This is a genomic window from Bartonella grahamii ATCC 700132 (assembly GCF_000518085.1).
In the GTDB taxonomy this organism is placed as follows: Bacteria; Pseudomonadota; Alphaproteobacteria; order Rhizobiales; family Rhizobiaceae; genus Bartonella; species Bartonella grahamii.
The window spans coordinates 122,960-180,630 of the sequence record NZ_KI912377.1 but is presented as its reverse complement, the minus strand read 5'-3'; the positions used below and the strand labels follow the sequence as shown (position 1 = coordinate 180,630).

48 protein-coding genes, 4 tRNA genes and 2 pseudogenes (1 of these 54 cut by a window edge) are annotated in these 57,671 nt (G+C 36.0%); 28 read left to right on the top strand and 26 right to left on the bottom strand.

Annotated features, from left to right (window positions below; all coding sequences use genetic code 11):
- The 6 genes from rnr to U736_RS0109640 all read left to right on the top strand — a co-directional run.
- Window positions 1-1,813, top strand: partial view of a ribonuclease R gene (gene rnr, locus U736_RS0109665; protein WP_015856429.1) — the 3' portion only. It extends 464 nt beyond the left edge of the window; the window shows 1,813 of its 2,277 coding nt (coding positions 465-2,277); its start codon lies off the left edge, out of view; its stop codon occupies window positions 1,811-1,813.
- Between the two features lie 322 nt (window positions 1,814-2,135).
- Window positions 2,136-3,272, top strand: a complete 1,137-nt coding sequence (locus U736_RS0109660; RefSeq protein ID WP_015856430.1) for an MFS transporter — start codon at window positions 2,136-2,138, stop codon at window positions 3,270-3,272.
- A 113-nt stretch (window positions 3,273-3,385) separates the two neighbouring features.
- Entirely contained in the window at window positions 3,386-3,553 is a 168-nt protein-coding gene (gene rpmG, locus U736_RS0109655; protein ID WP_004864083.1) for a 50S ribosomal protein L33, read from the top strand.
- 336 nt (window positions 3,554-3,889) lie between these two features.
- Window positions 3,890-4,447, top strand: coding sequence for a thermonuclease family protein (locus U736_RS0109650; RefSeq protein WP_015856431.1), 558 nt, complete (start codon window positions 3,890-3,892; stop codon window positions 4,445-4,447).
- A 28-nt stretch (window positions 4,448-4,475) separates the two neighbouring features.
- Window positions 4,476-5,105, top strand: a complete 630-nt coding sequence (locus tag U736_RS0109645) for a uracil-DNA glycosylase family protein (protein ID WP_015856432.1) — start codon at window positions 4,476-4,478, stop codon at window positions 5,103-5,105.
- A gap of 21 nt (window positions 5,106-5,126) precedes the next feature.
- Complete coding sequence (locus tag U736_RS0109640) at window positions 5,127-5,618, top strand: Lrp/AsnC family transcriptional regulator (RefSeq protein WP_015856433.1); 492 nt, start codon at window positions 5,127-5,129, stop codon at window positions 5,616-5,618.
- A gap of 48 nt (window positions 5,619-5,666) precedes the next feature.
- Here the strand turns inward: U736_RS0109640 and cobT are convergent, their stop codons facing one another.
- The 3 genes from cobT to glpD all read right to left on the bottom strand — a co-directional run bounded on the left by cobT (window position 5,667) and on the right by glpD (window position 10,258).
- The gene (gene cobT / locus U736_RS0109635) at window positions 5,667-6,653 is read right to left on the bottom strand and encodes a nicotinate-nucleotide--dimethylbenzimidazole phosphoribosyltransferase (protein ID WP_015856434.1); all 987 of its coding nucleotides are present in this window, start codon (window positions 6,651-6,653) and stop codon (window positions 5,667-5,669) included.
- A 392-nt stretch (window positions 6,654-7,045) separates the two neighbouring features.
- A complete protein-coding gene (gene dusA / locus U736_RS0109630; RefSeq protein WP_015856435.1) occupies window positions 7,046-8,026 on the bottom strand; it encodes a tRNA dihydrouridine(20/20a) synthase DusA in 981 nt (326 codons plus the stop codon).
- Window positions 8,027-8,728: 702 nt separating this feature from the next.
- Window positions 8,729-10,258, bottom strand: a complete 1,530-nt coding sequence (gene glpD, locus U736_RS0109625; RefSeq protein ID WP_372440013.1) for a glycerol-3-phosphate dehydrogenase — start codon at window positions 10,256-10,258, stop codon at window positions 8,729-8,731.
- Window positions 10,259-10,604: 346 nt separating this feature from the next.
- Between glpD and U736_RS0109620 the strand changes: the two genes are divergently transcribed.
- The 5 genes and pseudogenes from U736_RS0109620 to U736_RS0109600 all read left to right on the top strand — a co-directional run.
- Window positions 10,605-11,477 carry a DsbA family protein gene (locus tag U736_RS0109620; RefSeq protein WP_015856437.1) on the top strand — a complete coding sequence of 291 codons (873 nt, stop codon included), beginning with the start codon at window positions 10,605-10,607 and terminating at the stop codon, window positions 11,475-11,477.
- Between the two features lie 241 nt (window positions 11,478-11,718).
- Window positions 11,719-12,216 carry an acetyl-CoA carboxylase biotin carboxyl carrier protein gene (gene accB / locus U736_RS0109615; protein WP_015856438.1) on the top strand — a complete coding sequence of 166 codons (498 nt, stop codon included), beginning with the start codon at window positions 11,719-11,721 and terminating at the stop codon, window positions 12,214-12,216.
- A gap of 14 nt (window positions 12,217-12,230) precedes the next feature.
- On the top strand, window positions 12,231-13,589 hold the full coding sequence (gene accC / locus U736_RS0109610) for an acetyl-CoA carboxylase biotin carboxylase subunit (protein ID WP_015856439.1): 1,359 nt from the start codon (window positions 12,231-12,233) through the stop codon (window positions 13,587-13,589).
- Between the two features lie 206 nt (window positions 13,590-13,795).
- Window positions 13,796-13,871: transfer RNA gene (locus tag U736_RS0109605), tRNA-Thr, on the top strand.
- A gap of 65 nt (window positions 13,872-13,936) precedes the next feature.
- Window positions 13,937-14,737: pseudogene (locus U736_RS0109600) on the top strand (tyrosine-type recombinase/integrase); the annotation flags it as partial.
- Between the two features lie 586 nt (window positions 14,738-15,323).
- Here U736_RS0109600 and U736_RS0109595 read toward each other — a convergent pair.
- From U736_RS0109595 to folE, 4 genes are all read right to left on the bottom strand, one after another.
- The gene (locus U736_RS0109595; protein ID WP_015856440.1) at window positions 15,324-15,830 is read right to left on the bottom strand and encodes a hypothetical protein; all 507 of its coding nucleotides are present in this window, start codon (window positions 15,828-15,830) and stop codon (window positions 15,324-15,326) included.
- Between the two features lie 135 nt (window positions 15,831-15,965).
- The gene (locus tag U736_RS0109590; protein WP_015856441.1) at window positions 15,966-17,138 is read right to left on the bottom strand and encodes an alpha/beta hydrolase; all 1,173 of its coding nucleotides are present in this window, start codon (window positions 17,136-17,138) and stop codon (window positions 15,966-15,968) included.
- 191 nt (window positions 17,139-17,329) lie between these two features.
- Window positions 17,330-17,414: transfer RNA gene (locus U736_RS0109585), tRNA-Leu, on the bottom strand.
- Window positions 17,415-17,553: 139 nt separating this feature from the next.
- A complete protein-coding gene (gene folE, locus U736_RS0109580) occupies window positions 17,554-18,174 on the bottom strand; it encodes a GTP cyclohydrolase I FolE (RefSeq protein WP_015856442.1) in 621 nt (206 codons plus the stop codon).
- A 125-nt stretch (window positions 18,175-18,299) separates the two neighbouring features.
- Here folE and U736_RS0109575 point away from each other — a divergent pair, with 125 nt between their 5' ends.
- From U736_RS0109575 to thrS, 3 genes are all read left to right on the top strand, one after another.
- The gene (locus U736_RS0109575) at window positions 18,300-18,728 is read left to right on the top strand and encodes an iron-sulfur cluster assembly scaffold protein (RefSeq protein ID WP_015856443.1); all 429 of its coding nucleotides are present in this window, start codon (window positions 18,300-18,302) and stop codon (window positions 18,726-18,728) included.
- Entirely contained in the window at window positions 18,729-19,079 is a 351-nt protein-coding gene (gene yidD / locus U736_RS0109570; protein ID WP_015856444.1) for a membrane protein insertion efficiency factor YidD, read from the top strand. It abuts the gene before it with no gap.
- A 111-nt stretch (window positions 19,080-19,190) separates the two neighbouring features.
- Window positions 19,191-21,167, top strand: coding sequence for a threonine--tRNA ligase (gene thrS / locus U736_RS0109565; protein ID WP_015856445.1), 1,977 nt, complete (start codon window positions 19,191-19,193; stop codon window positions 21,165-21,167).
- A 1,123-nt stretch (window positions 21,168-22,290) separates the two neighbouring features.
- On the opposite strand, the gene U736_RS0109560 is transcribed toward thrS, so the two are convergent.
- The 5 genes from U736_RS0109560 to U736_RS0109540 form a co-directional block, all read right to left on the bottom strand.
- Window positions 22,291-22,794, bottom strand: coding sequence for a MerR family transcriptional regulator (locus U736_RS0109560; RefSeq protein WP_015856446.1), 504 nt, complete (start codon window positions 22,792-22,794; stop codon window positions 22,291-22,293).
- A 194-nt stretch (window positions 22,795-22,988) separates the two neighbouring features.
- On the bottom strand, window positions 22,989-23,303 hold the full coding sequence (locus tag U736_RS0109555; protein WP_015856447.1) for an integration host factor subunit alpha: 315 nt from the start codon (window positions 23,301-23,303) through the stop codon (window positions 22,989-22,991).
- Between the two features lie 77 nt (window positions 23,304-23,380).
- On the bottom strand, window positions 23,381-24,355 hold the full coding sequence (locus tag U736_RS0109550; RefSeq protein ID WP_015856448.1) for a beta-ketoacyl-ACP synthase III: 975 nt from the start codon (window positions 24,353-24,355) through the stop codon (window positions 23,381-23,383).
- 49 nt (window positions 24,356-24,404) lie between these two features.
- On the bottom strand, window positions 24,405-25,475 hold the full coding sequence (gene plsX / locus U736_RS0109545; protein ID WP_015856449.1) for a phosphate acyltransferase PlsX: 1,071 nt from the start codon (window positions 25,473-25,475) through the stop codon (window positions 24,405-24,407).
- Window positions 25,476-25,624: 149 nt separating this feature from the next.
- Window positions 25,625-26,182, bottom strand: a complete 558-nt coding sequence (locus tag U736_RS0109540; RefSeq protein WP_015856450.1) for a YceD family protein — start codon at window positions 26,180-26,182, stop codon at window positions 25,625-25,627.
- Between the two features lie 220 nt (window positions 26,183-26,402).
- On the opposite strand from U736_RS0109540, the gene U736_RS0109535 reads away from it, so the two are divergent.
- Window positions 26,403-26,882 (top strand): outer membrane protein assembly factor BamE, encoded by a 480-nt coding sequence (locus tag U736_RS0109535; RefSeq protein ID WP_015856451.1) that lies wholly within the window; start codon window positions 26,403-26,405, stop codon window positions 26,880-26,882.
- Between the two features lie 77 nt (window positions 26,883-26,959).
- On the opposite strand, the gene nusB is transcribed toward U736_RS0109535, so the two are convergent.
- From nusB to glyA, 6 genes are all read right to left on the bottom strand, one after another.
- Window positions 26,960-27,430: a transcription antitermination factor NusB gene (gene nusB, locus U736_RS0109530; RefSeq protein WP_026500736.1), complete on the bottom strand. Its 471-nt coding sequence runs from the start codon at window positions 27,428-27,430 to the stop codon at window positions 26,960-26,962.
- A gap of 2 nt (window positions 27,431-27,432) precedes the next feature.
- Window positions 27,433-27,888 carry a 6,7-dimethyl-8-ribityllumazine synthase gene (locus U736_RS0109525; protein ID WP_015856453.1) on the bottom strand — a complete coding sequence of 152 codons (456 nt, stop codon included), beginning with the start codon at window positions 27,886-27,888 and terminating at the stop codon, window positions 27,433-27,435.
- An 81-nt stretch (window positions 27,889-27,969) separates the two neighbouring features.
- Entirely contained in the window at window positions 27,970-28,587 is a 618-nt protein-coding gene (locus U736_RS0109520; protein ID WP_015856454.1) for a riboflavin synthase, read from the bottom strand.
- On the bottom strand, window positions 28,569-29,696 hold the full coding sequence (gene ribD / locus U736_RS0109515; protein ID WP_015856455.1) for a bifunctional diaminohydroxyphosphoribosylaminopyrimidine deaminase/5-amino-6-(5-phosphoribosylamino)uracil reductase RibD: 1,128 nt from the start codon (window positions 29,694-29,696) through the stop codon (window positions 28,569-28,571). The genes U736_RS0109520 and ribD overlap by 19 nt, the downstream gene beginning before the upstream one ends.
- Entirely contained in the window at window positions 29,689-30,171 is a 483-nt protein-coding gene (gene nrdR, locus U736_RS0109510) for a transcriptional regulator NrdR (protein ID WP_015856456.1), read from the bottom strand. The genes ribD and nrdR overlap by 8 nt, the downstream gene beginning before the upstream one ends.
- A gap of 11 nt (window positions 30,172-30,182) precedes the next feature.
- Window positions 30,183-31,496: a serine hydroxymethyltransferase gene (gene glyA, locus U736_RS0109505; protein ID WP_015856457.1), complete on the bottom strand. Its 1,314-nt coding sequence runs from the start codon at window positions 31,494-31,496 to the stop codon at window positions 30,183-30,185.
- Between the two features lie 321 nt (window positions 31,497-31,817).
- Between glyA and argC the strand changes: the two genes are divergently transcribed.
- On the top strand, window positions 31,818-32,750 hold the full coding sequence (gene argC, locus U736_RS0109495; RefSeq protein WP_015856458.1) for an N-acetyl-gamma-glutamyl-phosphate reductase: 933 nt from the start codon (window positions 31,818-31,820) through the stop codon (window positions 32,748-32,750).
- 20 nt (window positions 32,751-32,770) lie between these two features.
- Here the strand turns inward: argC and U736_RS0109490 are convergent, their stop codons facing one another.
- The 4 genes from U736_RS0109490 to hfq all read right to left on the bottom strand — a co-directional run bounded on the left by U736_RS0109490 (window position 32,771) and on the right by hfq (window position 37,603).
- Window positions 32,771-33,847: a COX15/CtaA family protein gene (locus U736_RS0109490; protein ID WP_015856459.1), complete on the bottom strand. Its 1,077-nt coding sequence runs from the start codon at window positions 33,845-33,847 to the stop codon at window positions 32,771-32,773.
- Between the two features lie 146 nt (window positions 33,848-33,993).
- Window positions 33,994-35,820, bottom strand: a complete 1,827-nt coding sequence (locus tag U736_RS0109485) for a membrane protein (protein WP_015856460.1) — start codon at window positions 35,818-35,820, stop codon at window positions 33,994-33,996.
- A gap of 145 nt (window positions 35,821-35,965) precedes the next feature.
- The gene (gene hflX, locus U736_RS0109480; protein WP_015856461.1) at window positions 35,966-37,309 is read right to left on the bottom strand and encodes a GTPase HflX; all 1,344 of its coding nucleotides are present in this window, start codon (window positions 37,307-37,309) and stop codon (window positions 35,966-35,968) included.
- A 54-nt stretch (window positions 37,310-37,363) separates the two neighbouring features.
- Complete coding sequence (hfq, locus tag U736_RS0109475; RefSeq protein WP_005773461.1) at window positions 37,364-37,603, bottom strand: RNA chaperone Hfq; 240 nt, start codon at window positions 37,601-37,603, stop codon at window positions 37,364-37,366.
- A 656-nt stretch (window positions 37,604-38,259) separates the two neighbouring features.
- Between hfq and U736_RS0109470 the strand changes: the two genes are divergently transcribed.
- From U736_RS0109470 to mazG, 8 genes are all read left to right on the top strand, one after another.
- Complete coding sequence (locus U736_RS0109470) at window positions 38,260-42,819, top strand: hypothetical protein (RefSeq protein ID WP_015856462.1); 4,560 nt, start codon at window positions 38,260-38,262, stop codon at window positions 42,817-42,819.
- 1,133 nt (window positions 42,820-43,952) lie between these two features.
- Window positions 43,953-46,271, top strand: coding sequence for an NADP-dependent malic enzyme (locus U736_RS0109460; RefSeq protein WP_015856463.1), 2,319 nt, complete (start codon window positions 43,953-43,955; stop codon window positions 46,269-46,271).
- 189 nt (window positions 46,272-46,460) lie between these two features.
- A complete protein-coding gene (locus U736_RS0109455) occupies window positions 46,461-46,745 on the top strand; it encodes an acyl carrier protein (protein WP_015856464.1) in 285 nt (94 codons plus the stop codon).
- A gap of 10 nt (window positions 46,746-46,755) precedes the next feature.
- The gene (locus tag U736_RS0109450; protein ID WP_015856465.1) at window positions 46,756-47,931 is read left to right on the top strand and encodes a beta-ketoacyl-ACP synthase; all 1,176 of its coding nucleotides are present in this window, start codon (window positions 46,756-46,758) and stop codon (window positions 47,929-47,931) included.
- A 15-nt stretch (window positions 47,932-47,946) separates the two neighbouring features.
- Window positions 47,947-49,221, top strand: a complete 1,275-nt coding sequence (locus tag U736_RS0109445; protein WP_015856466.1) for a beta-ketoacyl-ACP synthase — start codon at window positions 47,947-47,949, stop codon at window positions 49,219-49,221.
- Between the two features lie 58 nt (window positions 49,222-49,279).
- Window positions 49,280-50,308 (top strand): zinc-binding dehydrogenase, encoded by a 1,029-nt coding sequence (locus tag U736_RS0109440; protein WP_015856467.1) that lies wholly within the window; start codon window positions 49,280-49,282, stop codon window positions 50,306-50,308.
- Between the two features lie 6 nt (window positions 50,309-50,314).
- On the top strand, window positions 50,315-51,244 hold the full coding sequence (locus U736_RS0109435; protein WP_026500734.1) for a lipid A biosynthesis lauroyl acyltransferase: 930 nt from the start codon (window positions 50,315-50,317) through the stop codon (window positions 51,242-51,244).
- Between the two features lie 33 nt (window positions 51,245-51,277).
- Window positions 51,278-52,093: a nucleoside triphosphate pyrophosphohydrolase gene (gene mazG, locus U736_RS0109430; protein WP_015856469.1), complete on the top strand. Its 816-nt coding sequence runs from the start codon at window positions 51,278-51,280 to the stop codon at window positions 52,091-52,093.
- Window positions 52,094-52,162: 69 nt separating this feature from the next.
- Here mazG and U736_RS0109425 read toward each other — a convergent pair whose 3' ends face one another.
- The gene (locus U736_RS0109425) at window positions 52,163-52,528 is read right to left on the bottom strand and encodes an iron-sulfur cluster assembly accessory protein (protein WP_015856470.1); all 366 of its coding nucleotides are present in this window, start codon (window positions 52,526-52,528) and stop codon (window positions 52,163-52,165) included.
- Window positions 52,529-53,097: 569 nt separating this feature from the next.
- Between U736_RS0109425 and U736_RS0109415 the strand changes: the two genes are divergently transcribed.
- Window positions 53,098-53,174: transfer RNA gene (locus tag U736_RS0109415), tRNA-Pro, on the top strand.
- 261 nt (window positions 53,175-53,435) lie between these two features.
- Here U736_RS0109415 and U736_RS0109410 read toward each other — a convergent pair.
- Window positions 53,436-53,903: an Hsp20 family protein gene (locus U736_RS0109410; RefSeq protein ID WP_015856471.1), complete on the bottom strand. Its 468-nt coding sequence runs from the start codon at window positions 53,901-53,903 to the stop codon at window positions 53,436-53,438.
- Window positions 53,904-54,182: 279 nt separating this feature from the next.
- Here U736_RS0109410 and U736_RS0109405 point away from each other — a divergent pair, with 279 nt between their 5' ends.
- From U736_RS0109405 to U736_RS0109395, 3 genes are all read left to right on the top strand, one after another.
- Window positions 54,183-55,100: an alpha/beta hydrolase gene (locus U736_RS0109405; RefSeq protein WP_015856472.1), complete on the top strand. Its 918-nt coding sequence runs from the start codon at window positions 54,183-54,185 to the stop codon at window positions 55,098-55,100.
- An 849-nt stretch (window positions 55,101-55,949) separates the two neighbouring features.
- A complete protein-coding gene (gene cpdR, locus U736_RS0109400; protein ID WP_005773448.1) occupies window positions 55,950-56,312 on the top strand; it encodes a cell cycle two-component system response regulator CpdR in 363 nt (120 codons plus the stop codon).
- Between the two features lie 97 nt (window positions 56,313-56,409).
- Window positions 56,410-56,484 (top strand) — tRNA-Val (locus U736_RS0109395).
- Between the two features lie 89 nt (window positions 56,485-56,573).
- Here the strand turns inward: U736_RS0109395 and U736_RS11425 are convergent.
- Window positions 56,574-56,965 (bottom strand): annotated as a pseudogene (locus U736_RS11425) (XRE family transcriptional regulator).
- Between the two features lie 67 nt (window positions 56,966-57,032).
- Window positions 57,033-57,671: DNA adenine methylase (locus tag U736_RS11420; protein ID WP_155915021.1), on the bottom strand; the 639-nt coding region annotated here is incomplete at its 5' end.

Sequence of the window (57,671 nt, the reverse complement as noted above, 5' to 3'; positions counted from 1 at the left end):
TAAAATTGATGTATCTCCCAAAAGCGCATTTGCTGTTGTACGAAAATTTGAAAATAATCAATGGCGCCTTGATCCTATAGACCGCAAAACCAATGAACTCATTGTTGAAATGTCTCCAGAAATGAAGATTGAAATTGGTGATCTCGTTGAAGTCGAAATTAAAAAAAATACTGGTTACGGATTAAAGAGCGCAAAAATAAAGAATGTTTTAGGGCACATTAAGAGTGAAAAAACACTCTCAATGATAGCGATTCTTTCGAAAGGAATTCCTTATATTTTTCCTGAAAGTGTTCTTGAGCAAGTCAAACATATCAAAGCTGCCAATATGGATAATCGTGAAGATTGGCGACAATTACCATTTATTACAATTGATCCACCAGATGCAAAAGACCATGATGATGCAGTTTATGCAACCAAGGATAAGGACCCAGCAAATAATGATGGTTGGATTATTATTGTGGCCATTGCAGATGTTTCTTACTATATCAAAACAGGAAGCGCATTAGATAAAGAAGCATTGAAACGTGGAAATTCTGTTTATTTTCCCGATACCGTTGTGCCAATGTTACCTGAACGCCTTTCTCATGATTTATGTTCTCTGCGTGAAGGAAAAGAAAGACCAGCTTTAGCCGTTCGTATGATTTTTGATGCAAACGGTAATAAACGAAAACATAGTTTTCATCGTACTATGATTCGTGTAAGAGCCAAGCTTTCTTATCAAGAAGTACAATTGGCAATTGAAGGTAATATAAATGAAAAAACAGCCGCTCTTTTTGAGAGCATTTTGCAACCCTTATGGGAAGCCTATACATGCCTTAAAGCTGCGCGAAATCGTCGCCAACCACTAGAATTAGAAATTGCAGAAAAAAAGATTATTCTTGATCAAAACGGATGCATAAAAGATGTTGTGAGTGAAACACAATTAGAAGCGCATCGTTTAATTGAAGAGTTTATGATACAAGCCAATATTGCAGCTTCTGAAACATTAAAACAACATCACCAGCCCCTCATTTATCGTATTCATGAAAAACCTTCTCTTGCTAAGCAAGAAATACTTCGGAGCTTTCTTCAAAGTTTGGGGATACCACTCTCCCGCGGAAGCGAACTTACCTCAGCGCGCCTTAATAGCATTCTGGCAAAAGTGACGAATACACCACAAAAAGAATTGATCAACCAAGTTATTCTGCGCTCACAATCTCAAGCTGAGTATAATCCAAAAAATATCGGCCACTTTGGTTTAAACCTACATAACTATACACATTTTACATCCCCCATCCGTCGTTATGCTGATCTTATTATTCATCGAGCACTCATTAAAACGCTGAAATTAGGAAATGATCAATTAACAGATACACAAGAACAAAATCTTGCAGAAATTGCTACGCAAATTTCTTTATACGAGCGCCGTGCAATGATGGCTGAAAGGGAAACTATTGATCGGCTTGTTGCTCACTATTTAACGAATAAAATCGGCCGTATTTTTACAGGTCGCATTTCCGGAGTTACAAAAGCAGGTCTTTTTATCTCACTTGATAAACTCAATACAGATGGTTTTGTCCATATTTCTACACTTAAAAATGATTATTACCATTTTGATGAAGCACAACATGTTCTTATAGGACAGCGTAGCCATAAAGGCTATCAGCTCAGTGATGTTGTAGAAGTAAAACTTATAACGGTACAACCTTTTGCTGGCGCTTTATCCTTTGAACTCTTAACAAAACCTCGTCCAATAAAATTTTCACCGACATCCTACCATAAAAACAAATTAAAAAAACAAAAGCATACTTTTTATGGGAAAATAAAAAATTAAGATTCTTGTCCTCCATTAAATAGAACATGAATAATAAAAGAATGAATAACTTCAAGTTAAGAAATGACTTATATTATGTAATATTTTTATTATTTTATGTGTACAATCTTCTTTTTTAGTATACAAGAGGATGAATTTTATTGTTATCTCTATAATAACCACATAAAAATCTTGTAGTTTTTTATACTCAGGGAATGAGAAAAACTGCAAAGAATAGTTTGGTCTCCCTTTCATTTCATCTCATCTTTTTATTGTTTAAATCAACAAAAGTACCTTAAGCCATTCTCATGAAAAAAAAGCTTTTGACTCTCAAAACAATTCTTTGCGTGCAATTATTGCAGCTATTGTAACTATTGGCACCGTTGGAACAGCATTGGGAATAGAAACACAACTTGTCTCTCTTCTTATGGCAGAGAAAGGTATTTCCAATAGTATGATCGGCTATAGTGGAACTGTTGGTGGATTTGCCACAATTGTTGCAGCTATTTTTACTTCTCGAATCGCCTTATGCTTAGGCATTTCTAAAACGATATTATTTATGATGGCCATAGGATCTTTAAGTTTTTTAGGATTCTATTTTTTTGAATCCATATGGGTTTGGTTCATTTTAAGGTTTATATTACATTTTACTATGACAGTTATGTTTATCCTGTCAGAGTTTTGGATCAACAGTTATGCTCCCCCTAAAAGACGTGGTTTTGTTCTTTCCATTTATGCTATTGTCCTAGGATTAGGGTTTGCGGTAGGTCCAACGCTATTAGCAAAAGTGGGAACACAAGGATTTATTCCTTTTGCTGTTGGTTATAGTATTATTATATTGGCTGCTATCCCAATTCTTGCCGCTTGGAAATTAAGTCCAGAATTTCAAAAAAGCCAATATATACCATTTTTTCGTTATCTTTTTCACGTTCCAAGCGCAATGATGGCAGTACTTGTTTACGGTGCTATTCAAATGGGCGCATTAACTCTTATTACACCCTTTAGCTTATCCATTGGTTATAATGAGAATGAAGCAGCACAATTTATAGCAACCCTTGCGCTCGGAAATGTTTTCCTCTTAATTCCTATCAGCATTATAAGCGATTATGCCAAAGATCGACGCTATCCGCTGATAAGTTGCGCTATCTTAGGTTTTGTGGGAACTTTCATGGTACCATGGATCATTCAATATCCATGGATTCTGATGCTTGATCTGTTCCTTCTTGGTGGTGTATCAGCGAGCCTTTATACAATCGGCTTTGCACATCTAGGGGCACGTCTCAAGGGACAAGAACTTGCTGCTGCTAATTCTGCTTTTATTTTTTGCTATGGAATTGGTATGCTTATCGGGCCGACCGTTATCGGAAAATCCATGGATATCTTTAATCCTTTCGGTTTTTCAATAGCTATGGCTGTTTTTTTTAGTTTATATGTCACTCTGGTATTTGTCCAACTTATGAGAAAATTAATCAGCTCTTGACTTTTTTGAGAACATCCGTAGTGTTGCTGGAAAATCTGATGACATCAGAAATAGGTTTTGATAACAAGATAATATTTTTTCAGTATAATCAGTATAAATAGGGTTCTTACATTATGGCTAAAGCAGCAACCATTAAGATCAAGCTTTTATCAACTGCAGATACCGGTTTTTTCTATGTAACAAAGAAAAACAGCCGTACAATGACAGATAAAATGAGCAAGCGTAAATATGATCCAGTTGTAAAAAAGCACGTTGAATTTAAAGAAACAAAAATTAAATAAATAGATTTATCATTGAATTGATAAATTTTATATTCCAAAAGAAATGTGGGGATATTGCTCTTCAAAGTTATTTTTTGAGGGGTGTTTTTTTGTTTCCTTAAGTTTAGAAAGTTTACTTTAAAATTTGTATGTTTTGTACGGTTTTGAATAAGTTGATTTATTATTTAAGTTGCTTACATATATTCTACATGAATATTTGATTATTGTGATTATCTAACAAAAATTTTGTCATTAAAACGAGACATTGTTTCGTCATATGAATAAAATTTTTCGAACGAATTATAAGCAATTCTAAAATAGAGTGCATTATAATAATGTTAGCAGTTTCTTGGTTTCATGAAAAAAATTTCTCATTTTAATCTAAGGAGCTTAAAAAAAATCACTGGTTTCAATATTTTTGTTGCTGCTAGCATTCTTATTTTTATGTCAATTTATTTTAAGCAGAATCAGCCGTTGCCTCAAAAAGAAAAGTTTTCTTCTCAAAACTCTGTTAAAGGAAACGCAGTAATTATTGATGGCGATTCTATCATGATTTCTTCAATTATGATTCGACTGGTTGGAATTGATGCTCCTGAACTCCACCAATTTTGTGGAAAAAAGAAGGAACGCTACCCTTGTGGACTTGAGGCTAAAAAATATTTAGAACAACTACTAGACAATCAAACTGTTACATGTCACTGGCATAAAATAGACCAATACCGTCGTGTTCTTGCAACATGTAAAACAAAACACGTTAGCAATATCAATGCAACGCTTGTACATAATGGTTGGGCTGTAAGTTATTATGAATACCCTAAAGAAGAACAAGAAGCTAGAAAGAAAAAGAAAGGAATATGGGCATCAAGTTTTCAACGACCGCGAGAATGGCGCAAAGCAAATCCTCGCACTGAATAAGAAAAATATTTTTTAATTTCATTGACCAATGAAACGATGTAATCAGATTATTAAACTTGAAAAAAAAATCTATTCCTGTCGTGTTTGTATCCAACAACCACATTATTTTCCTCCTCTTCCTCACGAACCAAATCCCGTCGTTTATTTATCCGATACGGCTTCGATTGCAATTGCAGGACAAGCACCAGGATTGCGTGTCCATGAAACTTCTATCCCTTTTAATGATCGCTCTGGCAAAAGGCTACGTGATTGGCTGGGGGTAACGAAAGAAGAATTTTATAACAAATCTCTTTTTGCTATTGTTCCTATGGGATTTTGTTTTCCAGGTTATGACAACAATAAAGCTGATTTACCACCAAGGCGTGAATGTCGAGAAATATGGCATGAAAAGATATTTCAAGCGATGCCTCAAATAAAGCTTGTTCTTGCTATTGGCAGTTATGCGCAAAAGTGGCATATTACGGAATTAAAACATAAAACTGTTTCAGCAACCGTCAGTGATTGGAGAAATATTCTTTCCATCTCCCAACCTCAAGGCTATAATGTTATGCCTTTGCCTCATCCATCATGGCGAAATACTTCTTGGTTACAGAAAAACCCATGGTTTAACGATGAGCTTATTGTATATCTGCGTCGTTTAGTGCGTAAATTTTTATAAATTAAAATACTGAGAAAAAATATGGATCGTCTTGACCGAAAAATTTTACATCTTTTGCAAGAAAATGCGACACTTTCTGTTGCTGATATTGCTAAAAAAGTGGGACTTTCGACCACTCCTTGTTGGCGTAGAATTCAAAAACTTGAAGAAGATGGCGTCATTCAGCGTCGTGTTGCCGTTCTTTCTCCAGAAAAAGTAAATGCGCATGTTACTGTTTTTGTGTCTATTCGCACAAACACACATAGTCATGAATGGTTTAAGCGTTTTTCAAAAATTGTACAAGAATTCCGTGAAGTCATTGAATTTTATCGAATGAGTGGAGATATTGACTATTTATTGCGTGTTGTTGTGCCCAACATTGAAGCCTATGATCTTTTTTATAAAAAATTAATTTCTAAAATTGACATCCGTGATGTCTCATCTTCTTTCGCAATGGAACAGATTAAATATACAACGGAACTTCCACTTAATTATATTAAATTACACGACAAGACGCATGAACAAAACTCTTAAGAGTTTTTTATATCGTCTCATTATCTTTTAGGCATTCAAACTTTCTTGTTAAAAAACCACCATTTGTGCGTGTGTTAAAACAGCAGCTTTGACAATACCAGCTGCCATAGCAGCTCCTGTCCCTTCACCAAGACGCATCCCCAAATCCAGAAGTGGTTCTTTGCCAATTTTTTTTAAAAGTTTACGATGAGCTGTCTCAGAAGAAACATGTCCAACAAGGGTATGATCAAGAGCTTTTGGATGCATTTTATAAAGGACCGCTGCAGCTGCTGTTGCCACAAAACCGTCTAAAATAACGGGTATTTTCTCTATTCTTGCTGCTAAAATAGCACCAACCATAGCAGCAATTTCACGTCCTCCTAAGCGACGCATTATCTCAAAAGGATCATTAAAATAATCCTTATGTAAAGAAATGGCTGTCTTAACCGCTGCGATTTTACGCTGATAAAAATCACCTTCTGATTCCATACCATTTTCTGTCCATTCTTCCACTTCTCCTCCAAACAATGCTAAGCATAAAGCTGAAGCTATTGTTGTGTTTCCAATTCCCATTTCTCCAATACATAAAAGATCTGTCCCACCCGCAATGGATTCCATTCCAAATGCCATTGTAGCAGCTGCACTCCGCTCATCCATTGCAGCATCCTTCGTAATATTCATTGTTGGATATTCCAATGCTAAATCAAATATTTTTAATCCAAGATCATAAGCAATACAAATTTGATTGATAGCAGCTCCACCAGATGCAAAATTTTGCACCATCTTTTGTGTCATAGATTGTGGAAATGGTGTAACATTTTCTTCTACTATACCATGGTTTCCAGAAAAAATAGCGACCAAAGGTCGCGTTACGATAGGTTTTTCTGTACCCCTCCATCCCGCATACCAAACAGCAATATCTCCCAGTTTTCCCAATGTTCCGTGCTCTTTTGTTAAGTTTTTTTGCCGTTTTTTTGCCAAGATTATAGAAAACTCATCAGCAACAGGTAAATTTGTAAGCAAAGCACGAAAATCATCAAATGGACTAGCGGTCATAAGGATACCTTTTAAAATCTACAATGTTTATGAAAATCACGTCATATACACAGGATATGAATAATTTATTGTTTTTTTAAACAGTGCTTTTAAAACGTTAAATATTATGAAAGCAATGATTTCTATATTCTATTTTCTAATCAAATAACGAACATGAAAGATTTAAAATATTATCAATATGTTATTACTATTTTTACGTTATGCTCTTAACTTATTTCTCTATTAAATAGGAGAATCAGCATGTTGTTTAATATATAAATTCTAACATTCCTTCTATAATAAAAGTTGCAAACTTTCAGAAACTTATAAAATCGAAGGGATCAAAATGATCATAAAGAAATCAAAACTCAAAGGATCTCAACTTTAACATATTGTTAATTGTCAGGCTGTTATTAAATAAGAGCATAAAAAGCTTCTTTTAAAATACATATATCTGCATTTGATTTTGTTGCGTCATTTGATAATATTTGCCTCCATCGACGTGCCCCACCCCGCCCATGAAATAAACCAATCATGTGACGCGTCACATGAGAAAGTCGCCCTCCCGATGCAATATGTCGAGCCGCATAATCACACATAACCTCAATAAGATCACTCTCACTCAGATTATTTCGAGCCTCATCATAGAGTTCAAAATCAATATGTTTTAACAAAGCTGGATCATGATAAACTTGGCGACCAAGCATGACAGCATCACAGAAAGTTAAGTGTTCTTTGATCTCATCAATCGATTTAATTCCACCATTTATCCCAATGAATTTATGAGGATATTTACGTTTTAATTTATAAACCCTTTCATAATTAAGGGGCGGAATATTGCGATTTTCTTTCGGACTCAATCCTTGTAGCCATGCCTTGCGTGCATGTATCCAGAGCGCATCACATCCAGCATTCCAAACCTGATTAGCCAAAAGATCTAACGCTAACTCTTCATCTTGTTCGTCCACTCCAATCCGACATTTGACAGTTACTGGTATAGTAACCTCTCGTTTCATCGCTTCCACGGCATTTGCCACAATGTCTGGATGTCGCATCAAACAAGCCCCAAAGACACCTGCTTGAACACGATTTGATGGGCAACCGACATTGAGATTTATTTCGTTGTAGCCAAAATCTTCAGCAATTCGTGCAGCTTCTGCTAACTTTTTCGGATCTGCCCCCCCTAATTGTAATGCAACTGGACGTTCTTTATCGCTAAAAGCCAACAATTGTTCGCGAACACCATGAATGACAGAATCTGCTACCATCATTTCCGTATAAAGGAGTGCTTTTTTCGTTAAAAGACGATAAAAAAACCTGCAATGCCGGTCTGTCCAATCCAACATTGGTGCTACTGCAAATTTTACAGGCGATGGAAGGTTGTAAAATATCATGAGGGTATTACTCTCATGTCCCTATAGCTCTCTCTCTTTATACATAGAAAAATACTTACTTTTAGTTTACGGAAAGTTTTATTCTCTTATACTATCATGAGTATAATAACAGCCCATTATATTCAATTGATATAAAAGTTTAATACAATCAATCATGATAAAATACAATATGGCATTTCTCATAGATTAGTGTTCAGGTATATAAACATAAAAAATAAGATTTTCACTATAATATAAAAAACTCATTTACAAGTTCTTCTTACGCTCATCAAGCCTCTATTTTTACATGATTTAGCACAGCGTTTAAGATAATAAATGATAAACTAACACATTATACAATTTTTCATGATAGATTTAATTTTCTTTAGATTTTTTTTAATTATTGTGCAAATAAACGCTACAGAAAGTACTTTTATCTTCTCCTCAAGAAAAAACAAAAATCCTTATTTCATACGAATCTGACTATAAATCATTTTTTCTCAATTAGTTATTCTTGGTAAGATTCCTAGATTTCACTTTATAAGATAGATAAAGTTGATCCTAAATATTCTATCTAATTTTGCCATTTTATGATTCTTGCAAAAAAAAACTAAAATTAGGGTATAGACAATCATTGTCTTTTTAATATGTATGACTGACACCAGTATCTCTTGAAGAGAAATATTTTACAATATTGCAGATAAAATCTGTAAAATGAAATGATCATAAACGTTGTTCAATCTCTTGTTTACTTTGCATGTAGGAAGAAAGAGTATCAACCTCTTGTTCATTAAATAGGAGACCAAGTTTTGAACGACGCCATAACACATCTTCACATGCTTTAGCCCATTCTTTTTCCATCAACCATTTTACTTCTACTTCATAAAGCCCATGTCCAAAATCTTTTCCTCTATTTGCCTTACCATGTGCAAATATCACTAATGCTTCCGTACCATAGGAGCGTGCAAGCCTGCGATGTGTAAAAGCATCTAAATCTGGCATCAAAAGAGCAATCTTATTTTCGATTATATCTAATTGATTATAGGGAAAATCACCCCCTGGGAGTACTGTCTTAGCTGTCCATGATGCTCCCTTTTTACCAAGCGCTTTTTCAACAAATTTCATCGCATCTTCAGCCAACTTACGATAAGTTGTAATCTTTCCTCCGTAAAGATTAAGAATCTTTGGTGTTGTTCCTGTTCCCATTTCTTTTAAAACATAATCGCGCGTAATTTCTTGTGCTTTTGAAGCTCCATCATCATAGAGTGGACGAACTCCAGAGTAAGACCAGACAATTGTTTCAGGCAACACTGGTTGTATGAAATATTCACTGGCTGCTGCACAAATGTAATCAATTTCTGTATCAGTAATATGAACGTCAGCCGGATCTCCTTGAAAATTACAATCTGTTGTTCCAAGCAAGGTAAATTCTTCTTGATACGGAATAGCAAATATAATACGCCCATCACCATTTTGAAAAATATAAGCACGATCATGAGTATAAAGCTTGGGAACCAAAATATGAGAACCTCTAACAAGTCGTACTGGTGGATGTTCTTTACAGTCTAATATGCTTGTCAAAACATGATCAATCCAAGGTCCTGTCATATTCGCGACATAAGAAGCTGTGACACTATATTCTTTACTAGTTAACTTGTCTTGAAGAACGATACGCCATTTATTGTCTTCTTTTTTTAAAGAGAGAACTTCTGTTCGTACTTTTATATCAGCTCCCCACTTTTCTGCATCACGAGCATTGCCAATAACTAAACGCGCATCATCTACTCTTGCATCAGAATATTCAAAACCTCTCTGATATTCTTTCTTCAGTGTAGAGCAAAATTTTTTTGAAAAATTAATTGTTTTACTGCGCCATAATTTCTGATTCCAATTCCCTAAATAATCATAAATAAAAAGTCCGAAACGCAACATCCAAGCAGGGCGCAATTCTTTATGATAAGGAAGGAGAAAACGCAAAGGACGCACAATATGTGGAGCCATACGTAAAATGATCTCGCGTTCTTTCAATGCTTCACGAACAAGCTTGAACTCATAGTGTTCAAGATAACGAAGCCCACCATGAATAAGCTTTGTTGACGCACTTGAGGTCCCAGATGCAAGATCGTTCATTTCAGCCAATCCCACTTTAAATCCGCGTCCTGCTGCATCTCTTGCCAATCCACACCCGTTTATCCCTCCCCCAATGATAAACAGCTCATAATGTGTTGTGGTTTTCATAATTTCACTTTTCATTATTTAATTTTGTTTCTCAGTACTCAATAAAGCAATAGGAAAAAAATAATACAAGTGTTCTTCATTGTATTATCAACGTACTTTTTCCTAAAATAAACACACACAAAAAGCTTTTGATACCCTTATACATCAAAACAACATTTGACAAATTAAAGAGATTTTTTTTATCTTTTACAAAAAATAATCCTTGCCAAGCCAAGGTTCATCATATGAAGTCTTTTTAGAGAAAAATTGATGTTTTTTCTCATTCTTAAATACACACTATAGCTAAATGCTTTATTGCACATAGATAACGCTTTTCATATAGTTCACTCAATGACACACTAGGAAATATGAAGGTATACAGATGACTCATCACTCTCAAAATTCGAAAATAACACCTCTTTCAAAAATTTTAGTCCCAGTTATGTCGAGTATTTTAATCTTTTTACCTTCTTTATCAAACGCAACATCACACTCAAAAACAGCAAATCATTTAAGCTTAGAAAAGCTTAAAACACAACTTTTGGAAGATTCTAGCTTTTTATCTAAGCTTAAAGAAAAAATGATACCACATACTGATTCTCATCATATTCAACAAATTGTCAGAGAGTACCTTCTTACTCATCCAGAAGTTCTGATTGAAATGCAGCTTATTCTTCAAGATAAGCTGGAAAAACAGAATGAATACGAAAATAAAATACAAACTTCTGTCATCCATTTATTAGAAAAAAAAATTTTTCATTCTCCTCATGACGCCGTTTTGGGAAACCCAAATGGTAAAAAAGTGCTTGTCAATTTTTTTGATTACAACTGTGGATATTGTAAAAGTTCCTATTCACATATAGAAGACTTGATAAAAGAATATCCAGATTTAAAGGTTATTATTAAGGATTTACCAATTTTAAGCTCTGATTCTATGGCAGCCCATACTGTTGCCTACGCATTTCGAAAACAATTTCCAGAGAAATATCCTCAGTTTCACAAAACGCTTTTAATGTATCAGGGTCGCGCAAATGAAGCTAAAGCTATTAAAGTAGCTGTTTCATTAGGAGAAGATGAGACAAAACTACGTAATGCAATAAAAGATCCCACTCTACAAAACGCTTTTAAAGAAAATATCCAAATTGCCTCTAAACTTCATATTACGGGAACACCTTCTTACATCATTGGTAATAAAATATTCATTGGCGCAGCCAGACAAGATACTCTAAAACAAGCAATAGACAATACACGGTGAATACCTGATCAGTTTTAAGAAGAATACTGTAAATGAGGTAATTTTATGCTTTCTCTTTTTTGATAACAGGCTTATAAGTGCAATTTTGCGTAAAGCAGATACGAGTTTAAATTGCAAAGTATAATGATTTAAAGGAAATAAAAATCTTTAAAGCCTCAAAAGATCTCATCCCTAATCTAGAGATATTCGGTCATAAAATGAGATAATGACGATCTTCATTGATCAAGGAGTTAGAAATAAAATGGCAACAAAAAAAATGGATTCGGCAAAAAACGCAATTGATACGAAAATTATTCGTGATCTTGCTGAAATTTTGAATGATACCAATTTAACGAACATTGAAGTTGAACAAGGGGAGCTTCGTATTTGTGTCTCACGCCAAAATACCTTAACTTCTTCTGAGCAAGCAATCTATGCTCCTGTTTCTACTCCTACTTTTTCTGTAACATCTTCTCCAGTCCCAACAACTGAATCTCCTATACAATCTATCCAAGAAGATAAATCAAAAAACACAATAACCTCTCCGATGGTTGGAACAGCTTATCTTGCACCTTCACCAGGTGCACAACCTTTTGTAGAAGTAGGACAAAATGTTTCTGAAGGAGAGACATTACTTATTATTGAAGCCATGAAAACAATGAATCAAATTTCATCACCACGCTCAGGCACGGTAACCACTGTTCTTGTCAAAGATGGCCAACCTGTTGAATTTGGTGAACCACTTATTATTGTTGAATAAAGCGAGGGGCAACCATGATTCGAAAAATCCTCATTGCTAATCGGGGAGAAATTGCTCTTCGCGTTTTGCGTGCATGTAAAGAACTTGGCATAAAAACCGTAGCTGTTCACTCTACCGCTGATGCAGATGCAATGCATGTTCGTCTTGCTGATGAAAGTGTTTGTATTGGCCCTCCTCCCGCTCGCGATTCTTATTTGAGTATTCAGCAAATTATTGCTGCTTGTGAAATTACAGGAGCTGATGCTGTTCATCCAGGTTATGGCTTTCTTTCTGAAAATGCAAAATTTGCAGATGTTCTAGAAGCCCATGATATTACATTCATCGGTCCAACAGCTACTCATATCCGAATCATGGGCGATAAAATCGAAGCAAAGAAGACCGCCAAAAAACTTGGTATTCCTGTAGTTCCCGGTTCAGATGGAGCAGTCACTGAAGAATCAGATGCTTTACGCACTGCTCGTGAAATTGGTTATCCCGTTATTATCAAAGCTTCTGCCGGTGGTGGTGGACGTGGTATGAAAGTCGTTCATTCTGAACAAGAATTTTCTATAGCTCTCAAAACAACGCGTTCAGAAGCGAAAGCTGCTTTTGGTGATGACGCTGTTTACATAGAGAAATATTTAGAAAAACCCCGTCATATTGAAATTCAAGTCATAGGTGATGGTGCGGGAAATGCTATTCATTTAGGAGAACGCGATTGTTCACTTCAACGACGGCATCAAAAAGTATGGGAAGAAGCTACATCACCTGCACTTAATGAAACTGAACGAAAAAAAATTGGTAGTATTGTTGCAAATGCCTGTGCCCAACTTGGATATCGTGGAGCTGGTACTATTGAATTTCTTTATGAAAATGGCGAATTTTATTTTATTGAAATGAATACGCGTTTACAAGTCGAACATCCTGTAACTGAAGCAATTACAGGTATAGATTTAGTCCATGAACAAATCCATATTGCATCAGGCTGCGAGCTTTCAGTGACACAAGATGATGTCTGTTTTTCTGGTCATGCCATTGAATGCCGTATTAATGCAGAAGATCCTATTAACTTTACGCCATCACCTGGAACCATTACACATTTTCATACACCTGGAGGTTTAGGGATTCGTGTTGATTCAGGTGCTTATTCAGGTTATCGCATCCCCCCTTATTATGATAGTATGATTGGAAAGCTGATTGTTCATGGACGTACCCGTTTAGAATGTATGATGCGTTTACGGCGTGCTTTAGATGAATTTGTCGTCGATGGGATAAAAACTACACTACCTCTTTTTCGCGATCTTATTAATAATCAAGATGTTGCTGATGGTAATTATAATATTCACTGGCTAGAAAAATACCTTGCTCATCAATCAAAGTCTTCAGGTTCGTAATTCGATAGCAAAATGGTAAATTCTTATAAAAGATTCTATAAGATATCAACATAAGGATAATTCCAACCTTGCTGTAAAAAGTGGTATAAAGAGGAAATAAGTTGGTTATTTTTTTATTTGTTATATAGTTTTCTTTTAATATGTACAAAATTTGATAATTTTCTGTTTTCCTTTTTGTGAGTTTGTGCTAACTCCTACATGGTTACGCCCTTATAGCTCAGTTGGTAGAGCACCTGATTTGTAATCAGGGGGTCGGGAGTTCGAGTCTCTCTGGGGGCACCATGCTTTTTTTTATCAAAAATAATTTATTGATTTTCCATATGTTTTTTTAAGTGAGGACTAATTAAGTTCATTGGCATAGCCTTGCTAAAGCTACGAAAAGACAAAGAGAACTTATCCTTATGAAGGTATGTGATGCTATAGGAAACATTCCATACAGAGAAATAAAGAAATCACATATTACAGCGGGTGTTGAACGCCGCAAAGAAAAACCAACAGCTGCCCAAAATTTTCTAAAAGCACTTAATGGACTTTTTAATTGGGCGATCGATCAAGAACTTCTGGAGAATAACCCAGCTTTAGGAATAAAAAGACCTCCTCTCAACAACAAAGATGGATTTGCTGTTTGGACAGAAGAAGATGTTGAAAAATATTATCACCATTGGTCACATGGTTCACATGAACGCGTCTGGATTGATGTTCTTCTTTACACGGGTTTGCGTCGTGGTGATGCGGTACGAATTGGTTGGAAAGATGTCAAAGATAATATCATTCATCTCAAGACAGAGAAAAGTAAATTCCAAACAGATGTTTTTCTACCCATTTTGCCTGAATTAGCAGAAACTCTAAAAATTGGTCCTATTGGAAATGAAACATTCATTTGCGGAAAAAACGGAAATAAACTCGTAAAAGAAAGTTTTGGAAACTTATTTCGTGAAGCGTGTAATGCGGCGGGAATCAAAAAATCAGCACATGGCTTAAGAAAATTAGCAGCAACACGCGCCGCTAATTCTGGTGCAACAGTATCACAACTCAAGGCAATTTTTGGATGGACCGACGACAACATGGCATCTCTTTATACAAAAAGCGCAGATCGCAAAAGGCTAGCTATAGAAGCGATAAAAAAGCTCCAAAAAAATGAGGGATAGTGCTATAAAAAACATTAATGGAATCAATAATGATGAATTTCCCCCATATCGCAATAACTCATTTATTTTATTTAAAATTATTGAATCTCTGGGGGCACCATATGATTTTTTAATTACGTGTAGCTTATTCATTTTCCAATCCTTTTGAAATTCAGGAGAAGGTAGAGCTGGGCGTGAATTTAAAAAACGTATTATTTTTATAAAATTTCTTTTTTAATGCTTTAAATTCAGCCAATTCCTACCAAGGAAAATATTAGAGTTTAAGTTTCTAATGAATATACTAACAACTCCATAACATTGGCAAAATTATCCGGTGAGCCGTTATTAAAAGAATCAGAAAGTTTTTTGTAAAGTTTCTTTCCACAAATATTTTCTTCAATAAAGCCACCTAATGCATCAGCCTTAACTTTACCAAAGATATAACCAAAGTCTTTTAAAGCTTTAACGCGATAAAGAGTATGATTATAAAATACATGTGTTTCATTTATTAAAACAAATTCTTTTCTTTTAAAAATTATAGCCTTCTATCTAACAGCGTTTTTTACTGTAAAATTCAAGTTATCTATCTGCTCAACTAAAAGAACTTTTATTGTTTAGCTTTTGTGCTTTTTTCAAAGAGATGTGGGCTTTCAAGAATAAGCTTTTCTCGTGCTTTCTGTAACTGTTTAATGACTTCATCAATCTTTGATGGAGAACAAAAAGATTCTTGACTATTCAACAAATGCAGCCTCTCCTTTCCCTCATATAAACATTGCATCTGAGATTGAAGTATTCTAACTTCTTGAAAAAAAAGACGTCCTGTTTCCTTAAAACCATTGTTAAGTGCAAAAAGTTGATCGGAAATGGATAGCAGAATTTGTTTTAAAAAACGCTCATTTTCTTGGCGTTTACGGTATTCTAAAATAAGAGCATGGCTTATCTCATCTAACTGTTTTTTTGTAGAATCAATTTGACGCAATAAATTTGGTTTTTCCCCCATATCACCTTTTCTCACCTTCACAAGCATAGCATGAATATCTAACAACTTAATTGCGGAATGAGATAAATAATCAACAACTGTAGGCGTATTAACATAGCGTTTCCGTGCAATCATCACAAACTCACCTAATAACTGTTTTTTACATTCATCCCGCTATTTATTTTCCATTTTACAAAGCCATTCTAAAGAAAGTGCTAAAAAATATTACCTCCAATGTATTATTCGATGTCCCCTTCTCTCTTTTCACTATCAACGTGGAATCCGTGGAGAGAGAAAACGTACAGGTGTATAAAGGATAAGATGTGTTGTTTTCTCCAACACACTACTACCATCAGCAAGAAGGGCTTGACTAGGTGACAATTCTGTACCTTGCATAATTGTGGAAGCCAAAGAACCTTCTCGAGAAAGAGCCATCAACGTTGGCGAAGATGCAAAGACATTGTGAGCTCCCCCATCTACATGAGAGAAATCAAGAACAGCTATTCCATTTTTACGCAACATTTCAATATCTGAGCCATCGCCCACACGATGATGTCCACCCGTAAGACGTCCTGAAACCGCAAGAGCTTTATCCGCTCTGGATACTAAAATAGCTGTTGGCTGCGGAAGTTTTTTTATATCATTAAGTTGGCGCTCAAATACATCAACATCAATGTCTGGTGCCGCCATTAATAAACTTGTAATACGACGAATAGGCTTATATTTTTTCTGTAAGGCTAAAGTTCTAAATGCTTCCATTATAACAAAATTGCCCATAGAATGCGCAATAACCGAAATCTGATCAGCATTGGTTTCACTAATAAGTGTTAAAAGCTCTATCAATCCGTCACGGGCAAAATTAGCACTGTCACGATCATAAATATAAAGAGGAACAGATCCGGCAGAAGGCCAAGAATAATGCACAGCGACAACATTTAAAGAATAATCGTGTGTAAACTGTGCTGTACGAAATGTACCATCTGCAAAATTATTATTATATCCATGGATAAAAAGAAAAATTTCTCTTTTTCCTTTTGGCTTTTTTTCTAAAGCAGCATTTAATTGCTGTTTAAACTGTTCTTTATTATCGTATTTTTGCAATGCTACTGCTGCAAAATACTTATCATGCGTAGGTTTATACGCATTTATTTCAACAACTCCCTTTATATGTTGCTGAGGAATTCCTACATCAACGCGATTGTAATGTACTTTATTTGATCGCTCTGCACCATAAGGTTGAGCGTAATTATTTTGCATCATACGACTTGTTGCAACATACACTGGAATGATGGCTTTTGGAGAAATCGGGTTCCCTTCAACTTCCCTTTCTACTGCAGTCATAGAAGGAGTTGCATGCACTCCATGCCAAAGCACAGCGCGTGAATCACTACATGCTGACAATAAAGAAATACAAATAAGAAGTGTTAAATATCTCAAAATCATTATACTTCTCACTGCAACTTCACCCCCACCCGATAAAAATATAACATTTCAAATGTACAGATAAAGTAATAAAAAATGAAACATTATTAGCAACACATCAACAAATAACATACAAAAAAGATTTTTCTATAATGCCCGTAAATCCCCTCTCTACATAACTTCATCTCATTACAGAGAGACTCACTGCTAACTGGTGCGGTCGAGAAGACTCGAACTTCCACGGGTTGCCCCACAGCGACCTCAACGCTGCGCGTCTACCAATTCCGCCACGACCGCACGTGGGAAGAAAAACATTTTGGTTTTTAGCCTTTAACAAATCATAAAGAAAGGTACAAGCCAATTTTCTCTTTCTCATAATTTATTTTTATCCGGACAATTTATAACTTAATAGAGATTACTAAAAATATGGACTTTACTACGATCTTTGAATCATCATCATAAAGTGTGCTTGTGCAACGTGATCTTTTTCATAATAACCATGAAAGTTTTTTGTAATTGTTGTAGAGCCCTGTTTTTGGATTCCTCTCATAGCCATACACATGTGCTCAGCCTCAATCAATACTGCTACACCATGAGGCTTCAGATACGTTTTTAACGCGTGGGCCACTTGCGCTGTCATAGCTTCTTGTGTTTGTAAACGACGAGAAAAAGTATCTACAACACGTACAATTTTTGAAAGGCCAACAATTTTTTCATTAGGAAGATATGCTATATGTGCTTTCCCAATAATTGGGATCATATGATGCTCACAGTGTGAATAAAAAGGTATATTTTTTACGATTACAGCTTCATTGTATCCTGAAACCTCTTCAAAAACTGTACCTAAGGTTTCTTTAACCGATTGACTATAACCACTAAAAAGCTCGCGATATGCCTTGGCTATACGTCTTGGAGTATCTAAAAGCCCTTCTCTATTTGGATTTTCCCCTATCCATAAGAGTAATGTACGAATCGCTTCTTCCACCTCTTCAATACTCGGACGCTTTTCTTCAGATAAAAAAGAATCCTTCGCGTCTTCTTTAACAATATTACGCATTCAAAAACTCCAAGCTTACTCTATACAAAGCATTTGCTCCATACCTATTTCATTTTGTATAATCTCTATATAAGCGAATTAAAAGTTTAAACAATCACGACTCTCAAAATTTCAGGTCATAGCGCATGATTGATAATATCTATAATGATAAAATACTTAAATATGCTGCACATATAGACAAAATTGGGCGTCTTAATAATCCTGATGCAACATCAAGAAAACATGCACACCTTTGTGGTTCGACAATCACTGTAGATTTAAAAGTGGAAAATGGTATTGTTACGGATTTTGCCCATGAAATACACGCATGTGTGCTAGGGCAAGCATCAGCTTCACTTTTAGCATCTCATATCATCGGACAAACAACACAAGATCTTAAAAAATTGCGTGAAGTTATTTATCAAATGCTAACGCAAAATGGTCCTTCTCCTCAAGCTCCATTTGAGGATTTTTCTTGCTTACAGCCCATTAAAGACTATAAAGTGCGCCATGCAGCAACACTACTACCCTTTGATGCAACGATAGACTGCATTCAAAAAATTGAAGAAAAATAAATGTTCAAATCACAATCTCGACAAAAAAAATTGACTCGAAATTACACAGGCACTTGGCAAAAAACACCTGGACGATTATTGGGTATTTTCTTAATACGTTTCTATCAAATAACACTTTCAAGTCTTATAGGCAATCAATGTCGCCATGCCCCAACTTGTTCAGAATATACATATGAAGCGATTGCACGTCATGGGCTTTGGGCTGGTGCATGGATGGGACTCTTTCGTATCATACGTTGTGGGCCCTTTGGAACAGATGGCTTTGATCCAGTACCTATTTCTCTTGGAAATTCTTGCTGTTTTTATAAACCTTGGCGTTACTGGAGAATTTCTGACAAACACAACAAATAATCCTTTTCTTTTTTCGTATGTATTGATAAAAAATTAGTCTATAAACTTTTTACTCAATTTTCACGAAACCATCCGCAATCGTTAGCGGGATTGGATTAAAAGGGTGTTTTTATGTCTTGCTCTGTTTCTCTTTCTTTTCCTGATGGTTCAAAACGTAATTACCCCCCCGAAATGACTGGTTTGGAATTAGCAGAATCCATTTCTAAATCACTCGCAAAAAAAGCAGTCGCCTATAGTCTTGATGGTATCACGCGAGACTTATCGGATCCATTGGAACAATCTGGTCAAGTAGAGATTATTACCCGAGAAGATTCACGTGCTCTTGAGCTCATAAGGCATGATTGCGCCCATGTCCTTGCGGAAGCAGTGCAAGAACTCTTTCCTGAAACGCAAGTAACAATAGGTCCTGTCATTGAAAATGGATTCTATTATGATTTTGCACGCCAACAACCTTTTACATTAGATGATCTCACCATCATTGAAAAGAAAATGCGTGAAATTATCCAACGCAATAAACCTTTTAGAAAAGAAATTTGGTCTCGTGAAAAAGCGAGAAAAAAATTTTCTGAGAAAAAGGAATTTTATAAAGTTGAACTTATTGATAGCATCCCCGAAGATCAAGATTTAAAAATTTATTATCAAGGCGATTGGTTTGATCTTTGCCGCGGACCGCACATGCAATCTACAGGGCAAATTGGGAATGCTTTCAAATTAATGAAAGTCGCAGGAGCTTATTGGCGTGGCGATGCCAATAATCCAATGCTCACAAGAATTTATGGAACAGCATTTGCAAATGAAAATGACTTAAAAGCCTACCTCCATATGCTAGAAGAAGCTGAAAAACGTGATCATCGCCGCTTGGGACGTGAAATGGACTTATTTCATTTTCAAGAAGAAGGGCCAGGAATGATTTTTTGGCACAAAAAAGGTTGGAAAATGTTCCAAAATTTGATCAACTATATGCGTAGACGCCTTGATGATCATCAATACGCTGAAGTTAATGCACCACAAGTTCTGGATAGGTCACTCTGGGAAATATCTGGCCATTGGGGCTGGTATAAGGAGAATATGTTCAAAGTAATTCCAGTAGCAGAAAATTCAGATCATGGGAATGTTTATGCCCTTAAACCAATGAATTGCCCTGGTCATGTGCAAATTTTTAAACATGGTTTAAAATCTTATCGTGATTTGCCTATTAGACTTGCTGAATTTGGACTTGTTCATCGTTATGAGCCTTCGGGTTCTTTACATGGTCTTATGCGTGTGCGTGGTTTTACGCAAGATGATGCGCATATTTTTTGTACTGATGAACAATTAGCCGATGAATGTCTCAGTATTAATGATCTTATTTTATCAACTTATGCTGATTTTGGTTTTAAAGAAATCAGTCTTAAGCTTTCAACACGTCCAGAAAAACGAGTTGGGTCTGATGCATTATGGGATCATGCAGAAAGTATCATGGAATCTGTCCTTAAAACGATTGAAACAAAATTTGCAGGACAAATCAAAACAAGCATCCTTCCAGGTGAAGGAGCATTTTATGGTCCAAAATTTGAATATACATTAAAGGATGCTATCGGTCGTGAATGGCAATGTGGAACAACACAAATAGACTTTAATCTCCCCGAACGTTTTGGTGCATTCTATATTGATAAAGATTCAGAAAAACGTCAACCTGTTATGATCCACCGTGCTATCTTTGGATCAATGGAGCGTTTTCTTGGTATATTAATCGAAAATTTTGCTGGACATATGCCACTTTGGCTTGCTCCTGAACAAGTTGTTGTTGCAACAATTACATCCGAAGCAAATGAATATGCCCAAAAGATAACGGCAAAACTTAGAGCTATTGGGCTTTCCGCAACAATAGATCTCCGCAATGAAAAAATTAACTATAAAATACGAGAACATTCTTTACAAAAAGTCCCCGTAATTTTGGTATGTGGTAAACGTGAAGCTGAAACAAATAGCGTAAATATGCGCCGCTTAGGAAGTACAAATAAAACCCTTTTATCTGTAGAAGATGTGATTAAGCAACTCTCAAATGAAGCAACACCTCCGGATTTGCAGCGTGTAATAAATGCATAACATCACAGAAGATGGTAATACGTTAATTTTTTACTATAAATCTTCAATTTTTGTACAAAATGAAATGATTTGATATTCTAGTGCGTTTTTGTTTCATGCACAATTACCTATCACCAGAAAGAATAACGTGATCACTCTCTACAAAGTGGATTGGTGAAAAAGTTGAATGTAAGCTATGAGCTGCTTAAATGCAAAAATCATAGACAATTGAATATTAATAATAACATTAATCTTTTACCTTTATAATGAAAAGATGGCGCTATTATCATGGATAGATCATTACGATAATTATAGCAACATCAAGCAAGAAGACTGAAAACAAGATCATATTTATTAAATAAAAAATATGTAAAATTAGCTGAACGATGATATGTCTTGTTCGTAAAATAAGCCCTTATAAAAAAGAAAAGATATTGATTTATAATGATAATATATCGTTATTCATATTAAATAAGATTTTGAATATCATAGGGCTTTCTCATTTTAAATATGTTTATGTTGAATCTATCAAAATCATTCGCTTGCACGAAATAAGCGGAATGAGTGTGTGGATAAAAATTATTGAGAAAGGACTTTAAAATGCTCACAATAAACTGCCTCAAGTGCTAAGATTGTTGCAATCATTGAGGGCAAGCTAAACTATAATGATGATGCCGACTTGCTCTTTCATAAGTGTAAAAATAGCGGTACTCAACGGGTTTAGCATTATATGATTCACGAGGAATCATGGTAAAATAAGCTTAAGGAGCCTTAAGAAACATCTCTTTAAAACAAGCACATAAATTGGTAAACCAATAGCGTTCTATATCCCGCAATCTACACTGATGAGATATTGCCTTAACTTTTATAAAGCCCAATCAGAGAAAAATGGTAAAACTCAGCGTTTATTCTTTCCCCTCTTTATATTTTACCAAATTAAAAACTCTTATAAAAAACTCGTTAAATATACACATACGATACATTACTATTCGTTGAACGTATAAAACTCTGGGCACCCCCATAAAACATCTAAATATCTACAAAACACATTGCTACGCTAGACGCAAGATATTGATTTGTAAAACAATTTCAAAACACATGTTTTGCTAAAAAAGCAACACATATAAAACAAAAAATATTATTGCTATCGTGCTCTATCAAGAACACGCTTACATTCAATGAGTTCAAATAGGATTTCTTGCAACAATGCTTTATCAGTTTTATCTTTATAAAGATTCACAGAACCGACAGATGTTTCTTCCTCATTCCTCATGAAACTCAAAAGCCCAAAAGAAGATTTCTTAGGCTTATTGCTAGCATTTTCAGAAGTTTGTCCTGCATGTTTCTTCTCTATGACTACATTCATAGCATCAAGATCACCATTACCCAATGCAGTCACAAAAGCAACACCATTTTCTTTCAAAAGGCGTTGCACACCTTTTATCGTATAACCCTGATCATATAATAACTGCTTAATACCATTGAGCAAATCAACATCGACCGGACGATAATAGCGCCTTCCTCCCCCACGTTTCATTGGTTTAATCTGCCTAAAACGTGTTTCCCAGAATCTTAAGACATGCTGCGGCAGCTCCAATAACTCGGCTACTTCGCTAATTGTGCGAAAAGCATCAGAGCTTTTATCCATTTTGCAACACCTTATTTAAAACAAAATAAATTACTTTACAATGACTCATTCTGTCTCAATTTCTCAACAAGATTAGTCAAAAATAAGACCATCATTGACGACTTACACAACTGTCTTTTTCTAAAAAACAAAGACCTTTATTTTATCATTTTTTTAACAAATACTAAACATACCATGGCATTCATTTATAAGAATCATTTTTTCTGTCTTGCACGATGCGAATCTAAAATTCTCTGTTTAAGGACATTGGCAGCCTTAAACGTCACAACACGTCGCGGCGGAATAGGTGCTTCAACACCTGTTTTTGGATTGCGCCCAACACGTTCATTTTTACTGCGAACCTGAAAAGTTGCAAAAGAGGATAATTTAACCGCTTCACCTCTTACAAGTGAGTTGCAAATCTCATCCAAAACCAATTCGACTAAAGCTGCTGATTCAGTATGTGACAAGCCCACTCTTTTACAAACTACGCTCGCTAAATCTGCACGCGTTACTGTCTTACTTGTCATTATAACCACCTATTAAAATATTAAAAATTACAAAATGACTTATACGTTTTCTTGAAATATGGTCAAGTAGCCATAATTTACCAACGAATAAGAATTGCTCCCCATGTAAATCCACCTCCCATGGCCTCTAACATGATAAGATCTCCTTCTTTTATTTTTCCATCGCAAACAGCTGTTGTTAAAGCCAACGGAACTGATGCCGCAGACGTATTACCATGTTGATCAACGGTAATCACAACTTTATCTAGTGAAATTCCCAGTTTTTTAGCAGATGCTTCAATAATGCGCTTATTAGCCTGATGAGGTACGAACCAATCTAGTTGTGAAGAATCCATACCTGCAGCTGCAAAACAATCATCAACCACATCCGTTATCATACCAACAGCATATTTAAAAACTTCTCGTCCTTCCATACGCAAATAGCCTGTCGTTTGTGTTGTTGAAGGTCCACCATCAACATATAGCTTATCTATATAAGCGCCATTAGAGCGCAATTTCGCAGACAATATACCACGCTCAAAAGCAATACCCCCCTCAATTTCTTGTGCTTCCAAAATAGCAGCACCCGCACCATCACCAAACAAAACACATGTCGTACGATCTTCCCAATCTAAAATCCGAGAAAATGTATCGGATCCAATAACTAAAATTCTTTTAGCCGCTCCACACCGTAAATAAGAATCTCCTGTTGTTAAAGCAAAAATAAAACCAGAGCAAACAGCTTGAATATCAAAAGCAAATCCATGGCTCATTCCCAAAGCACACTGAATTTCAACAGCAGAAGCAGGAAAAGTACGATTCGGGGTGGATGTTGCTAAAATAATACAATCAATGTCTTTTATTGTTAAACCAGCATTTGTAAGTGCTGCTTGCGCAGCCTCAACTCCTAAAGAAACAGTTGTTTCATTTTCACTGGCAATATAACGTTGGCGTATTCCTGTACGCTGAACAATCCATGAATCTGACGTTTCAACAAACTTTGCAATCTCATCATTTGATAAACTTCTCTTCGGCAAAGCACTTCCTACACCACGTATAATTGACCGAATCATTCAGCTCTTACCTTTTCTTCAATTTTTTCATTTCTATTATAAGAGCTTATCATAAGGACTCTCCATTCACTGTCTCTTCAACTTCTTGATCAAAAAGTGTTTCTTTATTCTCATGAAACCGTCGCAAATCAGCTGTTATTTTTTTCAAAAGTCCATTATTAACCATCTCATAACCAACGCGGATAGCAGAAGCAAAACCGTTAGCATTAGCACTCCCATGGCTTTTGATCACAACACCATTCAACCCCAAAAGCACTCCTCCATTCACCCTCTCGGGATCCATTTTGTGTTTCAGCGTACGAAAAGCACCCCGCGATAAAAAATAACCAAGAGATGTTAAAAAAGAACTGCGCAGTGCAGAGTTTAAAATCTCTCCTATCTGTCGCGCGGTTCCTTCTGCGGTTTTTAAAGCAATATTACCAGAAAACCCCTCTGTTACAACAACATCGACTGTTCCTTTTCCAATGTCATTGCCCTCAACAAATCCTTTATATTCCAATCCTTCTAATTGCACTTCACGCAATATCATTCCTGCTTTTTTTATTTCATAAAGTCCTTTAACCTCTTCCACCCCCACATTTAAAAGCCCAACACTTGGTCTTTCAGTGTGATATAAAGCGCGAAACATACCCGCTCCCATAACCGCCAAATCAACCAACTGACTAGCAGAGGCACCAATTGTTGCCCCAATATCCAAAACGATACTCTCACTGCGAAGTGTTGGCCAGATACCCGCAATACCAGGACGTTCAGCCTCTGCTAGCATTTTCAAACAAAAATAAGACATGGCCATGAGTGCACCCGTATTACCAGCAGAAATGCAAGCATCAGCTTCACCATTTTTTACCGCTTCAATGGCGTACCACATTGATGATTTACCACGTCCATTACGAAGTGCTTGGCTTGGCTTTTCATCCATGCGTGTATAACTTTCTGTAGGGCAAAAGCGCGATACAGAATCCAAACAAGGGTATTTTTTTAAAACCGGACGAACATCCTCCTCTATTCCATAAAACAGAAAATAAATATTTGATAAATATTTTTGTACAATTGCTGCTCCTGCAATAGCTGCTTCTGGACCGTAATCACCGCCCATGACATCCACAGAAATTCTAATCACGCTTGCATATCCCACATCTTTTCATTTACATCTTTAAACACATATTATGATTTTCGGCTCCTGAACACTCACAAAGCAAATCTTGCAAAAATCGCTCCGTAGAAAATACCGTTTAGCATACAATAGATATTTTTTTTATGTTTTTACAATTACTTCCAATTTTTCAAAACAGAAAATGGCGAGAATTTTTGCTCTGCTTCTTCTAAATTTTCAACCATATCCATCTTTATCCCCTCTTTACGTGGATAATGATTAATAGACAACTCAAAAAACTCTTCCATGATTGCACCAATATCAATTTTATCATCATAAAACACTTCAGGAGTATCAAGCCCCTCCACATCTAAAAACAATTCTCCTGTATCCTCTGATGTTTTTGGCTTCATCAAATTTGAATCTTCAGGAACAAAAACAACCTCAATATTTTCACAAAGGATATTTTCTAATGGTTCTAATGTAACGACACATAACTGTAGTATGCGCGCTTGCAACAGACCTTTTATACGCACTCCGCGTTTTTTCCACGGGAAAATATGAAAATTTCCCTCACAAGATTTTACTTCAATTAAATCATGGTTCTGAGCTAAATTTGTACATTCTTTTTTGTTTGCACAAAAATGAACCCTTATACCTTTAGCAGGTAGAGAACGTACAGATATTGGATAAGCCAAAGCAAATGTCATTTGAGGAACATTTTGAACATTCATTGACAACTCCCAAACATAAAAACGCATAAAACACTGTGTTTTTATTTATCTCAAGTATTCATGCATTTTTTTCTTTTCTAAAGAAATTCTATATGGCATAATTTGCTTTATAACAGGGAAACTCAGTGTAAGCTACGGTGGATTAAGCTAAAATTAGAAAAAACTTGAGGTTGCCTTCTTGTCCTACATCTCAGTATAAAGGGAGATATCATTGTTTCAAATGCCTCACATAATAGCCTTAATCAAACGTAAATTATTGATTGGTCTATCAATAGCAAGCATAGGAATGCTTGCGGGATGTGGTCTTCTCGATTCTTCAGGTTCGAGCCAAATTTATAGAGAGGGCTATATTCTTGATAAAAATGCTCTAAGTTCTATTGCTATTGGCTCAAGTCAAGAGCAAGTTCTTTTAACTTTAGGAACCCCTTCATTAAAAACAAAATATGATAATGAAGTTTTTTATTACATCTCACAGACACGCTATCGTGGGATGCAGTTTATGAAAACAAAGATTATTGATCGCAAAGTTTTAGCCATTTACTTCAATAAAAATGATCAGGTTGCAAAAGTTGCTAATTACGGATTACAAGACGGTCAAGTATTTGATTTTATTACACAAACAACACCAACTGTAACAAAAGAACATCCTTTCTTAATTCAAATTATAAAAGGCCCTGCGAATTTGCCACCCCATAACTAAATCATATAGTCTACATACCGTCTCAATATTATTAGGTCTGATATTATCAGACCTAATAATAGAGGGATTTTTAGCTCTTATAGGCGGACTTTTTTTGCCATACTGTCGAGAACTGCATTAACAAGTTTTGGCTCATCACCTTCAAAAAAAGCCTTCGCTATGTCAACATATTCATTCATGACAACCGCAACAGGAACATCTTTACGGTTGATCAACTCCCATAAACTTGCTCGTAAAATTGCTCGCAATATAGAATCAAGACGTGAAAGAGACCACTCAGCAGAAAGCTGTTGATGAAGCAGAGGATCAAGCTGCTTTTGATCTTTTACAACACCCGTTATAATAGCCAAAAACCATTGAAAATCAGCTTCAAGATACTGGTCTCCATCGATATCTTTTCCCAAACGATAAGCTTCATACTCAGCTGCTGTTTCCATCACCCCCGACCCCACGATATCCATTTGATAGAGGGCTTGAACTGCAGCGAGTCTTGCTGCTCCACGTTTATTGGCTGAACGCGGAAAATGTCTGCTTTTTATATCAGCCATATTTAACGATTATCTCCAAATCTCTTTTTTAGAGCGATCATACATAAAGCAGCTTCAGCCGCAAAACCACCTTTATTTTTGTCATCTAGTTTTGCACGCACCCATGCTTGTTCTTCGTTTTCAACAGTCAAAATACCATTTCCAATAGCCAAATGCTGATGAACAGTTAAATCCATCAATGCACGACAAGAATCATTAGCAACAATTTCAAAGTGATATGTTTCGCCCCGAATAACACAACCAAGAGCAACATAACCATCATAAGATATGTTATTTTGTTCAGCAAAAGCTATTGCACTTGGTATTTCTAATGCTCCAGGAACCGTTACAACATCATAACTTGCTTCAGCTTTTTGCAAAGTATTCACTGCACCTCTCAAAAGCGCATCAGAAATCCCCTCATAAAAACGTGCTTCAACAATCAATACGTGAGGCTTTTTACGTATCTCTTTCATCATAATGGAATTCCACAAAAAACGAATCAAAAAAATCAAAGTTATAAAGCATAAAATTCTGAAAACGATCAATAGAGTTTTGGCTTATTCATCTTCTCTTTTTAAAGCAAAAAGTTTCGCAGCATAACGAGCAAGTTGATCAATTTCCAAATTGACCCAATCTCCAATTCTAGCTTGTCCCCACGTTGTCATTTCGAGTGTATGGCGAATAATAAGAACATCAAAAACACAATCCTCAACACCATTAACAGTCAAAGATGTCCCATTAAGTGCAATAGATCCCTTATTGACAATGAAAGGCATAAATTGTCTTACAACTTTTAAATAAAAACGAATTGCATCCCCTTCATTTTTTTGATCAATGATTTCAGCCAAACCATCAATATGACCGGAAACCAAATGTCCTCCTATTTCATCACCTAATCGAAGCGAACGTTCCAAATTAACAAAAGTTCCTTTTGTCCATTGTGCAAGATTAGTCAAACGCAATGCTTCTTCCCATGCTTCTACAGCAAACCAACCAGCAGTCGCTTGTTTTACCCCCCGCTCTACAATTGTCAGACAAATCCCTGAACACGCAATCGATGCACCAATTTCCAAACTCTGTATGTCATAGCGCGTAGAAATATCTAAACGTACCCCTTGCTTTAAAGGTTGTACATCTTCAACACAACCGATGTCTGTTATAATCCCTGTGAACATAGTGCTTTACGCCTCCATTTATAAAAACGGTCATTTCCAAACATTCTTGATTCAACCTTACGAAATTGCGAAAGATAATTTCCAAAATGAGGGGCTTCAACACGACCTTCGCCTAAAATAACGGGTGCATAAAAACATATCAAATGATCCACACAACCAGCATTTAAAAACGTTTCCCCTGTTTTTACGCCCCCTTCCAATAAAACACTATTAATCCCATATTTATAAAGCATCTGTAAAAGAGCAAAGGGTTCTACACAACCATTGTTCATCTCTACCGAATAAACAGACACACCATATTGCTCCAATGCATTTTTTTTGCTTTTCTTTGAAAGATCCACATCACAAATAACCCATGTAGGAATTTTCATGGCTGTTTGGACAACTTTTGCATCAAGGGGGATAGATAAATCTGTATCCAAAATAATACGAATTGGTGAGCGTACCTCCATCCCTGGCAAGCGGCAATTGAGTTGTGGATCATCTGCTAATATAGTGCCAATACCAACGAGGATAGCATTATTTTGGGCACGTAGAATATGCGTATGAGCATGAGAAAGTGTTCCACTAATTTTTACGCTGCCCTTTTCTCTTTTTCCAACACCATTATCAGCAGAAATTGCCATTTTAAAAGTGACCGCACAGCGTTGTATCTTCCTTATGCACCAATGTGTCCATAAAGATTCAAAAGCCTCTTCAGCTAAAATTCCCTCAACCACTTCAATACCCGCTGCTCGCAAAAGAGCAATACCATGACCATCAACACGCTTGTCACAATCAGTCAGCGCAACAACAACTCGAGAAATACCTGAATCAATAAGTGCATTTACACACGGCGAAGTTTTTCCATAATGCGCACAAGGTTCTAAAGTAACATAAGCAGTCGCTCCTTGAGCTAAAGAACCAGCCATATGTAAAGCTTGCACTTCCGCATGAGGACTCCCATGAATAGCTGTTACGCCATAGCCAACAATAAATGCCCCCGCACTATTATCGTTTCGCACAATTAACGTACCAACGGAAGGATTCTCACCTGTAAGACCGACATGACGTTCTGCTAAACGAATAGCTGCAGCCATAAACCGTTCATCTTGCACTTTTTTATTCATCAAAACGAGATTCTGTATCCGCAATACCCTTTGACAATTCATCTATAACATCGTGAAAATCGCTTGCATTACGAAAATCTCGATACACAGAAGCAAAACGAATATAAGCAATATCATCAATTCTTTTCAATGCTTCCATCACAAGATGTCCAATTTTTTCTGAAGCAATCTCTGGTTCTCCCAAACTTTCAAGCTGGCGCACAATGCCAGAAATTGCTCGTTCAATATGATCAGGATCAATATTGCGCTTACGTACAGCTACATCAACTGATCGCATTAACTTATCACGATCGAATGGTTCACATCGTCCACTTTTTTTAGCAACCAAGAGCTCACGCAACTGAACACGTTCAAAAGTTGTAAAACGACCACCACAAACGGAACACACACGACGTCGGCGAATCACTGCCCCCTCTTCTGCTGGACGTGAATCTTTAACCTGTGTATCCTCATATTGGCAGTAAGGACAGCGCATCTTTTATGTCCTTAACGAGTACTAAGATAAGAGTAAAGAGGAAATTGACTCGTTATATCTTTTACCTTTTTCTCAACAGCCATTTCAACGGCATAATTATCTTCATCACTTTTTGCGCTCCGAAGACCATCAAGAACTTCTGAAACCAGATGACCAACTTGAATAAACTCTTTTTCTAAAAAACCACGTGTTGTGGCAGCAGGTGATCCCAAGCGAATTCCCGATGTTATAGATGGCGTTTCAGGATCAAAAGGAATACCATTTTTATTGCAGGTAATACGAGCGCGCCCCAAAGCCAATTCAGCACGTTTACCTGTTAGATTTTTGGAACGTAAATCAACCAACAACAAATGATTATCTGTACCACCAGAAACAATATTAAAACCATTACTCTGTAATATTTTTGCTAAAGTTTTCGCATTAGCGACCACATTGGCACTGTAACTCTTGAAAGAGGGACGCAAAGCCTCCTCAAACGCAACAGCCTTTGCGGCAATTACATGCATTAAAGGACCACCTTGAAGACCAGGAAAAATTGCAGAATTAATTTTTCTGGATAAAGACTCATCATTTGTCAATATTAAACCACCACGAGGACCTCGAAGCGACTTATGTGTTGTTGTTGTTACAATATGCGCATGTGGAACGGGTGAAGGATGCACGCCACCAGCAACAAGACCGGCAATATGAGACATATCAACGAGTAGATGAGCACCAATCTCATCTGCAATTTCACGGAATCGTTTCCAATCCCATAGCCGTGGATAAGATGAGCCACCCGCTATAATAAGTTTGGGCTTACGTTCTTTTGCAAGCTGCTCAACCTCATCCATATCAATAATCTGATCTTCTTGACGCACACCATAGGAAACAACATCAAACCATTTTCCTGACATATTAACAGATGAACCATGCGTAAGGTGACCACCAGCATTTAAGTCTAATCCCATAAATGTGTCACCAGGCTGAAGTAAAGCTAAAAAGACAGCTTGATTCATTTGGCTACCAGAATTAGGCTGTACATTTGCAAAAGCAGCACCAAAAAGCTGTTTTGCCCTTTCAATGGCTAAATCTTCAACGACATCAACAAATTGACACCCGCCATAGTAGCGCTTTCTTGGATAACCTTCTGCATACTTATTAGTTAAAACAGACCCCTGCGCTTCAAGGACCGCCCTTGAAACAATATTCTCTGAAGCAATCAGCTCAATTTCATGTTGTTGACGCTCAAACTCCCCTCTAATTGCATCAAAGATTGCACCATCAACAGTTTGTAAATTATCATTAAAAAAGCGCTTTTCTGCGTCACTTGCTTGCTGGGTCATAAAACACGTTCCTAACATAAAAAAATAAAGTCACTGAACGATAACACAGCAAACCATGCAAACCAAACATTTTAAACCACTTACACTCAAAAATAATGATGCAAATATTTATCTTACTCTTTGTTATAAAAACAGTGAAAAACTTCCCTCTCAAGAATGATGAAAAATGAGATTACATTTCTTTTTTTACACTCTTATTTGTTTACACCTTTTACAAAAGGTATCTATAATCTAAAGAAATTCAATAATTTAATGATTAAAAATAATTTATAATGTGAAAAGCTGAATATAATAGGCAAAGTTAATACAAGGCAAATAAGAATGCTAACCAAAGTTTTTATTGATGGTGAACATGGCACAACCGGACTACAAATACAAAAACGCTTAGAGAAGCGTACAGATTTAAAACTACTCTCTCTTGCTCATAAAGATCGCCATAATGTTCATCTGCGACAAGACTATCTTAATCAAGCCGATATTGCTATTTTGTGTCTTCCAGATGATACTGCACGCGAAACAGTTCATTGGCTTAAAAAAAATAAAAACATTAGGATTATTGATAGCTCGACAGCCCACCGTGTTGCACCAGACTGGGTTTACGGTTTTCCTGAAATGACAGCAGGACAAAGAAAGCGCATCCAAGCAGCACATTATGTAACCAATCCTGGGTGCTATCCTACCGGTGCCATTAGTTTGATTCGCCCACTCCGTGAAGCAGGACTGCTAGACGCCTATTATCCCGTATCGATTAATGCAATCTCCGGCTATACTGGTGGTGGAAAACAGTTGATTTTACAAATGGAAAATCAATCTCAACAAAATATTCAGGACAATTATTTTATCTATGGTCTTAATCTTGAACACAAACATGTGCCAGAAATTAAAATTTATGGACAAATCAACCAAACCCCAATTTTTATACCAAGTGTTGGTCGTTTTCCCCAAGGAATGATTGTGAATCTTCCTCTGCATCGCCATTTATTCACAAAATCAGCAAACTGTTCTGATTTGCGCGAAATTCTCGCAAACCATTACGATGGACAAAATACCATTTTAGTTGCATCACAAGAAGAAACTGCTTCACTTCAAAGACTTAATCCAGAGTGTTTAGCCAATAAAGATGATATGAAACTGTTCGTATTTGGAAATGATCGTGAAGGTATTTTTAATCTCAGCGCCATATTCGATAATTTAGGAAAAGGCGCATCAGCTGCGGCTATTCAGAACCTCGACTTAATGCTTTCAAGCGACTAAAACTCCCTAAATACAAACTTTTACTCAACAACGCGATATGCCCCTTTCGTTGCTCGCCAGTGCGCAACCGCAAAACACAACACTGCTAGTGCCATACTTTGGTGAATGAGCCCTAAACTTATCGGAACCTCATGTAACAGTGTTAAGATACCCAAGAGTGCTTGGATAATAATCATAACACAGATAAGAAATGCACGACGAGAATGGGTTGAATGTGGAATGTTTTTTTGTACATAGAAAGCATGAATAACTGAGACAATAAATAAAAAATAAGCAAAAAACCGATGAATAAATTGAACCATTAAGGAATTTTCGAATAAATTGAGCCAAACAGGACGAAGCTGCAACAATCCATCAGGAATAATCTGCCCATCCATAAGAGGCCATGTATTATAGACTTTTCCAGCATGAAGCCCTGCAACCAAAGCTCCAAAATAAATCTCTATCAAGACGAGAACAACAAGCCAAGCCGCAAAATATTGCACCTTTTGATTTGCTGGCTTTTCTGAGTATTCTGCAAGTCCTCGAGATAAATAAGTGACAAAAACAATAACAAAACATGCCGTTATAAGATGAAATGCCAAACGATATTGGCTCACACTTGTTAAATTACTTTGCCCAATCCCTGAAGCAACCATCCACCAACCAATAAAGCCTTGAAAGGCGATAAGAATAGGCACGACAATAAGCGAGAGTAAGATATTTTTTTCAATACGCTTAGTCGCCCAAAACCAAATGAGCCCCAATAAAGCGACAAGACCAACAAGACGCCCAAGAACACGATGCGCCCATTCCCACCAAAAAATGACCTTAAAAGCACTTAAGGTCATATCAGGATTAAGCAGCTTATATTGTGCTATCTGTTGATATTTTAAAAATTCCTCTTGCCATTGATCCACACCAATCGGTGGAATAACGCCGTGTATTGGCTTCCATTCCGTTATAGATAATCCTGATCCCGTCAAACGAGTAGCGCCACCTACTAAGACAATTGCTAAACAAAGCAATAAAATAGAGTAAAGCCACACCTGTATTTGTTTTCTATTTTTCTTTTGCACGGGCGTTAAAATGCTATTGTTTAATCTCTTTACTGCCATCTCTGATTGCCCCACGCTTCTCTCCAACTACAATGCATTTTAAAATTTAAACATCAAATCTTTGTGTATTCTAGTATGTACTATAACTTTAGCAAAAAACAAGCGTACCACTATAACATGCGATACATATTTCTTTTTTACGAAGTTTATGATGCAACAACGCGATAAACAGTCTTTGGAAAGCTGCTTACCATCCGCATCATCCATTCTTGTTCATTAAGAACAGTATTACAAATATAATAGTCTGTTAGCTCTGCAAATTGCTCAAATCCATATTTTGGTTCGCTTGCCATCTCAAGGATGATAAAGTCATATTCTGTTTTAAATTCTTGTAATATATGAGAAATGTAATTTGAAAAATCTTGTGCAGAAATAGCACTTGTTAACCCCTGAGGAAGAATATCAACCCCCGTATCATAATCACGGTAAATAACATCATGCAACTGGGCATTGCCCGTTAAAATATCACTCAGTCCGCGATGTGGACCAATGACCTTCTCTATTTGTTGACCAGAAATATCGACCAACAAAATTGTTTTGTTCTCTTTTGTGAGATGAAGTGAAAGCTTTGCCGCTGTCCGTGCAGCCTCTGGTCCAATGATTGAAATAATGGTTGAAGCACGCCATTTCAAAACATCAGATAATCCCTCTATCGTAATAAAAGCTTCAAGATTTTTCATTTCTTGAGAGACTAAAATACTCTCGTTCTTCTTAAGAGCATTTTCTTTTGATCTCAAATCCTCTTCTGAAGGTTGATCTTTTTTGCTTTTAAAGCACGGATAAAATAACAATATTCCTAGTAAAAGAGTAAGGAAGCTAGCCAATGCACTCACAAAAATATTTTTTCCATAAAGAGCCATAAAAGAAATTGGTGCTAACGTTGTTGGCATAACCACGTGGATATTTGTGTTTTGTAAAAGAAGAGGATCATCACTCAATCTCCGATATGAACCAATAATTTTTTCTCTTCGTTGAGCAGAGTTACTTATCGCTTTATTTTGTGCATCGACTGCTGCTTTTATTTTATTTTCAAACTCGTTAAATATTTCATTCAAAGATTGGGATTGATCTTTTACAAAAAAGTTTATTCTTTTTTTGAGCTGTTTTTCTAATTCCGTTGCAATAACCTCATCTGAATGAACTTGATAAACGATTTGTAAAATTTTATTTTTTAATTGATGAGAAACTGTCTCTAATTCCGCAGTCATTGCTTTAATTTGAGGATGTGTCCACCCCAATTGCACCGCCATATGTGCTCTTTGCGTTTCCAAAAGATCACGTTTAGATTCCAGAGCAACAATTGCTGAATTACCTGCAATAAACGATAAAGACAATAAAGACTGTCCCTTTTCACGCATCGTGTTAATCGTTGAATTCAAACTTGTTAAATGAATACGCTTTAAAGTTGCTTCCGTTAATTGCATAGAAAGATCATGAAGCTCTGTTTGTTTTACACCCTGCTGAATAAAAGACTCAACAGATGTACGAAATCCCTGCACGATATTAACGATTGCAGTATTATCATATTGTTTGTCTTCTAATTTATCATTTAACAAGAATTGTTTCTGTTTTATGATTGCTTGTGAAAATGCGGAAAACCAAGTTTCCAACCCACGTTGAGCTGCTTCAAGTGTCTCAGCTTCAAAAGTCAAATCGATAAAATCACCACGACGCGATAAACGGATATTTTCATGATTTTTTTTCTTATTAAAAGCACTTAAAGAAAATTGCGAATCATTGAAGAACATAGGCTGTGAAAACAAAAAGGCGATAACATTGTCTTGCTTTTTGATTGGTAATGGTTTTCCTACAGAATCAGATAACGAAAATATTAAAGTTGCTTGGTAACCACGGGGTTGGACAAAATAATACAACCAAATCAAAGATATACATAGCACTTGTAATAGCAAAACAATCAAAATGCTTCGCCATACGGTACGTACGAATAGTCTTTTATTACACTTAAGACTCATCTTTATTTTAACCAGCAAAATACTTCTTCATATTGTTTTATTAAGAGAAAGTAGTAACTATCCTCTTAACTTGCTGTCATATTATTTTTCAGATAATAAAAACATAAAATTTAAGCACAAATGTTCAGCAATAGCTTTAAAGAACTTAATTCATATTTTTTTTGATGTTCTCTAATTGTTTTTTTGCTTCAGAAGTAATAACGGCTCTAATAGTAACAGACCCATCATCATGTCCTTCTTGCATTATTTCCGCAGAGTTTTCATAAAACCAATCGATAAGCGACATTTCATGAGGTTTTAAAAGATATTCAATGCTTTGCACCTCTCCAAAAATTCGCTTTTCAATGGCTCTTAATAATTGATCGAGTCCATCCCCCTTAAGCGCTGATACCATGAGAGCAGGATTTAATCGTGTTTTTGCGCTTGTTTGTAAAACATTCAATGCCTGCTCATCCAACATATCAATCTTATTCCAAACTTCTATGATATGCTCCATATCATCAATATCGATATCAAGACTTGAAAGCACTTCTAAAACATCTTGAGCATGTGCACGATGATCAAGATCTGACATATCTCTTACATGAAGAATGAGATCCGCTTCAACCACTTCTTCAAGGGTTGCTCTAAAAGCTGCAATCAAATTTGTTGGCAAATTAGAAATAAACCCTACAGTATCAGACAAAAGAATAGTTTTTCCATGGGGAAGAACAACTTTGCGCAAAGTCGGATCAAGCGTTGCAAATAACATATTCTTTGCTAAAACATCTGCACCACTTAGACGGTTAAAGAGAGTTGATTTTCCTGTATTCGTATATCCTACCAGTGCCACAACAGGATAAGATGTTTTTTTCCTTTTTGCTCTATGAAGTGCACGTGTTTTTATAACCGTTTCCAATTCGCGTCGAATACGAATAATTTTCTCTTGTAAAAGACGCCTGTCTGCTTCAATTTGCGTTTCACCAGGTCCACCTAAGAAGCCACGCCCCCCCCGTTGCCTTTCCAAGTGCGTCCAACTACGCACAAGTCGTCCTTTTTGATAGGACAAATGCGCTAACTCTACTTGCAAAACTCCTTCTTTTGTTCGTGCACGATCCCCAAAAATTTCAAGAATCAAAGCCGTTCTATCGATAACTTTGCAATTCCATAATTTTTCTAAATTACGCTGCTGTACTGGTGTTAAAAAGTGATCTACAATCGCAAGCTCAATAGAATATTCATCTATGTAACAGGTTAACGCATCTACTTTACCTTTTCCAAAGAGAGTTGCAGAGCGAGGCGTTGCAATATTAATCGTTTCATAATTAACAACTTCTAACCTTATAGCACGCGCTAAGCCTAATGACTCTTTAACACGAGAAGATATCGAACACTCTCTCAAAGAGCTTTCACTTCTATTTTCTTGAAAAATTGGTATCAAAACAAGTGCGCGCACCTGTCCTGTATTCTGCGAAAATATCCCTCCTAATCTCTCATTTTCATTTATCATAGCAATCTAAGTACTTTTAAAATGGGATAAGAGGTCTATCTTAAAATGACATGCTTACTCAGGACTTTCACCCTCAAACATCTGCACAGGCTGTCCAGGCATAATCGTAGAAATAGCATGCTTATAAACCAATTGCGCGTGTCCATCTCGGCGTAAAAGAACACAAAAATTATCAAATGAAGTTACAATACCTGTGAGTTTAACGCCATTGACAAGAAAAATTGTAAGGGAAATTTTTTGCTTACGCACCGTATTTAAAAACACATCTTGCAGGTGTTGTGATCGCTCTGCCATTATTCTTACACCTTCATCTCGATTGCATAAAATATTCGTGCATGCATATCGACTGAAAAATATCCAATTGTCAACGTAGAAGCTTCAAAATTTAGCAACAAACAACTGAAATTAGAGAAAAAACGGCTCTTTAAGGCAATAATAAAGCGCAACTTACGAAAAGCGATATTAAATTAAAAATTTTTCCACGTTTACTTTTTTATGAGCTTACAATTCAAAGGCATACTTTTATACATCCTAAGCTATTACAGACTATATGTGATGATGAAGCTGCTTCATTTAGAATCAATAAAAGTAAACGGACAACAATATTTATTAACGATCATCGGTATTAATAGAGAGGTATTCGCCACCCTACTGTATATATAACCGCTATTAAATTATCCTTATTTCAAAGACTAGCGGCTTATAAAGTTTTTTATAAACACAAGTTGTAAACAGTATTTTTGTTTTTGTTAGATTCAAATAATAAATTGTTTTTACTATATTTTATAACATTTTTAAACAGGGTATAAGAAACCGCGTTAACTTTATCTTGATAAGTTTTTAAAATTTTTTCCTAAGCATATTCCTTTCTAAATAATTAACAGCTAGTATGTAGAAATTATGTGGAAGAGGACGTATCCCTTTTCCGTCTGTAAGAGTACGAGGCGAGTATGGCACGCAGAACCAAATTGCAAACATTTGAAGTTGAAGTTGAAGAAGCCCTCACAAAAGCTATGAACTTTAATTTCAATGACACAGAATTTGAAACAATATCATCCAATAATTCTGAAAATATTGTTAATGTCGATGATCTGATTCAAAAAATTGCAATGGCAGAAGAAGAATTCTTTGCTGAAAACGGTACGTCAACTTTTGTTTCTAATATTCATGATGAAGCTGTTGTTGATAAATCCGTTGTTGAACAGCTTTTCGCTCCAAAACCTTCACCTGATATTTCAGGTGGAACTGTTCATAATACATTGTTGTCTACAAAACTTCTTCCTGCAAATGATGATATAACAACCCCTGTAAATTTTGGACTATTAAAGCAGCGTTCTTCCTCTCGAGTCTACTGGTATACAACAGCGCTTAGTGCTTTATGGGCAACGGGAGGAGCTTTTATTGCGCATAAGCTCGCACCTACCGGACTCAGCTCCTTATCCAATATCAGCACTTTTGTTACATCCCCAACAGGACTTGCTGTAGCAGCCGGAACAGCAATTCCTATCCTTATATCTTGGGGCGTTGCTCAATTAACAAAACGTTCAAACGACTTGCATAACATTGCTCTTCTTATGACAAATGCTGCACAACGCCTTAGTGAACCACAACATTTATCTGAAAAACAAGCTATTGCTATAGGGCAAACCATTCGTGAAGAAGTAGCGGCAATGAACGAAGGTATTGAACGTACCCTCGGACGTGCTGTTGAACTTGAAGCAATCATACAAGGTGAAGTTCACAACCTAGAACAAGCCTATGCTGAGAATGAATCACGTATTCACACATTAATCAAAGAATTGAGCAATGAACGCATCGCCATTTTGAATCACGCAGATCGCGTACAATCAACAATTAAAGGAACCCAAGAACAACTGAGTGATGAATTTGGTTTAGTTACCTCTAAAATTGTAACCAATGTTGAAAAGCTTGCACAAACTCTCTCTCAAACTTTACAAAAACAAGGTGAAGACCTTGTTGAAAAACTTTCCTATGCCGGTGATGGCGTAACAAATCAGCTTGTTGAAAAATTTAACGAAACAACAACACAAATTCAGCAGAAAAACACAGATTTTTTTCATGAATTAGGAAAAAACTTCGATGGTTTTGCAAAACGATTTGATCATAATGAAAAGCAAATAGAAAAAACCTTTAATGAAACAGCTGAAAAAGCGGAAGTACATGTTGCTAAAATTGCAACACATATACAAGCAGTAACAGATCAAACTTTGCACGCTGTCGATGAAAAGTTTAAAGCCTTGGATAAAGCTCTTATTGATCGTAATAATCAATCTCTACAGAATTTTGATGAGAAGATCTTAAAGCTCGACGACCAAGCACATAAACTCTCTTCTAAATTTGATAACGTAACCTCGCAAGCAATTGGAGCCTTTGAACAACGTTTAGCAACTGTTGATCTTTCTCTTAAAGAACATAGTGATTCCATCATTGATTCCTTTATAGAACGCAGCCAGGCTTTAGAGGATAATGCTGAAAAACTTGGTAACTTCTTGGAATCTCATGTCTTGAAAATAAATGAAAACCTCCAAGAAAAAACAGCAGACATTACCCATGCATTTACAAATGGACGTGAAGCTATTCTTTCTGCAATTGATAAAAGTAAAGAAAGTCTGAGAGAAGAAATTCAGTATGTCGACAATGCCATTGTTGATATCATACAAGAACGTTCACAAGATTTTAAAGTACAACTTTCTGATCAACGAGCTCTTATGGCAGACATGCTCGATAACGAGAAGAATAAAATTGCGGATACATTAAGAAATCAAATTGATGTCTTGTCCCAAAATACTTCTCATATTGAAAAAGTTTTGGCTGAAAATATTCAAGTCGTTGATAAACAAGCTGAAAATCATATCACAAACATCATTCAATGCACTGAAAAACTACAAGATGTCATTGTACAAAGCTGCAATACAACCCAAGATGCTTTAGAAGCACAAGCGAGAAATATTGATATCCGTGCCGATGCTCTGCGTGACTCTTTAGCGATTAATAGTTTTTCTCTCAATGAAGTTCTTGCCGATCAAGCACGCACACTTGAGCAACGCATGGAAACAATCCATAACCTCATTGCAAAAAGTGATATACGTGTCGATGTTGCATTGAAACAACAAATAGATTTAGTTGAGAGTGCAATTGTCGCCAATAATAAGAACATTACTGAAACGGTTCAAGATCATATCAAAAACCTTGAAAGCCATGCCGAAATTTTAAAGAATACTCTCTCTCAATCGAGTGGTGTTTTCTTTGAAACCCTTGAAACACGTATGGAATCATTCGATACAGATCTAGAAGATCGTGCACACAAAATTTTTGAACGAACAACAACGCTAGAGGAAACATTATCTGAAAAATTTAGCCAAATCTGTGAAGCCATTGATATGCAAACATCTGTTATTGAGGAACGTTCTGACACGTTAAAAACGTCTCTCATGCTTAATAATGAGCAAAGTCAGATAATTCAACAAGCGCTGGAAAGCAGTGTTGACAATATGCGTGTAACCTTAGAAGACTCTGTTAATATAGTTACAGATAACCTGCATAATAAGATTATAAAAGCTTCTGATATTCTTTCTTCTACGAGTGAACAAATTCTTTCATCTGTTACAAATGTTACTACACAAGCAGAAAATATTCTCTCAGAATCAGGCAATCGCATTGTATCAAATGTCAAAAAAACTGTTTATGATACCAGTGAAAAAGTTCTGTCCGTTCTGTCTGAACAAACAGCGCATACTGTCGAAGCTTTCGCAACAGCCAGTCATAATGCACAAGCATTATTGAATGAAACCATTCACACATCAACAACAGCAATAGAGCAAGTTCTTAATGAACGCTGTGATGTTCTTCATCACTCTATGCAAAATTTAAAAAATAATTTAGGGTATCAGCTCTCTGATGTAACGAGCCGTCTGGAAGATGCTGAAAATCAAACAGCAACACAAATTTCAAAACATGTTGGAAAAATAACAGAGCTGACAAATCACTTAAATCAAGCAGCGCAAAATACGACAGAATCAATTGATTCTTTAACACAGCATATCGGTGAACAACTCTCTCTCTCCACACAAGAAGCTGAACAAAGAATTTATGCACATAATGAATTTTTAGTGAATAGCTTAACCAAAGCTAACTCTGAAACACTTCAAACAATAACGGTTATGAAGGAAGAACTTGTTAATAATGTCTCATCCGTCTTAACACAGTTGAATCAATCAATTTACAATTTTAATGAAAATAGTAATGTTTTATTATCAGCTGTTCAAAATATTGATGGTCAGTTTAATGAGAGTGCGAATAATTTTTTCCGCAACACGGACCAAGTAGCAGAGCGTTTGTCAGCCTCAAATCAAGCGCTCAATAATAATGTTGAAATTCTGCAAAGACTTTCAAAGAATACCTTTGAACAAATTAGTCATATAACGAGCAGTTTTGGTGAACATGCAAAGACACTTTCCCAAACTATTCATGTTCTTGAACAATCTGAAAATTCACTTAGTACAACACTTGAAGAAAAACATAATACGCTTTCTGTATTAAGCGATGCTCTTGTTTCAAAGTCTCATGAAATTAATCAATTGATTGGGCATTATGAAAAAATCTTCAACTCAGCACTTGAACGCTCTGATAAAAATGCACGTAACTCCACAAATTCATTCCAACAATCACTTAATAGGCTTGTTAGTGAAGCATCGGCGCGTTTTTCAGAAGCAGCAGAAGACATACGTCGCTCCGCTGATGAAGTTCGTTTAGAGCTTTCAAAGATTAATAATGATATCAATGAAAATGTTAAAAAACTTCCAGAAAAGACAAAAGAAACAACGCAAACAATTCGCACAGCTTTGAATGAACAGATTACAGCGTTACAAGATCTAGTCAGTGTTATACAAAATGATCAAAAGAGCGCAAAAAAACAGCTGATATCAGAATTTCCTGCATCATCAACGTTTAATCAAAGAAGTGACAATTCCACTGAGTCCGTTAAAAAGATCGTACCACCTAAGCCTATTTTGCAACAAGATCAAAGCAAAAAAAGACCAAATAAATGGGTATCAAATCTCTTAGAAAGAGCTTCACGTGAAGAAACGTTTTATGATGCTCCCCCTAGTGATAATGTTTTAACATCAGTGCAAACAAAACCATCTCCTGCAAACAGCTCTCTTAATTCATTAGCTTCTGGTATAGTGCAAGCTATCAATCACAATGCCATTGTTGAGCTATGGGATCATTATCAACGTGGACAAAAAAATATCGTAACAGAACGCCTTTATACCTTAAATGGACAAAAAATATTTGAAATGATTAAGAGAAAATATATGAGCGATTTTGAGTTTAAACGTTCAGTGAATCAATATGTTACAGATTTCGAAAAGCTCTTACGTGATATATCGCGCAGTTCTGGTTCTTCCAGCTCAGTTCGCAAATACCTGATATCAGATACCGGAAAAGTTTATACTATGCTTGCTCATGCAAGTGGTCGAATTCAATAAAAAAATAAAAAAAGTGGAAAAAGATATTTTTTCCACTTTTTTCCTCTCCAGTTGTTTTAATGGCTCATCGTAGAGTACTTTGCTTTCAACTACAGCTTTGTACTTCAAAGGCTGAAATAATTGGCATGCGGTTTTCTTTGATATCCTAAGCAATAACCCCAAAGAAGCGTAATGACTTATCAAACAACATATCACTTTAAGAATGATAAGCATATTTTCTATTTCCTTATTTTTTTCTTAACTCCTTTATTTTTCATAGTTTCATAAAGGTACAAAATAGGTAATAATTATTTTTGCTAATTGTGAAAAAATTCCATGCTTTTATATTAAAATAGCTTATAGAAACATTTCTATTTATTTTTCAAACGTTTTTTATCCACACATTACTCTCGTTTGAATTATGTAATTGAATATTTTTTATTATATTAGGTGAATTTTAAATAAAATAATCTTATTGTATTCAAATTTCTCATTAAACATACGAAATGATGCATTATAAATTATAAAGAAAAGCGTTATGCTAAATATATGATTTTCATGTATAAAATCCGCAATTACAGCCATTTCAGCCACATCTTTGTTTATTAAAACACATAATTGTCAGTATATAAAAGATACAGCTTTCACTATTAAGAATCCAATTAAACAATGAACAACATAACTTTCATTCTCAACTTTCCAGTTTCCTTTAAAATAGCGGAATAAACAATTTATAAACTACAAATTGTTATTTAAAATTTCTTCTACCTCCGTATAAAACTTTAAATAAAATATATATTTTATAAAAAATGGATGAAATTGATAGGAACCGTTCTTCTGTTCTTTCCTTATTTTGTAAACATTGCAAAAAAATAATGGCTTGATAATGTAATCGTTAGAAAATATTTTATTTTTTTGTAAAATAATCAATTTTTACGAGTTTTATTAAGGAAAGAAAAACAAATGTGCTGCTATCAATGAAGTTATTCATGCACACAAACAAAAAGAATCATCAAACTGGTTTTACGATCCAGAGGAATTTGCTCATGCTCATGCATTTTGATATTCAGAGAAATGAGGATCTATTAGTGGACAAAACCTTATCGTAGATGGAACATCTCATATACACATACGCTAACTTGGATATCATAAAAATGTCTAGAGAACGAAATAGTGATTTCAGTTCACCAAAAGCTGAACTTGACAGTGCCGCACTTTTTTATCACCAACACCCAAAACCTGGAAAATTGGAAATACAAGCAACAAAACCTCTTGATAATCAACGTGATTTAGCTCTTGCTTATTCTCCAGGCGTTGCAGCACCATGTCTTGCGATTCATGAAGATCCCAATCTTGCTGCTCAATATACCTCCCGTGCTAATTTAGTCGCTGTTATATCCAATGGAACTGCTGTTCTTGGTTTAGGAAACATTGGTCCACTCGCTTCAAAGCCAGTTATGGAAGGCAAAGCCGTTTTATTTAAAAAATTTGCGAATATTGATGTTTTTGATATTGAAATTGATGCATCCGATATAGAACAAATGGTACAAACGATATCAACCTTAGAACCTACATTCGGTGGTATTAATCTTGAAGACATTAAGGCTCCTGAATGTTTTGATATCGAAGAAAAGCTTCGTGCTAAAATGAATATTCCAGTTTTTCATGATGACCAACATGGAACTGCCATTATTGTTTCTGCAGCTGTATTAAATGCCTTAAATCTTTCAGGAAAAAAAATTGAAAATGCAAAAATAGTTACCTCAGGTGCAGGTGCTGCTGCCCTAGCTTGTCTTAATCTTTTAGTTCGTCTTGGGGCGAAAGTTGAGAATATTTGGCTTAGTGACTTAGAGGGAGTTGTTTATGAAGGTCGCAAGACCCTTATGGATCGTTGGAAAATCAATTACGCACAAAAAACGGACGCACGAACTTTATCTGATATTATTGATGATGCGGATATTTTTCTAGGCCTATCTGCGGGTGGTGTTTTAAAGCCTGAATATCTTAAAAGAATGGCTCAAAATCCACTCATTTTAGCGCTGGCTAATCCAGTACCAGAAATTATGCCTGAAGAAGCACGCTCTATACGACCAGATGCAATGATCTGTACAGGACGCTCTGATTATCCCAATCAAGTTAATAATGTCCTTTGTTTTCCCTATATCTTCCGTGGTGCATTAGACGTAGGTGCTAGTGCAATTAATGAAGAAATGAAAATGGCCGCTGTTCATGCGATTGCTGCCCTTGCACGTGAAGAAACTTCAGATGTTGTAGCACGTGCATACTCAAAAGAACCACCCAATTTTGGACCAGACTATCTGATTCCCTCTCCTTTTGATCCGCGTTTAATACTGCGTATTGCTCCCGCTGTTGCTAAAGCAGCAATGGCAACTGGTGTCGCCATTCGTCCCATTGAAGATATGGAAGCCTACTATGATATCCTCAATCGATTTGTCTTTCTTTCTGGTTTAACAATGAAACCTGTTTTTGCTGCAGCAAAAACAGCAAAACGTAAACGCGTCATCTATGCCAATGGTGAAGATGAACGCGTCCTTCGTGCAGCACAAGTTGTCATTGAAGAACAAACAGCAACGCCTCTCCTTATCGGCCGTCCACATGTCGTAGAAGCGAGATTAAAACGCTTTGGTTTAAGAATTCGTCCTGGTATAGATTTTGAATTAACAAACCCTGAAGATGATCCACGTTTTCGTGATTATGTTAATTTATTTTTTCATTATACAGGAAGGCGTGGTGTTACGCCTGAAATGGCAAAAACAGTAGTGAGAACATCAACAACGGCTATTGCTGCCCTTGCCGTCATGCGTGAAGAAGCAGATGCAATGATTTGCGGCTTAGAAGGACGTTTTGAACGTCAACTTGAACTGATTGAACAAATTATCGGTCTTGATCCTAATGTTCACCGTTTTTCTGCTATGAGTTTGCTTATCTCTCAACAACGTACTCTTTTCCTCACAGATACTTACGTCAATGAAAATCCTTCTGCAGAAGAAATCGCTGAAATGACTGTATTGGCAGCTCAAGAAGTTGAAGCATTTGGAATAACACCAAAAGCAGCCCTATTATCACACTCAAACTTTGGTTCTAAAAACACAGAAAGTGCGCGTAAAATGCGACGTGCAACAGAAATTCTTGCCAAATTACACCCTGATTTAGAAGCAGATGGTGAAATGCATGGTGATGCTGCCCTTTCCAAAGTTTTTCGTGATCGTGTTTTTCCTGATTCTCGTCTTAAAAGTGAAGCTAATTTGCTTGTCTTTCCAACACTTGATGCAGCCAATATCACGCTCAACACTGTTAAAAGCCTCACAAATGCACTCCATGTTGGTCCTATTCTAATCGGGGCAGCACGTCCCGCCCATATATTAACGCCTTCAGTAACTTCACGGGGAGTTGTTAATATAACAGCCCTTGCTGTCCTTGCAGCCAATAGAAAAAATAGACTCGTAAAATAAATGCGCAATAAAATTTCAAAGTTTTTTAAATATTGAGATATAGTATTTCATGTCCTGTAAACCTCTTTTCTCTATAGATAAAGACAGCTATATTCTGGATTAAGTCTTTTTTTTAAAGAAAAAAAAGGCTAGAAGAACAATATTAAATGTATTTTGAATTTACTAACTCTATAATAAGGAATCCGTACATTGCCTTCCACGTTTGATAAAGTTGCTGATATCATTGCAGAAATCAGTGAAATTGATCGCGATACAATTACACCAGAAAGTCATACAATTGACGATCTAGGAATCGACAGTCTTGATTTTCTTGATATTGTTTTCGCTATTGATAAAGCTTTCGGAATAAAAGTCCCTCTAGAACAATGGACACAAGAAGTCAACGAAGGTACTGTTGCAACAGAAGAATACTTTGTTCTTAAAAACCTTTGTGCAAAAATTGATGATCTCGTTGCCTTAAAACAGGCGGAGTAATTTTTTCACCATGTATGATCAATCTGTATTCATCACTGGTATAGGCCTCATAAGCTCTCTGGGGGAAGGAACTGATCGACATTGGAATCTCTTAAATGATCCAATCCGTACACCAAACCTAGATTGTACAACTTTTTCACCCTACCCTGTTCATAAATTGTCTGAAATTGATTGGAGTTTACAAATTCCTAAAAAAAGTGATCAACGGCAAATGGGAACATGGCAGCGTCTTGGTACCTATGCGGCTGGTCTTGCTCTTGATGATGCTGGCATGAAAAATAATGAACAACTCACTTCAACAATGGATATGATTGTAGCAGCAAGTGGAGGAGAACGTGATATTACTGTTGATACACAGATTCTTTCTAAAGCGCGCGCAGTTGCCGATCATGCCTCTATGTTAAATGTTGCTCTTTCAACCGAACTTCGTCCAACATTATTTTTGGCACAACTTTCAAACCTTTTGGCAGGAAACATTTCAATTGTTCATAAAGTCACTGGATCATCTCGTACATTTATGGGAGAAGAAGGCAGTGGGCTTTCTGCTCTTCAAATTGCTGTAGCTCGTATTAAATCAGCTCAAAGTACCCATGCTCTTGTAGGAGGTTCCTATAATGCACAAAGTTATGATATGTTGTTGGCGCATGAACTTGGTGGTCTTTTAACCCATAATGGATGGAGCCCAGTGTGGGATCGCGGAATCTATCCAGGCGGCGGTGTCATAGCAGGTTCTGGTGGTATCTTCCTAGTTATTGAAAGTGGAGAACATGCCAAAAAACGCAACGCACGTGCTTATGCTGAAATTAGCCAAATTATTACAGACCAAACAGATAGAACCAAAATTCCACTTAGAGAATCAATTGCAACAATGTTAAAAACTGCGGGCGCTAAATCTGCCTTAGCCATTTCAGCAGCCTCAGGAGCTCACGAAGCAACAAAAGCAGAACAAAATGCTCTTGATAATGCTGATCTATCTTACCGTGGCATTACAACATTATTTGGTTATATGCGGGAAGCACAATTTCCTTTAGCTCTAGCTCTTGCAGCACTTTCAATTGAAAAAAAAAGCGGTTTTCCAGCATTAAGTCCTCATGAAAAACCTTTTTCTAAAGAAGTGCGTGAAATATTTGTTACAACTATTGGTATAAAAAGAGCTGAAGGTATCGTACGTCTTACAGCTGTTTGAAGAGGAATTTCTATAGTGAAATATCATGATCATTTTGGACGTCCACTTGTAGCAATAACTGGGGCAGGCATTGTCACATCACTGGGACAAGGAAAACATGAAAATTGGCAAAAATTAACAAGCGGTGTAAGCGGTATCCACAAAATAACACGTTTTCCCATTGAGGGATTAAATACATATATTGCTGGAACAATTGATTTTCTTAAAGAAAGTACACTTGGTGCTTCAGCTCTTTCTGAGAAGCTTGCACATCTTTCTGCTGAAGAAGCTTTAGAACAAGCTGCTATTGATAAAAAAAATTTTAATGGACCACTCTTTCTAGCTGCTCCTCCTGTTGAACTTGAATGGAAAGCACGTTTTAGTCTTGATCAAGAGGAAGAATTCAATAATGAGCCTTCTTATGCACATCTTCTTAAAGTCTGTAAAGATAAACTCCATGAGACGCTTTTTGAATCCACACAATTTGGTGCAATTGCAGAAAAACTTCAAAAAACATTTGGCACAAAAGGACTTCCTGTTACACTTTCCACTGCCTGTGCATCTGGTGCAACAGCAATTCAATTAGGTGTTGAGTCTATTAGACGGAAAGAGACAAATAGAGCTCTCATAATTGCGACAGATGGATCAGTTTCAGCAGAATCTCTTATTCGTTTTTCGCTACTATCTGCTCTTTCAACTCAGAATGAGCCTCCAGAAAAAGCAGCAAAACCCTTTAGCCGTGATCGAGATGGTTTTGTTATGGCAGAAGGCTCAGGCGCTCTTGTTCTTGAATCTCTTCAAAGCGCATTAAACCGTAATGCTACAGTTTTAGGAATTTTAGCTGGCTGTGGAGAAACGGCCGATGATTTTCACCGTACACGTTCAAAACCCGATGCATCACCAGCAATTGAATCCGTTCGCAAAGCTTTAGACGATGCAAAAATAACCATCAATGAAATTGATTATATTAATGCACATGGAACTTCAACACCTGAAAATGAGAAAATGGAGTATCTTGCATTATCAACAGTATTCGGTGATCTTTTAGAGCATATTCCAGTCTCTTCTAATAAATCAATGATTGGGCATACATTAACTGCTGCTGGTGCAATAGAAGCGGTTTTTTCGCTTTTAACCATTCAATCGGGGATACTTCCACCTACAATAAATTATGATAATCCTGACCCTGCTATCCCTTTAGATGTTGTTCCTCATCATAGCCGTAAAGCCTGTGTCAATGCAGTTTTGTCCAACTCATTTGGATTTGGTGGTCAAAATATGAGTCTTGTCATCACTGCATATAAAGGATAATCCTTTAATAATAAAATTTTATAACGCTAACCTAATAACATATTTAAGGGGAATGGTAATGCGTGCACTGCAACTCTTCGATGATCGCCGGCTTGAAATCACTAATATTTCCCCGCCATCTTCACCTAGTCTAGGTGAAGTAACTGTGCGGATAAAAGCCGTTGCTCTTAATCATATTGATGTATGGGGATGGCGTGGCATGGCTTTTGCGAAAAGAAAAATACCACTCATCATTGGTGCAGAAGCCTCTGGTGAGGTTATACAAATAGGAGATGGCGTTGAACATCTCCAACTTGGACAGATTGTCTCAATTTATGGTGCACAAACCTGCGGAGTATGCCAAGCTTGTCATGAAGGACGGGATAATCTTTGCAGTCATGTAAAGGGAGTCTACGGTTTTCACCTTGATGGATTTGCGTGTGAGCTTGTCAATTTGCCAGCACGTTTATTAGTTCCATCACCTCCCCAATGTGATGAATTGCAGGCAGCGGTTGCTCCAATTACTTTTGGTACCGTAGAACATATGCTTTTTGATAATGCAAAACTACAAGCAGGAGAAACAATCCTGATACAGGCTGGTGGTTCAGGTATTGGCTCTGCAGCCATTCAACTTGCAAAACACATGGGCTGTACAGTTATCACAACGGTAGGTTCAGATGAAAAAATTGCAAAAGCACACTCTCTTGGGGCAGATCATGTGATTAATTATCGTAAAGATCGTTTTGAAGGTGTGGTGCGTAAATTAACCCAAAAAAAAGGTGTTGACGTTGTTTTTGAGCATGTTGGTGTAGATACATGGAACGGTTCTTTGTTATGTATGAAAAAAGGAGCACGCTTAGTGACTTGCGGTTCTACCTCTGGTGTTTCAGCACCAATAAATCTCATGCAATTATTCCAACAACAACTTAAGATATTCGGTTCATTTGGCTGCCGTATGGAAAATATGAAAAATGCCATGCAAAAAATGGCAGAAAAAACTGTACACCCTGTCATTGATACGATTGTTGGGCTTGATGAAATTGATACAGCTTTAAAACGAATGGAGAGCCGTGATGTTTTTGGTAAAATTATCCTTAAAATCGATTAAATCATGATGAAGCTTTCTCTTAAAAATCTCATATATCTTATTAAAATTATAGCTAAAAAGATATCCTACTTGTTATGGGCATATCTGCTCTTTGGTTCTTTATTTATTCTAAAATGCTTTCCTGCCAAAATGGGAGTCTCTTTTTTTTCTTGGTTGGTAAAAAAAATTGGTCCCCTTTTACATCGTCATCAAATCACACTTACAAATCTTAGAGGTGCATATCCAGAAAAAACAGAGCAAGAACTCCATGCGATTGCAATAGAAATGTGGGAAAATATAGGAAGTTTCCTAGCCGAATATATTTTTCTTGATAAAATTTTTGATTTTGATCCTCATGCGGACGAGCCAGGTTTCATTGAGGTTAAAGGCGTTGAAATATTTGAGCGATTAAAAAATGAAAAAAAACCACATATTTTTTTCACCGCACATACTGGAAATTTTGAACTTCTGCCTATTTGTGCACAAAGTTTTGATCTTAATGTTACGGTATTATTTAGACCACCCAATAATCCCTATGTTGCCAAACGAGTCCTTAAAGCACGACAAACTTCTATGGGGCATCTTATTCCCTCCAAGGCCGGTGCAGCATGGGCATTAGCAGCCAAATTAGAAAAAGGTGAAAATGTTGGTATGCTCGTTGATCAAAAATTTCGCCGCGGTATCATGGGAACATTTTTTAACAGACCTCTTAAAACAAATCCCTTAATTATAAAACTCGCTCGACAATATGACTGTGATATTTATCCAGCACGTTGTATTCGTTTGCCTAATGGACGTCATCGTTTAGAGTTATATGAACATATAGAACTTCCACGTGATGAAAAAAATGATATCGATATAGCTGCTTCTACGCAAAAATTAAATGATATTGTTGAATCTTGGGTCCGTGAATATCCTGGACAATGGATGTGGTTACATAGACGTTGGGACATCTAACATAAGGCTCTATTGCTTACAAAGGAAGTGCAAATGTTAGCCTCAAAAGACATCAAAGATCTCATTGCAATTATCACTGCATTACGAAATTCTGATAGCGGTTGTATCTGGCATAAAAAACAAACTTTTGAATCCCTCATACCCTATATGCTCGAAGAAGTTTACGAAGTCATCGATGCCATTGAACGAAAAAACCGAAAGGATCTCTGTGAAGAACTTGGAGATCTTCTTTTACAAGTTATCTATCATGCTACCATTGCACAAGAAGAAGGCAGCTTTACTTTTGAAGATGTTGTTTATGCAATCACGGCAAAAATGATTCGACGCCATCCTCACGTTTTTGGAAATGCCGAGCAAAAAAAACGAGGATTTATAAAAGAAGAGTGGAAATATATAAAAAAAAGAGAACAGGTTGAACAAAAAAAATTGCGCGAAGAAAAAAACAACAATTCCTCCACAAGCATACTCGCACAAGTAAAACAAATCCAGCCAGCAAACCAAGAGGCACTTGCTTTACAAGAAGCAGCAGCTAAAGTAGGTTTTGATTGGAAAGAAAGTGATAAAGTTTTTGAAAAAATAGAAGAAGAACTCGAAGAGCTCAAAGAAGCCATTAAAAATAAACAAAATTCAGAGATAGAAGCAGAGTTTGGAGATCTCTACTTTATTCTCCTTAATCTCGCACGCCACTTAGCGATTGATTCACAAAAAGCATTAAAAAAAACGAATATAAAATTTCGAAACCGTTTTGCCTATATTGAAGAAAAGCTATCCACTCAATCTAAAACACTCACTGACGCATCCTTGAATGAAATGGAAGCACTTTGGAAACAAGCTAAAAATGAACAATAAAAATATTAGATTTTTTCTACCTCAAAGAACAAGTCCCTCTAAAATTACTGAATTATAATTCAGCTCAACTCAATTTGTTTTATATTGATCCTGCGTAGCAGGACGAAGTTCCACCGATTCGCCACACCCACATGCTGAAACTTGATTAGGATTTTTAAAGACAAAACCAGAACGAAGCGTTGTCACTTCATAATCCATCTGCGTTCCTAATAAAAATAATACCGCATCATGTGCTACGAAAACACGGGCACCATTCACTTCAACAACATCCGCATCTATCCCCTTTTCTTTGACAAGAGTAATTGTATACTCCATCCCTGCACAACCACCTTTTTTGATACCAACAAGAATACCCTGTGCATCTTTTGCGTCCATAATCGCTTTAACACGATCCACTGCTGCTTCCGTCAAATTTATTACCGAAAAACGGCTCATGGTTTACTCTTTTCTTAGTTCAATAAACACTTTGAAAGTTTTTCCTCTATAATATTGTATCTGGTATTTTAGAAAAAAAACAACAAAACCTAAATTAAAGTATTCTAACCTTGTTTATTTGGATAAAAACGCGTACCCATAAAATGAGATTTATGATTATACAATCCAGAACTTACAATTTTTTGTCCACATAAAACACAAAATACTTCGTCTATAAAAACTCTAAACAAAGGAAAACGTTTCAATACCATACATTCACTCCTCTCCTTTTGAAAATCTTTATCTTTTTAGAAAAGTAACGATTAGATAAGGAAAAAATATACCCCCCGTACTCATTTTCTCCCCTCCTTCTCCAATTCATACCCCTAAATCCACCAATCTTACCCCTTCACAAAATGATTACAAAGAATTTTACAGATTTGTTACGTATCTTGAATTGATAACAAGATATTGATGTCCAAAATTTTTTACTTTCAAAAGTTCTAAGTGCAAGAGCATTTTAGATTTTATTCTGTTTATTTTTTCTCTTGCCTTTAAAGAAACAGTCATTTAATCGTTTTACACAAACTCGGAGCGTAGCGCAGCTTGGTAGCGCACTTGACTGGGGGTCAAGGGGTCGTGGGTTCAAATCCCGCCGCTCCGACCATTTTTCAAATGCTATAAAATAAAAAATAAGCTTACTTAAAAAGTGAATTATTATGCATTTCAATTAGCACATACATGAATTTTTTCTTCAACGTAAAATAATGTGCAATAACATTTTATCACAAACTCGAAATAAGCTGTTTTATTAAAATAAGCTTCGTTCTTAGGAAAACACACACACGAAACGCGAGACCTTTTGCCTCGCGTTTTTTATTCTTCAGAAAAATTTATAATTATTCGGTCTTATATTTTCTAAATTTTCCTACACGACAATGTCGCTATTATCATTTTTTGTAATGGATGGTGACATCTGTACGGTTATCTTTTTGGGTTTTAATTCAGCTGGCATTTCCCTTTTAAGCTGAATATGAAGAAGCCCATCTCCAAGTTCTGCTCCAATAACCTTAACATGATCAGCCAAATGAAAACGCCGTTCAAAAGCACGCGAAGCAATGCCTCGATAAAGGAATTCTCGCTCTTCATCATCATTTTCAGACTTTCTATTTCCCTTAATGATCAGCTGGTTACAATGCGTTTCAATATCAATTTCATCTTGAGAAAAACCAGCAACAGCCATAGAAATTCTATAAGAATCTTCAGTTAAACGCTCGATATTATAAGGGGGATAAGAAGAAACTTCATCTGGTTGTCTTCTAGAATCAAACCAGTTAAAAAGATGATCAAAACCTACTGTGGAACGATAAAATGGTGAAAAATCTACTTGACGCATAATATTGCCCTCCTCTAGAGCGACTATAATTTATAATTAATTCACAAAGTTCCCAAATGGCAAACTTACTTGTGAACCTGCGGCCCCATCATGGCAACCACACTATATTATCTGGTAATTGTTTTTCTTTATTTCAACTCTTTGGAACCTAAATTGATAAAAACTATCTAAAAAGCAATATACCCCTTTTTAAATCCTTTTTCTTCATTACATAAATGTCAAAGTCCTCTCATTATCTCACGTTGCACTAAGCGGCAAATACACTGTAAAGGATTTCAATTGGAAACACCTATTTATCCCATAGACTGGGCTTCCACTCTTCCTAATATCCATCATGGTACTCTTAAAATAGCAATAGATCACGAAATTCGTTTTGCGATAACATATCCTGAGGTGGAAAAATCTAAGGGAACAATTGTTATTCTCAAAAGCTACGCAAGTACTTTAGAAAAATATTTTTTATTAATAAATGAAATTTCTAAACGCGGTTTTCATACAGCAATATTTGACTGGTTTGATCAAGAAAAAAAATCCTTCAAGATAAGAAAACAAAGCCGACATCATTGTTTTGATATAAATAATGATATTAATGACTTATATAAATTTCTTAAAAATATTGTTTATCCTAATTGTCCGCCTCCTTACTCTATGCTCGCCTATGGTATAGGTGGATTGATAGCACTTAGCGGATTAGATCTCATTAATTATCAGTTTAATAAATTGCTCTGTGTTTCTCCCCTTTTTGCTCCATTCGGTAATAAAACGAACGGTTTTCAACATAAATTAACACAATTTCTTTCTGATATAGCTCTTGGCTTTATACCAGCGAAAGATGGGAAAAAATTAAACAAAAAAAAACAAAGTAATATAAAATCGGAACACATGCATAAAGTGCCGTTCCATTCCATTAAGCCCCCAACATCCCAATGGATGGCATCGGTATTTAATGCGATCGATTCTATGAAGAGAAATGTACTCCACGGAGATTTACGAATTCCAACACTCTTTATTCTAGCCAATCAAAACAATATTGCAAACAACATTGAAGTGCGGCAATTATGCCAACACACACGCCTGACAGAAAGTATTACTATTACAGGCGCTAAACTGGATACAATTATGGTTAACGAAAATTATAAAAAGCAATTTTGGGCTGCATTTGATGCATTTATTCCCGATAATGTATTTGTAAAATAACACTAAATCTTAATTTCCGCTCCACCCCATAAAAAAGAAAATTTCTACGAGCGTTGGATCTACAAACACTTTTTAATATAATGGATTTTACTTTCCAACCACTCATATGATTCGTTTTCTAACCTCTACAGGAAAGCCATGACCTAAATATTTACCACGCATTCTAATAAAAAACTAATATACAAAGTATATCGTTACATTAAACAAAATTATTTGACATCATAAAAAATAACTTAATAAAAAAATATTTTGTATAATTAATAAAATGAAGATAATAAATCTACCTTAATATAACATGACACATATTTATAAATAAAACATCAAAATACTATTTTTGATCTATTATTAAGTGTTAATTTAATATTATATCTAGAAAAATAATAGTTTTCATCTATTTAAGGAAAAAACTGAAAATAAAGCGCACTTATAATATTTATTACAAATCTCTATAAAAACAAATAACTATGAAATTTCTATTTCTTAAGAGAACTTTTAAAAAACAATAAATTAACATAATATTCTTCTAATTTCTCTATATAGCAAGCCCCTACAGTAACGGTTTTCATAAGTTTTTTAATGAAATTCTGATAATAATCAGCGAATTTAAAAAAAAAGATAGCAATGAATCATCTTAAAAGTTTTAGAGAACCCCTTCTTTTTTCAAAATCACATATATTTTGAATTTAACCAACTCACAACGAATATGCTGTATTCTGAATAAGAATGTAAGAATTAACCATTTTGCCATTCATTTCAATTATGAGCATTTTACCGTCTTTTTTATAAATACTCTATATTGTATAATTGATGCGGCAAAACTCTGACAAATGGAGCCATTGGAACATAATCATGAAACGAATCCTGCTCGCAGAAGATGATAACGATATGCGTCGCTTCCTCGTAAAAGCCTTAGAACGTGCAGGCTACGAAGTCGCCGATTTCGATAATGGTATTAGCGCGTATGAACGTTTACAAGAAGAGCCATTTTCCCTTCTCCTGACTGATATTGTGATGCCAGAGATGGACGGAATCGAACTCGCACGACGTGCTACTGAGATTGACCCAGATTTACGAGTAATGTTCATTACAGGTTTTGCAGCGGTAGCACTCAATTCAAATAGTGATGCCCCTCCTGATGCAAAGGTTCTCTCTAAGCCATTTCACTTACGTGAACTCGTCAATGAGGTTGAAAAGATCCTTATCGCTGCTTAAAAAGTATTTTTTTAAGTTATTTGCATCTGTTGAAAGAGAAAACGAAATTAGGCATTGACGTTTGTCATTCTATATGGTGTATGCAACATCAATGAATGGGCGTGTAGCTCAGCGGGAGAGCACTACGTTGACATCGTAGGGGTCACAGGTTCAATCCCTGTCACGCCCACCAGATTCTTTTTCTTATCCTATAACTTGCTGTATTTGTACATCTTTTTTACTGTGAGGGATGTCTGAATAAAGTTAGGGGAATAGGATTTTTTAACATTTCTCTACAAAAGTAGCATTTTTCTCTCTTTTTGATTCGCGAATTACTTCTGGTATTTGTTTGAATTTTTCTAAATCCTCTTGTGTAAAAACATCTATAAATCTAGAAAACATGCCAACAATTTCACGCCTCAACGGATCAGAAGTCTTGATTGTAAAACTTGTGCAACAAGCATCCGATTCTCTTCTCAAAATTTCTGCTACCTCTTGATCTAAAGCATAGAGTTCAACTATCTTTTCCTCCAGTCCTACAGGAACAGATTTTTTCTGATCTATACAAAAGATAAAAATGCTACAGATATGTCTAATTTCTTAGCTATATCTAAGAGGCGTTCTGAGTGATCAAGACAAAGTTTCCGTAAAATTTTACCAAAGGATGTAAGCATCAAAAAAGTTCTGTTAGAGAAAAAATATTTCTTCTGATTCTAACAAATCTTTTTATGATTTCCTCAGTTATTCCGAATCAAGAGTTCTTTTCGAAGAGTTTTTTTTAGCAAAACCAGATGTCCAAAGGGTCTCTAATTCTAAAAAGTCAAAATCCCTAAAGATCTCTCGAACCGCATCACAATCATTCAGACTCAAGACAAATTTGCCTTGTATGCTTTTGAGAACTTTTGCCATACTCACAAAATCATCTTCAACAAAATTCCCAGAGCTGTAACACTTCTTCTTTACAAGATAAGGCGGGTCTAGATAAAATAAACTGTCGGGTGCATCAAAAAGTTCGACAACCCGCTCCCACGACAAATTTAAGATTGTCGTATCAAGAAGCTTCTGTCTAACACGCCGCATCCTCGATAACAGCTTTTCTGGATTAAATGCTATAGGCTTTTTCCTTCCAAAGCTAAAAGAGAGATACTCTTTTTTCCCATACATCACACAACGTTGGAGAAACAAAAAACGTGCAGCTCTTTCAACCTTGGAGAGGCTCTCTGGTTCAATAGCCGCAAGTTCAAAAAACAACTGTCTTGAACAAACAAACCATTCTAGTCGTTTGGCTAAATCATCAAAGTCATTTTGAACACATTGAAACAGATTCGTGATCTCTCCATTCAAATCATTAATCACGGAATATTTTGCTGGTCTTTTATT

Bases quoted from the DNA above. Each gene is read 5' to 3' on its own strand.
- U736_RS0109555 (WP_015856447.1), bottom strand. From the start codon at position 23,303: ATGACAAGTAAGACAGTAACGCGTGCAGATTTAGCGAGCGTAGTTTGT.
- nrdR (WP_015856456.1), bottom strand. From the start codon at position 30,171: ATGCGCTGTCCTTACTGCCAATATGAGGATACACAGGTTAAAGATTCA.
- U736_RS0109450 (WP_015856465.1), top strand. From the start codon at position 46,756: ATGTATGATCAATCTGTATTCATCACTGGTATAGGCCTCATAAGCTCT.
- U736_RS0109520 (WP_015856454.1), bottom strand. From the start codon at position 28,587: ATGTTCACAGGGATTATAACAGACATCGGTTGTGTTGAAGATGTACAA.
- U736_RS0109575 (WP_015856443.1), top strand. From the start codon at position 18,300: ATGATTGATAATATCTATAATGATAAAATACTTAAATATGCTGCACAT.
- U736_RS0109595 (WP_015856440.1), bottom strand. From the start codon at position 15,830: ATGATTGCACGGAAACGCTATGTTAATACGCCTACAGTTGTTGATTAT.
- mazG (WP_015856469.1), top strand. From the start codon at position 51,278: ATGTTAGCCTCAAAAGACATCAAAGATCTCATTGCAATTATCACTGCA.
- glpD (WP_372440013.1), bottom strand. From the start codon at position 10,258: ATGAAAAGTGAAATTATGAAAACCACAACACATTATGAGCTGTTTATC.
- U736_RS0109645 (WP_015856432.1), top strand. From the start codon at position 4,476: ATGAAACGATGTAATCAGATTATTAAACTTGAAAAAAAAATCTATTCC.
- cobT (WP_015856434.1), bottom strand. From the start codon at position 6,653: ATGACCGCTAGTCCATTTGATGATTTTCGTGCTTTGCTTACAAATTTA.
- hfq (WP_005773461.1), bottom strand. From the start codon at position 37,603: ATGGCAGAGCGATCACAACACCTGCAAGATGTGTTTTTAAATACGGTG.
- U736_RS0109425 (WP_015856470.1), bottom strand. From the start codon at position 52,528: ATGAGCCGTTTTTCGGTAATAAATTTGACGGAAGCAGCAGTGGATCGT.
- U736_RS0109435 (WP_026500734.1), top strand. From the start codon at position 50,315: ATGAAGCTTTCTCTTAAAAATCTCATATATCTTATTAAAATTATAGCT.
- folE (WP_015856442.1), bottom strand. From the start codon at position 18,174: ATGCGTAATATTGTTAAAGAAGACGCGAAGGATTCTTTTTTATCTGAA.
- cpdR (WP_005773448.1), top strand. From the start codon at position 55,950: ATGAAACGAATCCTGCTCGCAGAAGATGATAACGATATGCGTCGCTTC.
- yidD (WP_015856444.1), top strand. From the start codon at position 18,729: ATGTTCAAATCACAATCTCGACAAAAAAAATTGACTCGAAATTACACA.
- accB (WP_015856438.1), top strand. From the start codon at position 11,719: ATGGCAACAAAAAAAATGGATTCGGCAAAAAACGCAATTGATACGAAA.
- nusB (WP_026500736.1), bottom strand. From the start codon at position 27,430: ATGGCTGATATAAAAAGCAGACATTTTCCGCGTTCAGCCAATAAACGT.
- thrS (WP_015856445.1), top strand. From the start codon at position 19,191: ATGTCTTGCTCTGTTTCTCTTTCTTTTCCTGATGGTTCAAAACGTAAT.
- U736_RS0109460 (WP_015856463.1), top strand. From the start codon at position 43,953: ATGTCTAGAGAACGAAATAGTGATTTCAGTTCACCAAAAGCTGAACTT.
- U736_RS0109540 (WP_015856450.1), bottom strand. From the start codon at position 26,182: ATGAATGTTCAAAATGTTCCTCAAATGACATTTGCTTTGGCTTATCCA.
- U736_RS0109470 (WP_015856462.1), top strand. From the start codon at position 38,260: ATGGCACGCAGAACCAAATTGCAAACATTTGAAGTTGAAGTTGAAGAA.
- U736_RS0109650 (WP_015856431.1), top strand. From the start codon at position 3,890: ATGAAAAAAATTTCTCATTTTAATCTAAGGAGCTTAAAAAAAATCACT.
- rpmG (WP_004864083.1), top strand. From the start codon at position 3,386: ATGGCTAAAGCAGCAACCATTAAGATCAAGCTTTTATCAACTGCAGAT.
- glyA (WP_015856457.1), bottom strand. From the start codon at position 31,496: ATGACCCAGCAAGCAAGTGACGCAGAAAAGCGCTTTTTTAATGATAAT.
- U736_RS0109525 (WP_015856453.1), bottom strand. From the start codon at position 27,888: ATGATGAAAGAGATACGTAAAAAGCCTCACGTATTGATTGTTGAAGCA.
- hflX (WP_015856461.1), bottom strand. From the start codon at position 37,309: ATGATAAATGAAAATGAGAGATTAGGAGGGATATTTTCGCAGAATACA.
- U736_RS0109485 (WP_015856460.1), bottom strand. From the start codon at position 35,820: ATGAGTCTTAAGTGTAATAAAAGACTATTCGTACGTACCGTATGGCGA.
- U736_RS0109590 (WP_015856441.1), bottom strand. From the start codon at position 17,138: ATGATTTTGAGATATTTAACACTTCTTATTTGTATTTCTTTATTGTCA.
- U736_RS0109550 (WP_015856448.1), bottom strand. From the start codon at position 24,355: ATGATTCGGTCAATTATACGTGGTGTAGGAAGTGCTTTGCCGAAGAGA.
- U736_RS0109620 (WP_015856437.1), top strand. From the start codon at position 10,605: ATGACTCATCACTCTCAAAATTCGAAAATAACACCTCTTTCAAAAATT.
- accC (WP_015856439.1), top strand. From the start codon at position 12,231: ATGATTCGAAAAATCCTCATTGCTAATCGGGGAGAAATTGCTCTTCGC.
- U736_RS0109535 (WP_015856451.1), top strand. From the start codon at position 26,403: ATGCCTCACATAATAGCCTTAATCAAACGTAAATTATTGATTGGTCTA.
- ribD (WP_015856455.1), bottom strand. From the start codon at position 29,696: ATGAATAAAAAAGTGCAAGATGAACGGTTTATGGCTGCAGCTATTCGT.
- U736_RS0109440 (WP_015856467.1), top strand. From the start codon at position 49,280: ATGCGTGCACTGCAACTCTTCGATGATCGCCGGCTTGAAATCACTAAT.
- U736_RS0109490 (WP_015856459.1), bottom strand. From the start codon at position 33,847: ATGGCAGTAAAGAGATTAAACAATAGCATTTTAACGCCCGTGCAAAAG.
- U736_RS0109410 (WP_015856471.1), bottom strand. From the start codon at position 53,903: ATGCGTCAAGTAGATTTTTCACCATTTTATCGTTCCACAGTAGGTTTT.
- U736_RS0109560 (WP_015856446.1), bottom strand. From the start codon at position 22,794: ATGGATAAAAGCTCTGATGCTTTTCGCACAATTAGCGAAGTAGCCGAG.
- argC (WP_015856458.1), top strand. From the start codon at position 31,818: ATGCTAACCAAAGTTTTTATTGATGGTGAACATGGCACAACCGGACTA.
- dusA (WP_015856435.1), bottom strand. From the start codon at position 8,026: ATGATATTTTACAACCTTCCATCGCCTGTAAAATTTGCAGTAGCACCA.
- U736_RS0109640 (WP_015856433.1), top strand. From the start codon at position 5,127: ATGGATCGTCTTGACCGAAAAATTTTACATCTTTTGCAAGAAAATGCG.